We start from the raw sequence: 57671 nt of genomic DNA, 5'->3' as shown, positions 1-57671 counted from the left end.
GCCCAATTAGACAGCATTGCGACAGTGCCACAAAGACTGCGTAAATCTGATGATTTCGAAACGTTCCGAGGAATTGGTTTGGCCATGGAGGGTAGCTACAATGACCCGATGCCCTATGAACTTTTTTATGAAAGTGCATGGGAGGGGAAGGCAATAAATGTGAAGCAATGGTTAAAAGATTATGCAAATGCACGGTATGGATCGGCTTCGGATAAACTTGAGACTGCTTGGATGTTGATGTATGAATCCGTTTATTCAAGCACGGAGCGATTCGAGAATATCATGTGTTCACGACCCTCTTTGGAAACGACACGTGCTACCGCCTGGGGGCCTGAGGCGCCGCAAAAATACGATCAGCAAAAACTCAAATTAGCCATACAGCAATTTTTGACCGCCGCCGAGCAAGAAGATTTTCCCGCAACATTTGACATCGATTTTGCCATGATTTTCCGACAATACCTTTCGGCTGAGGCCTTTGCGCTATTGCAGCAAATCAAGCAAGCCTATCAAAATGGGAACCTAAAGAAGGCTAAGGTCAAGGCGGAAAAATTTCTTGATTTATTTGAGGTAATGGATAAAACCGTAGCATCAATACCTCACCACAGCCTGCAGGAATGGGAACAAAAAGCAAGGCAAAGAGGCAAGGAGGTAGGTTTGGAAGAATTATACCTTTGGAATGCCCGTCAATTGATCACCCTGTGGTCCAATCAGGAGGGAGCGGAATATTTACATGATTATGCCTATAAAGAGTGGAATGGGTTGTTGACCTCTTTTTACAAAAAAAGGTGGCAAATCTATTTCGATGCCTTGTGGAAGTCCGAAGCATCAGCCAATGAAATTGATTTCTATGCTTGGGAAAAACAATGGGTGGAAAGTAGTCCATTGGCCAAGGCTCCAAGCAAAGAAACAGCGATAAGCAAAATCGTAAGTGCATATTTTGAGCGGGAGCTAAGCACCGTTCAATAATGTTGGGGAGGTGTTAAGGCCTTGACTACCATGATTAAAAAGGATTTTAGGATTTATTTCTTCTAACAATCATGATAATCCTTTTCAACAAGTAAATCATGGTCAAAAAAACACGCCTATTTATATATTACCCATTGATTATCAGTCAGAAAAAAAGGGGGTCGATCATCATCGGCTCCCTTTCATTTTATATTTAATTTTTATAATCAGGATGAAACTTCCCCTAAATAACTTGCCATCAAAATAAAGGCGGCGGCAGTCCAACTGACGCCTGGTGCTTGTAAGCCTTCACCGGTCAGGGCATTGTTATTTTCGTTGAAAACGGGGTTGTCTTTGTAACAACGACAATAACGCTCGGCAATTTCCTTGGCCAGCTTGTCTTCTTTGGCGGCCAAAAGTCCTGTGAAGATCTGATAATTTGGTGGCGCCCAAATCGGGCCTCTCCAGTAACCATCCACTTCGTAATAGGGGCTCTTGATAGATTCGGAAGCCAAGCCGTAATCCGTCAGGTATTCACCATTCGGTTGAAGGTCCTTAATTAGTGATTTCCTTAACTTCTTCGGGATTTTATCTCCGAGAATCAAAGGAATATAATTCAGCAATGCCTGTGTTTCTTTTACTTCACCAGTTTTGGCATGATAATTTACGAAATGCCCATCTTTGACGAAATCTGTTAGCAGAATCTCCAACTGTTCCTCTTTCTTTTTCTTCCATTTCGCAGCATCCTGCTTCTTACCCAACTTATTGGCAATGGTTTCCAACACTTCCAGCTGCTGCACCAAATAGGCGGAAAGGTCGGCGGCTTCTAATGGTGTTGCATCAATAAAAGCAGTACTATTGTCCCAACCTGAATCATTTCCATGCTGGTACTGACATCTTCCATTGCCATTATCATCCCTGAATTCAAACCAGAAATTGGTCAATTTAACCAATGGTTCATACAGCTCACGCAGATGAGGCTCGTTGGCCTGCCAGCCAAATTTATCTAATAACAGATTGATCGCCCAGCCATAGACAGGTGGCTTGATACAATAATTATTGACATTCAAATCACTCACACTGTCAGGTATACTCCCATTGGGCAATTGATTGTCAAAAAAGACCTTCATCTGACCATAAGCCAAATCAAGATCCGCTGAAGCGACTGCCAAACCGTGGAAACAGTTATCCCAACCGTAAGTGCGGGTCAGCCAGCTGTTTTTGGAGCAAAGAATCGTTTGGTGGGTATATTTTCCTGTGGCCTGAACCTGAAACGCATAAAGTAAATACCAGGCCGTTTTGGCGGCAGGCTTGAGGTCTTCACGCACCTTGGGCATCTTATCCATCCAAGCCATGATGTCGGCCTTGTTGGCTTTGATCACCTGCTCCAATGAAGCCACGGGCTCCTTCCATTTCGTTTGGTATTTATTTTCCCTGAAGCCAAAACCTACCGATTTACTTTTGGCCGTGAAAGCAAAATATGCCACCTTCACATCATCATTACGCTCAGGGTGTTTTTGCACCATCTTGAAGGTGGTGTCCTCATTGGTTTTGAAAGAATGGAACATCCGGCCCGGGTTGGGGCTGAGTTCCAAACGTTTTCCTTCTTCAAGTGGGTTAATCCATAGATAGGGCTGAAGTGGGATCAGACGGATTTCCAGGGCGTCATTACTGCCCAAAAACAGGGTCAGTTCATCGATATACGAAAGGGTAACGGTACCCTGAGTCGTTTTGAGATGCATTGCCCATGGTTCGTAATCAATTTCATATTTCAGCTCCTTATTATCTTTATAAACGGCTATTTCATAATAATCACCGGCCCAATGTTTGTTCCACGCATAGGGGATCGCTTCATATCGGAGCGATTTAATCATCAGTCGGTTGGAGGCTTTTCCATCCTTAAAGTTTACACACAAAAAGGCCCCGGACTTACTGAACATAAAGCGTGGTAAATCCAGATTAGGGAATAGATTGTTGGCCAGCGGTGGTGTTTTAACGGAGTCAAAAGGTTTTGGTCCAGGATTTTTGGCCATGGCCATGACAGGTGCAACACCTATAGCGGCTGAAAAAGCACCGGTTAGTTTTAAAAAGTCCTTTCTATTCATTTTTCAAAAAATTAAATAATACTTTGAAAGTAAATGCTTAATCAGCTTTTAGGGTGCATTTTTATTCAAAGAAGCTGCATCTAAAGTCATTATGCGGATAATTCATTCCTTACTATTATTATAGGCAGCCGGAGACCATGAACCCAATTTAAATTTTGATAAGCCTGGAGGGTGCTTAAAAACACACTATCCGGCTGCTAATTCGAATTATTGGAAGCGATTTCTGATAATTTCTCCACAATAGCGAGGCTATTCTCTCAAAAAAAAACGGGTTTCGCTTCTACAATAATTAATCCATATTATTCACCGCTAGCTTTAGTAACTCACCTTAAATAATTTAATATCAATTCATTAATATCACGCCAACTGATTTTTTTTATATCCCATATTTATGCAAGCTTGTTTTCTCCTCATTCATCTGCTTCCTTGGAAAAAACTCGAAATAGGAAACTATTCCGTCATTTTTCCCGCCTGGTAGCTATAGGAGAGTTAAAGTATGAATAATCCGGGTTAATTTTTGTTGCGAATTTTGGCTTTAAAAATAGCGCTTAAAATTTTAGTGTCGTCTGCATTTATATGATTATTTAATCTATATTAAAATTAATATTTTCAACTGAAATTTTATTATTGCATAGTTTCTAAATATGGTGTTTAAATGCCTTTACGCCTTCACCGCTTGTTGATTAACATAGGCTTTCGGTCCGATGCCAAATTCTTTTTTGAAGCAACGGGTGAAATATTTAGGATCGTTAAAACCCACCGCATAGGCGACTTGCGAAACTGATATTTTTTCAGTGATCAATAATTTTGCGCCATGTTTCAGTCTACAGCTACGGATGAATTCATTCATCGACATGTCGAGTAATGATTTCATTTTATTGTAAAGCCATGTACGGCTTACGCCTAAGTTAGAACAGAAAAATTCTATATCTAAATTCGGGTTTTCAATTTCCTCTTCAATAATATTTTTTATTTGTTCTAAAAAGTCCTGATCCTGAGGGCTTATTGTGTCGCCTACGTCTTGTATTCCGGTCCAGATGTCCGATCTGAATTGATCGATAAGTGCCAGGCGTTGCCGTAAAATATTTTCAACCTTCCAATGTAATTCTTCAAATTTGAAAGGCTTGGTGATGTAATCAGAAGCTCCGGCCTGCAAACCCTGCAGGCGATCGGCTTCCGCATCTTTGGCTGTAATGAGGATCACCGGTATATGACTGGTACTTATGTTTGCTTTAAGTTCCTGACACATTTTTATGCCATCCATTACCGGCATCATAATATCCGATAATACGATATGGGGTTGTTCGTCAAGGGCGATGTCGAGTGCCTGCCGGCCATTTTCTGCGCTCAATACTTGATAATGAGGCTTTAAACGGTTAATGATAAAAGACCGAAGGTCCTGATTGTCCTCCACCACGAGAATTTTTGTCTTGAGTAATTTGTCTAACTTCTCGGTTTTGGCGATGGATTTCGCCACCTCCGTGGATTCATGGGCTGCTACCCGTGGTTGCCCTTCTTGTAGGACTATGATATTTTCAAGCGGGATATTGATGTCGAAGGTTGTCCCCTGCATTTGAGGGTTTTCGGCCCGGCTGGTACTCTTTACACTGATTTCTCCCTGAGCTAAATCTACCAATTGTTTCACCAAAGAAAGCCCGATACCCGTACCTACAGCCATATTCTCGTGGACATTTAGGCGATAAAAACGATCAAAAATATGCGGCAGTTCCTCTTTGGAGATACCCGGGCCATTGTCCGAAATCAAAATCTTTAGGTTATTTTCCCTGATTGCCATTTCAAAGCGGACTGTTCCTCCTTCAGGAGTGTATTTGATGGCATTATTGAGCAGATTATACGAGACTTTATTGATCAGGTCATAATCATAATCGGCCATGGCATTTCCGATTTGTTCGCTACCGATGAAGGTGATTGACTTCTGAATAGCCAAATGCTCGAAGGAGGACAAGATGCTTTTGTAATGCGGCAGCAGCGCATGTGTTTCCGTTTTTAAGCGGATCGCTCCTCCATCAATTCTGGATAGCTCCATGATTTGTTCCACCAGGTGGAGAAGTAACTGCGCGTTTTTAGATACGATGTTTAACAATTCCCTTTCCTCACCACTTTTGCTTTTGAGCTTTTTGAGCTCACTGATAGGCCCCTGAATGAGGGTTAGGGGAGTTCTGAATTCATGTGAGACATTGGTATAAAAGTCACTTTTGATTTGATCCACTTTTAGGAGCTGCTCTGTTTGCAATCGGATTTTTTCATAGGCGCTGGCATTATCCATTGCAATAGAAATATAGGAGGCCAGGGAGTTTAAAAGTGCCTGGTGCGTTTCATCATAGGCATTTCGACGATAGCTTATGGCGACCAATACTCCCTTCACCTGATTGGAATTCGTTTCATATAAAGGAATATAGATTCCTGACTTAGGCCCATCGGTTGCGGCATATTTTTCATGTGGGCTTTTCAATAATTGCTCCGCAGTTTGGGCCAAATGGTTACTCAGGATGACTTTTCCGGTTTTTACCACATGTGCAGAAAGACGGTCCAGCTTATCAAGGTGGAGTTGATCTCTGGAAATTTCCATGCTGGTAGACCGGATACCCCAAAGGTTCAGGTGATCATCATGGGTTTGGCCAATCATCAGTTCATCGATGATCATCAATTGTTTAACGGATTCAAATATATGATTGAAAACAGAAGATAATTCCACATTAGAGGTGATTTTCTGGCCCATTTGGCCCAAAGTTTCAATATTATGCTGGTGTTTTTTTAATAAGCTTTGTTGTTGTTGTAATTCTTTATTTTGCTCCAAAATCATGGTCTTTTGACTTTCTAGATTCTGATTGACCTTAAGGAGTTCTCTTGTTTTTTCTTCCACCGTCCGGCTCAATTCCGCCTTTCTTTTTTTAAGGTCCTTGATATACCAGAATAGAGCCGCAAGACCTAATAAGCCTATCAAAAAGGAGAAGAATACTTTAAAAAATAAGGTTTGCCACCAGGGAGGCTGGAGGGTAATTTGGATTTTCCTGACTTGTGAAGACCACTTTCCATCCGCATTTGTCGCCTGAATTTCCAATTGATAATCCCCGGGCATGACCATAGCGTAATTAATGGAATTTTCATTAATAGGAGTATAATGCCACTGGCTGTCGTACCCCACTAAACGGTAGCGGTATTTGATCTTTTTGGGGACCCGGAAATCAAGCGTAGAAAATGAAACATCAAAAGAATTGTAAAAATAAGGTAAGGTAATTTGTTGAATTTCATTGATGTTTTGATCGTCTAATGGGAAAGAAGCGGAATTTTTTGAACTGGATCCTTTAGATTGAGTGATCTGTAAATTGGATAAATAAACATTAGGTTGGGAATTATCGATTTGAATTTTCGACGGATCAAATTTGGTGAATCCATTGGGGCCACCGAAATAAAGCATCCCATGCTGATCTTTGAAAAATGCACATTCGTTGTATTCATTAGAGGGCAGCCCGTCCTCCTCTGTAAAGTTGGTAAAATGCGCCAATTCGGGATTTAACCGACTGATTCCATTGTTGGTACTCATCCAGATATTGCCCTTTTCGTCTTCTAAAAGTCCATGAATAATATTTGATGGAAGGCCATCTTTAGTGAAATATTGATGAATTTGACCCAAATCGGCTTTGTAGGCATTTAATCCATAGCGCGTACCAATCCAAATGGTGCCATCCCCCGCCTCCAGGATGGTGCGTACCTCATTATGGCTTAGTTTTGAGGGGCCTTTACCCAGGTGGTCCAGCTGTCCCGATTGAGGGTCAAAGATGAACAATCCTTTACTGGTGGTGCCAATCCAAATTTTACCATTTTTGTCCTCCATCAGGCATAAAATTGCCCCCATTTCTTCATATTCCCCGATAATCTTTTGGTGGAAAGGTTCGAAAGTGTCGCTGCCCGGAGATTGGTAATGCAGACCTCCACTCATGGCTCCAAAATAAGCGGTGCCATCTTTAGCCACCAGTATGGCCCGCAATGACCAACCGGGGAAAAGATGAGGATTGGAAGGGTCATGCTGCGCATAATGTGTAAATTTATGATGGGTCAAATCATATTTAGAAACTTTGCCTTCGAAATAACCGATCCATAAAAATTGACCATCCTTGCTCGGGCTAATGCAACCCACCACATTGGAGGAGATGGTTTTGGGGTCGTTGTTATTTTGTTTCGGGAATTTTCGAAGGAGTTCATCCTGTTGATTAAACTCGAAAAGTGAAGTTTTTGTCCCCACAAAGGTACTGCCCTGATAATTTAAGAGGGAATATACTTCCTCATCAGATTTGCGAGAGGCATTGAAGCTAGCTCCATTAAAGGATAAAAAGGGTTTGGCCTTTGTGTTGTATTTTATCAGGCCACCTTTACCGGTACCGACCCACAACACCCCGGTGCGATCTACCAATAAGTCATAAATGATATTATTGGAATAACCGTTGATTTTGATGTCCTTCTGTAGAAATTCCTGGAATTGTTCGGTTTTATAATCAAATTTAATCAACCCATTATTGGTGGAAGCACCGCCAGCCCAAATATTCCCATTAAGATCCGCCGTGAGGCAGGAAATGGAAGGGCTTTTTTGTTGGATTAAATAGGAATCGATAATTTGACCGGTCTGGCTCAGCCGATAGAGTCCCTGGGTCATGGCCAGCCAAACTTCTCCTGTTTTGTTAATACAAATGTCGTAAACGTTTTGCGCTCTGATGTTTTCAGGCAAATCCTGCCGGTTTAAAAGGTTGATATTGCTCACGAGCTGCCCTGCACTGTTAAACTGACATCTTAAAACACCATTGGAACGGGTGCCAAACCAAAAGGTGTTGAACTCATCTTTCTGGATCACCCGCACATAACGGTCAGATAATAAGCCTGCTTGATATTGATGACATGCAAGGGTCTCGGTGTTTAAAGCGGCTATGCCATTATCAGTGCCCACCCAGAGGAGGTGGGTGGACGGGTCGAAATATAAAGTGGTGATATAGTTTGAATTAAGCCCACCCTCTTGCGCATTACCCTCAAAAAAACGTTCGCATTCAAAAGTTTCCGGATGGATTCTGTTAAGCCCATTAATGGTGGCCACCCAAATATATCCCTCCCCATCCTCGACAATACTATTTTTAAAACCCGTAATGTCCAGGTTGGGGCTCATATCGTTTGAAATACTTTTTGGATCCTGCGGGTCATGAATAATAGTATGAAAATTTTCCTGTATTGGGTTGTAAACACTGATGCCTCCACTTTCAAACCTTACCCAAATACGGTTTTTAGAATCTACATAGGTGGAAGTAAGCCAGGAATCATAAATAGATTGCGGATCTTTGGTATCCGGTCGGAATACTTTCATCTGGTAGCCGTCATAGCGGATAAGCCCATCCTGCGTTCCGAACCACATAAAGCCGGTCTGATCCTGAACGATACAGTTAATGACCGAATGCGAAAGTCCCTCCTTACGACTAATGGTCGTAAATTGATCCGCATTGGCCGATAAACAATGCGAATGGAATAAGGCGAAAAAAATAACGAAGTATCTCTTTATCATAAAAAAATGAGGGAAAGTTGGAAAAGTTAATAATAATGCTAGCGTTAATAATTTACAAAATATTAGAGGGAATAACAATTATTAGTTTCTATAAAACATAAAAAAGGCAAACAAAAATGACTATTCAAGAAATTAGAATAGTCATTAATTTTACGCTTATTGTTATATAGTAATTTCCTCTTAGGGCACCATAGCATGCGATAGAATGCTATAATCAGTGGTTTTACTGTTAAACTCTCGGATGTTTTTTATTAATTTTCCTTTGTACCTTAATCCCTCAAACGAAAAAGCATTGGCATTTTCCTGGTTATGGAATTTAAAATTAGAATAGGCCGGTACAGTCCCTAAAAATTGTTGATTTTTGAATTGTACATTTTTGATGGTGGTCTGTTGATCCAGGTTCACATTGTAGATCATAAATCGGCTGTCAAAAATCTTTATATTTGTATAATAAAGATCTTCGATGATATTGGCGTTTGAGGAAATATTAATGGCTGCTCCTGCATCCAGATGCGCTATATTTATATTTTCGAAAGTACAATTTTTCAGGAACATATTCTCCGCCAAATAGCCAATCTCCAATACATTCCCGTAATCCCCTTTCCAAAAGGTAGCGTTTTTTACGGTAATATTATGATTAACCTGACCACTTTTATTCATTAAGGCTACCGAGTTATTCCGGGTATTTGACATGATATTATTGATGGTTATTTGCTGTGAATTAAAGATATTGATCGCATCATCTCCCATTCGTTGTTCCCTGTTCCCGATGATTTTTACATTATCAATTTCTATTTTTTCGGCACTATCGATTACAATAGCTGCGGCGGGTGAATCAATCAGACTTACCCCGGATATGGTAACTTTCTGGCTATGATTCAAATAGATACCGGCGGGCTGGCTTCCTTCTTTGTAGTTTTTACCCACCAGCATACCTGCACCACAAATCTTCACATTTTCCACCCCCTCGATTATAACCGTACCATGTACGTATGCGCCTTTTTTAAGGAACAGGGTTTGGTTGTCTTTTAGTTTGATCACTCCGGCATCGTGAATACCAGCCTCAAAAGTAAGGACATTTTCTGCCATTGGTAATTGGACCGGAGCTGCTACCGACACCATTAGCGGGTAGACATAATTATTGTTAATGCGAATAAAAAAATTAGCAGCTTGTTCTACTTTAAAATGTACATCTTCTCCATCAATACGGGGATTGGTAATCACATTCGCAGGAATGGTTTCAAAAGAGTGAATGGGGGTTCCAAAATTAAGGGTATAGCTCTTCCCTTTCCCTGACCACTCTCCGAGTAACAAGCCAGCAGGACGGCCATAAAATACAGGCTGTTGGCGGCCGTCACATTTCACCTGGTAGTAATCTGAAAGGATTTCCGGATGATCACTATATAAAGATAAATTCGGCTTTATTTTGCATGCCCAACACAGCAATAGTAGGATTACTGTTATTCCTATTTTGTTATTGAAATGTAACATTCTCTGTGAATTCTGTATAAATCCCACCATCTTTTAAATTCATCACTTTTTTGCCATTGATCTGCAGATTATCGAAATGCACCCCATCATAAATATGGTTTTTGTTTAATCCAGTGATGAGCGAGTTCAACGGAATATCCTGATTCACCTGAATATTCTCAAGCAATATATTTTTCCCTGAACCACGGGTTGTATCCTTGGAGTAGTGGGAGTGAAGCACCTGAAAATGGCAAAGATAGCCGTAGGCTTCTTCGATATGAATATTTTTATATAGCACATTCTTCACCACCGCACGGTCGCCGTTGTGAATACTGAAAACGCCTCCATTTCCTTCCACGCGGATGATGTTGGCATCCTGAATGGTAATATCTTCCATCACGTCAGCGCGGGTCTCAAAGCCGATTTCAATGGCATTGCCCCAGTCCGCATTCCAGAATACGCCACCGTCGATCAAAATATTTTTGGTGAGCTTACAGCCAATGTCGGTAGGAATGGTAAAATCAATATTTTCGGGTGCGGGCTTCTTGTACCAAAAAGTGGAAGATTTGATGGCAATACAATCATCTTTGGTACGTACAAAAGCATCTTTGATAGTAATATCTTCTGACCCCACGATATCGATTCCGTCGTCGGATCGTCTCCAGCCGATGATGCGCACATCGTTGGCCGTGATATTTTTACAGCCAAAATAGGAGGTACTCCAACGCGGATTCCCGATAAGGGTAATGTTTTCAAAGGTTGAATTTTTGGCTCCAAACCATCCAAAACCATAATAGCCCTGCTGTCGGTCGAGGTTTCGGTTGTCTACCACCCCGTGACCGAAAAGGTGAACATTTTCGACCCCTTCCATGATGAAACTTCCTTCGAGAACTGCTCCACCCTGAATCCAAATTTTTTGATTGGACTTCACACGTTTCATCCCAATTTTGTAATGAACACCCGCTTTGTAGATAATATCAGCCTCCTGATTTTTAACAGGCCTTTGAGAAAAAATGAATAGCGGGTCATAAATACGGTCATCAAATTCCAAACTTATCTTTTTATCAACAGGCATGATGAACGAAATGCTGTTACCGCTTCGTTTGGTTTTGATATTCAGATTGGAAGGCCGAATTTTTACTTCTTTGAAGTCAAAATCAGGCACCACAGTTACCAATTCTCCCTGCGTGGTAGCAAAAGAAACTATACCAGAAACAGGCGTCTGATAGACAAAACAGTCCTGATGATCCACCTTGACCTGATAGCCTTTATGCTCAGGGGTATTCTTGGGATAATGATAAAGCTGAAGATCATTGGCCATGGTAACAACAACTGCTACCATGGTCAATAAAACAGCCAACAGCAAGGTTAATTTATTCATGGGCTTGATCAATTTAGGGTTACAGCATTTGGGTTGATCATCAGATTTTCCCCTTTCTCCAATTCAATCACCTGATCAAAAATAGCGGTAGTCATCCCGTCCTTTTCGATCCATTTTTTCACCTTCACGGCGCCTTCTTTGGTGGTGATCAGGTTGTTCTTTTTCTGCCACAAGGTGGTTGGCAAAGTCAGCGAAGCAAGCTGCAATGTTCCGCTGTAAGCTTCAACATTCACCGCCTGATGATCTTTGATCAATGCGCCCGTACCCGTATTGGCACTGAAAAATAAATTGTAGCTTTCCTCGTGATTTTTTGGAGCAAAGGTGTAATGGTCTTTCACCAAATTATATCCTGCCAAAGCATTTAAGACCGACCAGGCAGACATCGGACGGTAATAATGCCCACCGAATTCCTGATGATCCCAGTATAATCCTGCTTTGCGGTAGCGATCATCAATCGACTTGACGATCTGCTTTCCTTCTTCTACCATTCCTTCCCGAATCAGGAAAGAGGCAAAAGCCAGCTCAACACCCGTCCAAGGGGTATTGGCTTGATCAACCCACAGATTGGTTTCTGCCATTGGGAAGAATTTCGGGTGCTCCGGCCATGTACAGTTTCTGAGGTAATCATTTTCGATATAGGAATAAGATAAAATACTGCGCATAGCGGAATGTACTTTTTCCTTCTCAAATAAACGCCCTACACCTGCTTCGTAGGCCACCCATTGCCCGAATAGCTGATCCGTCAAACAACCTTCATCCTTGCCTTTATCACCATGATAGTCATTGGCCAAACGGTAATAATTTCCGTTCCAAAGATATTTGTCCATCAGCTTGATGCCTTTGTCCGCAATCTTTTTGTATTTCTTCGCATTTTTGCTTTCGCCCATGTCCTCCGCTACAATCGCGGCCATCGACATCGCTGAGATCCACTGAGTAGTAATATAAGAGGCGAGACCATACATTGGAAAGTTGTCATAACTACACATGATGCCTTCCATATCGGGCATTTGGTCGCCATCCAAATCTTTCTCCCTCAACACATAATCAATCGCTTTTTTGACCGACGGCCACATCTCCTTGATATAAGCTTTATCGTTGGTGAACAAGTAATCACGCAACACCAACTGAATGAAGTTAGGTGCAAGATCCACCCGCTCATATACTCCGAAAGTACCATTTTGATTTAATCCCAAATCAGCCCCCAAACCATGGTTGATTTCTCCATCAGGAGTCTGTGCATGCGCATGGCATCGCATCATGTTTTTTTGCAACTCAGGGAACAGCGCAATAATGGAAGCTGAACCATATAAAGAAACATCACTCGTTGCGAAAGGCCCCCAGGATTGGTTGTTGGTCAGTCCTTCACGAATGGCGAAGCGTCCTTCTTTATCCAACTGACTTGAGGTTACGAAAGTATTCAACTGAGAATTAATCTGATCCAAAATGTATTGCTCCACATCCGAACGGTACATATCATCCACAAAAGCTTTTGATCGTTCTTTCAGGCTTTTATTATTGGCAACAAAATAATCGACTACCTGATCGTAGTTTTCGAAACTGTTTTCATAATAATGCCCTACGCGTGATGTCTTTTTGATGGGCAACTGATACCCCTTAGGATCTTTAATAAGGCCATCGTTTCCTCTTTCTTTTTTGGATGAAACCCAGCCTATGGCATTAGGGAAGTACCAGTTCATAAAGAAATGAGCACCCATTTGCTCCTTGGCTTTAAGCGTTTTGGAAACGGCAATACTGCTTTTAAATACCTGATTGTTATCTCCTCCGCCCGTCCAGGCGATCTTTTCACCTGCCTTATTGAGTTTATTTCGATTTTTACTGTCATCGATATTACCCAAGTCATTTTGAGTCAATAATCTTTCTAAGAAAGGATGACGGTGCGACCATCCCAGATAGTAACTCACTTCGTCTCCACCAATGGCACCAAGTCCCATTTGACCGAAAGAGTCATGCTCTTCAGAGACATTTCCCACACTTTGCTTGAAGTATTTTACGCCATCTTTCTTGACAATATCCACAGTGAAATACTTGTTCGGGGTATCATAAGCGACCAGGTTTCTTTGGGTGGCAATGATACTGACACTTAGGGGTTTGTCAATCTTGGATTTTAACTCAAAATTGAAGTCTATCGCGGGTAATGAGGAGTTTTTCACATCATGAGGGATGAAAGGAGCATAGCTCTCCAGCTTCACTTCAAAAGGCATGTCCTCATCCGAGAAAGTCAGGTCTGCAAAAGGAAAACGCGCGCTGTATTCAATTTGATCCACCGAGCTCATCCACGGAAAATAATAAATCGGTGCCTCATTCAACAGGCCGCCATATGCAATATCATTATTAAGCTGAAGAAGTTTAATCTGTGGCTGCTGTCCCTCGACCTGATATCTCACCATAAAGAACAGATAGGAATTTTCTTCAGGTGAATTTGGTCGTGTCGGAAAATGAAGAATCGGGGCGCTCCCATTTGGATAATTGTTAAGAATGGACCAGTTGTAGAATTGACCATCCTTTCTGATTTCCACACCGCCAGCTCCGATACCTCCGAGCATCATGCCGCTTCTTACTCTGTTACTGGCCGAGTGACGTTCAACAACGGGCGTTTTTTGGGCTATGGACTGGTGCGAAAATCCCAGCAAGGCGCATAAACTTAAGTATATATATTTTTTAAAAAATGGCTTACTTTTCATACTTGACAAATTTTTGGATCGAGTATTTAAAAAATCGATGGTTGCAAATTAGGTTGCTTACAAAGGCTATTAGATCAATATTTACTGCAATAGGTGGATTTTTATCACGATCACTAATTGATTGGATGATTTATCCTCTTTGGGGATGATTTGTCCACTTAAAGATTTAGAATCTCTGTATTACAGCCATTTAGATTCACTAAACAAATTTATACCCCAGAAAAAGCGGAGAAGCCGCCGTCAATTGGGATGATGGTTCCAGTAACAAAAGAGGAGGCGTCGGACGATAGAAAGTGAATCACTCCATTAAGTTCCTCGGGTTTACCAAAACGTCGCATGGGTGTTTTCTGCATTACCAGTTTGGATCTTTCGGTCAGTGAGCCGTCTTCATTCAGCAATACCGCCCGGTTCTGATGTGTCACAAAGAATCCCGGAGCGATGGCATTTACGCGGATACCATCTCCAAACTTGATCGCCATTTCCATGGACATCCACTGGGTGAAATTGTCCACTGACGCCTTTGCCGAAGAATAGCCGACCACTCGGGTGATCGACTGGATGGTGGCCATGGACGAAAAGTTGATGATACTTCCTTTGCCGCTTTTAGCGATCTGCTCCCCAAAAACCATAGAGGGCAGAACCGTTCCGTGAAAATTCAGGTCATTGACTTTCTTAAAGTCATCCATATTCATGTCGAAAATACTCTGCTCGGGAGCAATATTCGCCCCTTTCATATTCCCACCTGCCGCATTGATCAAGAGATCAATCTTATGATGGGTTTCCAAAATGGTCGCCTTACAGTTTTGTAAGGATTCCTTTTGCAGTACATTACAAACCAGTCCATGTATATCTCCTTTTTCCTTCATAGCCGCTACCGCATTTTGCAATAACTCTTCGTTCAGGTCCAATAAAAAAACACTCACCTTTTGGCTCAATAGGTAGGAAGCAATCGTGCTGCCCAGGACCCCTGCACCACCTGTGATGATGGCCACCTTTCCTTCAAGGTCGAATAGATAATCTTGTTGTGTCATATTACGCTATATCTTCATTTCTTATCTTCTTTTGATAAGCTAAAATTAGGGCAGATCAATAGCTTGGTGGTGGATTAACGATCTTCTTAATTGGACGGGTGGAATTGATGATTCTTACCTTTTATTAAAAGAATTTTCCCTGTTTCCGCCTGTTCCTTTGATTATCATTGAAGGCAAAAGGCTGGCTGAGAATAGCTTTTTTTACTATACATTAAATATCATTAATATGAAACTTATACCGAGTTGGCGGTGGTTCGGAGATGCTGATCCTGTTTCGCTTCAAGACTTAAAGCAATTGGGTGTCAGGTCCATTGTCAGTGCTTTACATCATATTCCTGTCGGGGAAGTATGGTCGGTGGCTGAAATAAAGAATAGACAAGCGGAAATTGCATCGGTTGGGCTTTCATGGGACATTGTCGAGAGTGTGAATATCCATGAGCAGATCAAGCTCAATGGTCCGGATGCGGATCACTATATTGAAAATTATCAGCAGACGATCCGTAACCTGTCGGCTTGTGGCATTCATGTGTTGTGCTATAATTTTATGCCGGTGCTCGACTGGACGCGTACCGATCTGAAATTTAAAATCAATGGGGGTGGGGAAAGCCTGCGTTTTGACATGAGGGCTTTTATTGCCTTTGATGTCTTTATACTCGAAAGAAATGGCGCCCGAGAATCATATACACTTGAGCAATTAACCAACGCCCGACAATACCTTGATGGCTTGTCGAATCAGGAACGGGAAGCACTGCGGGATAGCATCCTTGCGGGTTTACCAGGCACCACCGAAGTATTTACCCCCGAGGCTTTTTTGGCGGAGCTGAAAAAATATGAAGACATCTCGGCAGAAAAACTGAAAACACATTTGGCCAATTTCCTCAAGGCAGTGATTCCTGTGGCGGAACAAGAAGGTGTGAAGATGTGTATTCACCCCGATGATCCTCCGTTTTCATTGTTTGGCTTGCCAAGGATTGTTTCGAATAGTGAGGATTTGTGTTTTATCCTTAACGCTGTGGATAGTCCATATAACGGTATTACTTTTTGTTCGGGCTCACTCGGAGCAAACCCAAATAATGATCTGAACCAAATTGTCCGTGATTACGGTCATCGTTTCCCATTTGTACATCTTCGAAATGTTCAGCACGAAGGCGGAGGTAGTTTCCATGAAGGCGGGCATCTCGACGGAAGCACGGACATGGTGGCTTTGATCAAAAACTTGTTGGCTGTGGGAGGTGAAGCGTCAGTGTACTATCGCCCTGACCATGGGCATCAGCTGTTGGATGATCTACCAAAACAAATGCTTTGCCCGGGTTATTCGACGATCGGCCGATTGAAGGGACTGTCAGAATTAAGGGGAGTTATTGCCGCCCTGATGCATGAATAAAAAGGAGTGGAATAAAGTTGACCATGATTTTTTATTTGTTTTGGTTTTGGCATCCTCGCTACGACCAAATGTCCTCATCATAAGGAATCTCCCCTAATCAAAAAAGACCTGCCCAAAAAGGCAGGTCTTTATTATTTGTAGTTGAAGTTGAAATGCGAGTGGATTATTGGAAGATAATCACCTGTGAGTTCATTTGACCATGGGTGTTAATATTCAATACATACATTCCAGTTGGTAAATGGATCTTCAGAGCGCCATTTTTGATGATGCCTTCCGATACTTTTTGTCCCGCCATATTGCGAATCACGAATTTCGATGGTTCAGTCGTTTTCAATTGAATGTTCATCTCACCAAAAGCAGGATTAGGGAACACTTTAATTTTGTCTTGGCCTACCTCATTGGACAATGGGCGAGTGGTCTCAAAAGTAGCTGTTGCCGCCTCAGAAGCATTTCCTGAAGCATCCAGTGCTTTTACCGAAACGCTATATGAGGTTTCCTGATGAAGTCCATCCAAAGCGAAGGTCAATTCTTCCGTTTCACCTGCCTTTTCATCATTCACATATACCTGGTAGTGGGCCACAGCCACATTGTCTGTCGAAGCTTCCCAATCTAATTGAGCAGAGAATGGAGTAACTTCACTCACCACCAAAGCCGTCGGGCTAGAAGGAGGGGTAAGGTCAAACGTGCTAACGGAAATCTGATCACTGTAAGCTGACCAATTCCCTGAGGCATCACCCGCCGCAACACTCACGAAATATTCAGTCAAAGGCATACGGCCATCCACCATGGCCATGTAGGTAGCTACTTCAATTGGTTCCTCCTCATTGATTTTGACACGATAAACGGTTACTGCAACATTATCAATTGAGGCGGCCCAGTCCAGTTTGAAACCAGTTTCTGTAATCTCCGAAACGACAATTGCTGTCGGTACCGATGGAGCCTCATCATCCAAAGTGGTCGCTTGGATCGTGGAAACTTCGGAAGTATTTCCTGCTCTATCCACTGCCCACACACTGAAATCATAAGTCGTCATGCCCTGAAGATTATCCAATACCAAAAGCAATTCGGTAGTCGTTGCTTCAACCATCATTTCATCGCCCTGCATCAACTTATATTCATAATGTGCCACCTGGTCATTATCCGTTGCAGCCGTCCATGAAACCGAAAACTGCGTACCGCTCACATCAGCAACAGCCAAATCAGTTACTGGTGAAGGATTGGTTTCATCGATGGTCATCACCTCCAAAGCTTCAGAAAAGTCGGTTTTGTTACCTGCTTCATCTTTGGCCAAAATGCGAACCGAATAAGTCGTGTATGGATTGAGTTCTGTGAAAGTGTAATCCGTAACTTTAGCTCCAAAATCCATAGGTTCCTCGTCGTCCAATTGAATTTCATATCCTGCAACACCAGATCCTGCATCAGTTGCTTCGTCCCAGCTTACCTTTAAACCAGTTTCCCCGATCTCACTGCTTGTTAGGTTAGGCGTAAATTCAGGGGCGGTAACGTCCAAGGTCATGCCCTGCCCTTCACTTTCGGTTGAGGTATTCCCAGCCGCATCCATGGCATAAACTTTCACGGTGAATTGGGTGTACTCCTCAAGGTTCTCAAAAGTATAAGTCAGTGTATTTTCATCTAACTCAATAGCCTCCTCTTCTCCAATCATTACACCATAACCTGTAACCGCTACATTATCTGTTGCTGCCTCCCAAGTTACTGTTAAGGTACTTTCTGTTGATGCTGTCACCATTAAATTAGTAGGTGAAGTTGGCGCCTCTCCATCCAACGCGATGACAGTCGCTGAATTTTCAGACGGGTTATCTTTCAAATCGGTAGTGAAAACATGGGCCTCGTAATTTTGACCTTCACTGACATCGGTAAATTCATAGGAAGTGATTTCCGTTGCGGCATGTACCTCCTCACCATTAACCACCACATGGTAGGTGATATCCTCAGGTTGATCAATCTGATCCATGATCTCGGCCAAATCCCAAGACAGCTCAAATCCATTCTCTGTTTCAGCACTTGTCAAATTCTGCGGTGCTTTGGTAGGAATAAAATCCTCACTGAAGCCCCAGTTTTTATTCCTGAAAGCGAACAAACTGATTTGCAATCCATCCTCTCGGGCGAAAATGGTCAATCGGTGAGCCTCATTGGCTTCGGTAGTGGTAATCGAAGCGGATCTCATTTTCCAGGTCCATTCGGTTTTACTCTGTCCAAGATTCCAGTTATGGGTCGGTGTGCTTTCCCCATCCCAATCCCAAATCGGGAAACAACTGTCATCCGAGCCATTTCCCTCCGAGCAATTAAATAGCATATGATAATAATAAGTTCCGGGCTCTTCAAACACCAAATCATAGGTAACGGAGGGCGATAGCGCTTTTGATAAATCAGCAATTTCGTTGTTGGAGGGAATCTCTAGGAAGGAAATCCCGTTTTCCGTTTTCTCTACCCATTCCCGGTCATTCATCGGCGGAGGCCACCCTTCATTTCCTTTCATTTGACCAGGCCTCATTTCCGTATATTGGAGTGCGGAAATGTTCGTCTCCGCTCCGATATTTATTTGTGCCTGTGCAGTGGTGCAGGCACCAATAACCATAGTCAGTAAGCTTGCCACTACTAAAAAACGACTTAATATTTTTTTCTTCATGTTTAAAAAATGTTTTGAAATCACTCCAATATCCTCGCGAAAAGAAATTGTTGAGTGGATATTTTACCTTGTGTAGGGGAGTGTCCATTATTTTGGGCTTATAGGTTATGCCATATTAAGCTGAAGAGACCAATGCAAACAGGTTGATTGAGTTGATTAAATGAAAAATTATAATTTACCGTATACATGTATTTTTTTTACTTTTTTACGAGGTAAATAAGTTTGTATATGGTTAGTAGGGGGTTATAATGTTTGTGGGGTATCTTGAGGAAGTGAAAATTTATTGATCTCCATATTTTTTAGAAAATTAATATTCAAATAATTAGGGTCTGCTGAAATAGTTCGAATTATCTAAAAACGACTGAAGATCAACTTATTAAATCACATTAAATCTCTTTTAGTGCAAGGGGAAATTTTGTAAATTGTCCTTTAAATAGCCCCAGGGCTCCTTTCCTACTTTTTTAGCTTGCACTATGATTAAGCATTCCCCTGATCAACTTGAGATTTCTGATTTTATGGACCCGTATTTGGGTGGCCTTAATCCCAATAATAGATGGATTATTATGGCCAAAGAAATTCCTTGGAGTCAATTAAAAAGGATCTATGAACGGAACATGTCCTTCGACAAAGGAGCTAGACCTAAACCAGCGCGTTTAGTGATTGGAGCCTTGATTATCAAACACAAATATAAGTTGTCTGATAGAGAAACAATTGAACAAATCAAAGAAAGTCCATATCTACAATACTTTGTTGGATTGCATAAATTTCAACATGATCAGGTATTCGATTCTTCATTATTTCCGACAATTAGAAAGCGTTTGACCATAAAAGACTTTAATGATTTAAGTCACTTACTCCAGAGTCATGACGTTAGTATTGATGAGCAAAGCGAACTTCGTGATGAAAAAAATGTAGAAAGTGATACAAAATATAAGAAGCCTGAAATTGAAAACTCGATTTCAGTTGATGCTACTGTAGCGGTGCAAGAAATTCCTTATCCGACCGACCTGGCTTTGATCAATAAGGCTCGCATTGAATCAGAAAAAATCATCGATATATTATGGGAATTTGTTAAAACAGATGCTAAGAAACCTAGAAGCTATCGACAAAAAGCCCAAAAAGAATTTCTAGCGTTGACAAGAAAAAAGAAGAAAGGCGCCGATTTTTGGAGGGCTGCAAATCGAAAACAACTACAGTATCTTCATCGAAATATAGGGCATATTCATCGTCTATTAGACCAAATTAAGGTAGGTATTCCTTTGAATAAGCGTTTTTTGAAGCTATTGTATGTTATTCAAGAAGTGTATCGCCAACAAATGGAAATGATTGAAGAGAAGAAAAATACGGTTGGTTTCCGTATTGTAAACTTATATCAACCACATATTCGCCCCATCATAAGAGGGAAGTCTGGAGCGAATGTTGAATTTGGAGCTAAAATATCAATATCTATTGACCAAGGCTATTCTTATATTGACCATCATGATTTTGAAGCATACTATGAAGGGGAAGAGGAGATTATCAAAAAGCATATTGAAGCACATAAACTACGGCACCCTCACACTAAGCTAAATGGAATTGTTGGAGACAAAATTTATGGAAATCGAAATGCTAGAGAAGTTTATGATCAAAATGATATAACTTTCGTCGGCTCACCTCTTGGAGCTCCTCCTAAAGATCCTGAAAAAATTAAAGAGCGGGAAGAGAATAAGGTTATCCATCAAAAATTGAGGAGTCATGTAGAAGGAAAATTTGGACAAACTAAAAGGGGGTATGGATTGAATAATATTAAGGCACGAAGATCAGACACCACAAATTCATGGATTGGTGCCATCTTCTTTATTGCTAACCTTGAAAGATTCATGAAAGGAATCTTTTTTGACCTGTTTTTTAATATTTATAAATATGATTTATGGGCATTAGTTACATCAATCATCGAAGCTGGAATTGGTAAACCAAATTTCAAGAAAAATAAAGAGACCTTTTTAAGCAGACCCTAATTAAAAAATCCTTTTTTCAGGTATTTTAAGGGGATTTGAATATTTATCCACTTTTTTCATATAAATATCCGTGAAGTATTTTGGTTTAATTTTCCTCTAATTCTCCTGAAGTGAAGCTTAGCTTGTGTGAGTAATCCGGGCCCGGATCTTAATTTTTTCTAATTAGCGCAGGTTTAAAAGCCAAATTTTGTGGCGGTAGTTTGAGTCTTGCAGAAGTGATTTTCCAAGTCCGCTGCCAATAATTCGGATTTGCTGTCATAGGAAGCGGTTAATAAAACGTGCGCTTAACAAAGTTTAACAACTATGATTGATTTTTATTTATGGCTTTTCCGATGGGTAAAGCGTTTGGAGCGACCATATCTTGGCTTACTGATGTTTGCCATTTTATCCCCTACAATAGGCCAGGCCTCTGAACTCATTAGTGTTTCTCCTGCTAGTGATCGGGTGCTTTTGGTATATATTGAAGATGGGTTTATTGATACCTATGGCGCCTATCAAGGGGTGTCCAATCATAAGACCTATTATGATCCTTCTGACCTTCAACAATTAATGACCCTTGCCAATTACCGCATCAGTAGTCCTGATGATAGTAATTTTTCTTCCACCCAACAGCCGGTTAATATTGGCCGGAAATCCAAAGGAATTCATTATAATGATGAATGGTCCTCTGTGCCCTACATCTTTGGGCATTGGGTTTATATCGAGTTACCCTATGCAATGCAAGAAGGCAAGACCTATAATATTGAAATTGATAAGATCGTGGATGGTCAGTCCACCGTTGAATTCACATTTGATGCTAAGAAAGTACGCTCTGAAACCGTGCATGTCAATATGGTGGGTTTCGCTCCTGAATCACCAAAGTATGGTTACTTGTCGCAATGGATGGGAGACTTTAACACCTCCACCCATAGCAACGGTGGTCTTAATCTGGACCAGTATGCGGGTCGAAATTTTTATATAGTGAATTATCAGACCGGATCGGTGGCATATACCGGAACCGTGAGTTTGCGCATGAGAAAGAATGTGGTAGAATCGGGTAGCGCGGATTTTGCACCAAGCTACAATTATAGTAATGCCGATGTGTATGAATGTGATTTTAGTAATTTCAGTAGCACGGGTGAGTATGTATTGGCGGTGGAAGGTCTGGGCTGTTCTTATCCTTTCGAAATAGGGGGTAATGCCACAAAAGCACCATTTTATTATGCGATGAAAGGACTCTTCTGGTCACGACAAGGGGTAGCCAAAGAAATGACCGATGGCAGTGTGATGCCAAGGGATCATCATTATGATGACATCACCTGGCTATGGGACAAAGACCATTTGCCTGGGGACAATCACTCCAATGATGGTTTCAACACCGGAACAGCCGTACAGGTCAATGGAATTTATGGGTATTATCATGATGCTGGTGACTGGGATGGCTATATCCACCATGCCAAAGTGCCTATTGCCCTTTTGATGCTTTATGATGCCGCACCGGATAAATTTTATGATGGGGAAATCGGCAATAAATACCGCCTGTCGGACAGCTCGCCATGGATCGACGAAGGAAATAATGGTTTGCCAGATTTGCTGGATGAAGCTGTTTGGTTGATTGATTATTATAAGCGTGCGAAAAATGTCCTTAAGAATCAGTACGGTGGTACTGGTGGTGTACCTGGCTATGTGGGGCGTGATGGTGTGCCTGGGAACAACTTCACCGCTTGGCAAGATACGCGTGACTGGTATTTGTCGGGAGAATCTGCCTGGCAAACTTATCATTATGCGGGACTTGCCGCCTATTATGCGACCTGTTTGAATAAATTTCACCAACTGACCAATAGCGGCAATCATCCCGACTACAACAGTTGGAGACAAGAGGCGATTGATGCTTATACTTGGGCAGAGGCGCACCCACAGGATACTGACCTAAGCAATAACAGCAATCAGGAATATAGAGTCAAAGGTTTTGCGGCAGCAGCCCTTTATCGCCTGACAGGAACGGCTAAATATCAAACCGACCTGAAAACCTATTTCGACTGGGAGCCTTGGTCGAATGGTGGAGAGTGGTCCAACCAGAATATCATTGATGTTTGTCAGATCATCGTTTCGATGATTCCCGATGGACACCCGAATCTCGACGCAAGCATGAAGGCAAACTGCCGTTCGGAGGTGATCCAAAAAGCCGACACTTACAAGGTGAAGCATAATCAGGACAACGCTTTCCGCACAGGAATCGAATATTCTCAGTTCATGCAGTTGGGTGGACTAAACACGCCTCGCCTGACCATGGTTCCTTTTGCTTATCTGCATACGGGTGACAAGAAATACCTCGACGTGGTTCATAATTCCATGAACTATGTTTTGGGTGGTAACCAATTGAACCAAACCTATATCTCTGGCTTGGGTGAATTTTCTGATCAGTGGATTTTCAACCCCAATGGATGGATCGGAAACGACCAAAACAGCATGGTTTATCCAAGTCGACCGAATATCGGTTACACGAGTTATTTCTCGGCCACAAGCTATTGGTTTACTCAGTCAATTGCCTCGGAATATTGGTCGCGTAAAGCCACCTATCCTAACTTAATCAACAATCCGGGCAGCTGGCCGGGAGGGGAGCAGACCTTCCGTAATATGTTCAGTATTCAGGGAGGGGAGTTCACGGTGCACCAGCAAAATAACTATATGATCTATGCGACTGGTTTCCAGAAAGCCATGGATGCTTCGGCAGCAGGCACCTACCGCATTGCTTCGGCTCCAACCGTTTCGCTGAACTTCAGCAATGATGATCAGGTGAATATGTCGGAGGTAGAGCTGTCGGTAAATGCTTCCTCGAATACGCGCAGTGTCCGTTATTTTTACGATTGGCACTTTATTGGCGAAAGTTTCGATAAAGCCAACAATTTCAAACTCACCTGGGACCCGCCAGTGGCCAACGGTACCGAAGTATTATTGACTGCCGTGGCGATTGATGAGGAAGGACAGTGGTCGAAACCATCCTCGGCAGGAGAAAAAAGGCTCACCGTCGTTGCCGGCCCGGGAGATGATGTCAGCCCTCCTTCGATTCCCGCCAATCTGAGTGCATCAGCCATTAGCCCTTTTGATTTCATGCTTTCCTGGTCGGCTTCCTCGGATGCCTCAGGGATAAAGAATTATGAGGTATATAAGGATGGGAAATTGTTGAAAAAAACTGTTGAGGAGGAATTCTTTATTGAAAAATTAGACCCTGAGACCAATTATGAAATGCAGGTTTTGGCAAGGGATAAGGAAGGAAATGTTTCGGCGAAAAGTCCTGTCTTTACCGTCCGAACCTTGGATGTACCACTGGGCGACGGCAAAATCCACCAACAGAGCAATGATGCCGACGGGTTGATGGAAGCGGAAGCGGAAGACTACTCTTTCCGGGCAGCCGGAAGCAGTGGTTTCGAGAAAAAATTCTGGTATGAGTACAATGATCCACTGGCAAGTGATGGTGTGTTCATGATGGTGCAGGACAATGGCAACAGCAATTCTGCAGGAACGCTCAATGGCCCACGCTTGGATTATATCATTGACTTCAGAAAAACAGGAACGCACTATGTCTGGTTGCGCGTCAAGCCTGATAATGGGGCGGATAACTCCGTTGTACTGGCTTTTGAGGATGAAAATCGTGGCGACTGGAGTCTTGGTGATAATCCGGACTGGGTTTGGGTGAAGGCTGATTCAACGATTCAGGTACCGACCACCGGCCAGCAAACCTTCAGTGTCTTTATGCGGGAAGATGGAACGAAAGTAGATAAAGTGTTATTGACTTCCAATCCAGACTACGATCCGTCGGGATCAACACCAACGCCTCCTACAGAAAACACGGCCATTTTTGTGGTGAATAGCTCTTCGGATGATGCAGAGGAGAAAGCAGGCGTGATGAATCTGACCAGTAACGACCTTGACCTTCGGGCTGGTGAGGTTTCGGCTGTTCGCTTTAAAGTCAGCATTCCCGAAGGATCTGTCATTACCAAAGCCGAACTTATCCTTGAATCCAAAGGCAACTATTCGGGCAGTAATGAGGTGGCGATCAGTGTGCAACAGTCCGCCGATCCTGCGACCTTTACGACAGGTGGTCAGGACATCAGCAACCGAACACTTTCTACCGAAACGGTCAGCTGGTCGCTTGGCGACTGGGCACAGGATCAGCAATATACCTCACCTGATTTGGTATCGTTGATTAATCTTGCGGTAGATGCAGGCTGGGCCTCGGATCAGCATATTGTATTCCACCTGGAAGCCAGCACGGCATCCACCAAGTCAGCCAAGACCTATGATTTCAACAACTCCACCAATGGTGCGCCACAGCTGAGGATTACTTATCAGGAGGCTTCAGTCCCCCCAACAGTAAGCATCACCAGCCCATCTGAAGGCAGTAATTTTGCCGAAGGAGAAAACATCACTATCCAGACCCAGGTGGGAGGGGATATTCAGTTGGTATCTTTCTTCCGCGTTACAGACGGTGTTTGGAACTTCCTGGGCAATGATCAGACGGCACCGTTCAGTTGGTCCGCCAATGATTTCCCTGCGGGGGATCATCAGATCACTGTTTCATCGACTGACTTTGCCGGCAACAGCTCACCCTATGTATCGATCAATATTTCCGTTGGTGATACAGGAGGAGCTGTTTATACCCAACAATCTGATGGACTGGCGGTATTCGAGGCGGAAGGATTCCACCGCAGTGATTTTGGTGTGGGGCAGTTTGCTTCTATGCAATGGGAGTCGCAGGCGGATGCTCAGGCTTCAGGAGGCAACTTCATGATTGTTCCTGATAATGCCAATAGCATCAGCACGGGAGCACTCGAAGGACCAGTGTTGCATTACGATGTTGATTTTGTTAAAACAGGAGCCCACTATTTCTGGGTAAGACAAAAGTCACCTAATGGATCTGACAACTCGATTACCCCAGCCTTTGCAGGAACCGCTATCAATGAATGGAACATGCCTGATGCGCTTACAGAATGGACTTGGAGCCGACTCGGAACGACCTTCAATGTGGCACAAACAGGCGTTCAGACCTTCAGCATCTATATGCGCGAAGATGGAACACCGATTGATAAGATCATCCTGACAGACAATGTCAACTATGCACCAACAGGCACGGGCCCTGACAATGCGAGGGTCATTTGGGAAGCAGAAGGAACGGAAGCGAGCATTTTCCCTAACCCCGCCCGAGGTACGGTTCATATTGATCCGAAGGATGACAGCTATCAGAAATTAGTGGTTACCGACCTTACGGGCCGTGTGGTGCTTACACGAACAGCTATTAAGGCCAAAACATCTATTGACTTACCTGCAGGTGTTTACATCATCAACCTGATTGGGGAGACTAAAGCAATCAGTGAACAGGTCATTGTATATTAAAAATTATAGCAAATAAGTATAACAAATTTCTCTAATGTTAGAGGTCAGGTGAAATCATCTGACCTCTTTTTTTGCCTCAACCTCTCCTAAAACAATCAGGCTCTTTTCCATCGATTGACCATTAAATTTCAGCTCCTTAAATTTCCCACTGCGATTCGCCCGACAATTCACCGCCATCAATTGACCTAAAGGAAGTTGATACTTTTGTTGAAGAATTTGTTTCCCATCCACAACAACTTTTACAACGCCATTCTTACTCTGAATATTTACCTGATGCCACTTCATTTTATCCTTAATCATGAACGCCTGATTGTCATGATGGTAGCCATCCCGCTGATGCTCACTGATTACCACCTTCGCCCAACGATCACAACCTTCGGGCACAAAGGTCAGCCATATCTTACGCCCAAATTCACCCGTCAGTTGCAGGTCTATCCACTTGCAGAAATCCTCATCCTGATGCGTATCCATTTGCAGAAAACCTTCAAAACTGAAATCATCCAAATCAACAGGCATCGGTTTGGAATACATCATGGAGGTGAAATATAAACTACTTGAATCCATCCCGACCTTTACCACCTGCGAGGGACTGATCATTAATTCGCCATTATAATCTACCTGCAACACCCGCTTGGCATCGGATTTTGTTCCCGAATGATAGGTTTCTCCCATCCAATCGGGATACTGAATGTGCGCCTGAAGCGTATCAACCACCTGATAATTTTCTATACCCTCCCGTTTTTTATAAATAAGAATATTGTAAAAGCCTGGAAATTCATAAATGTGCGATATCCTTTGATAATCGGCAGACAAAGGTTCAAGGCTATGGTATTGCTCAAATTTTACAAAGTACTGATCTTGACCTTTGATTTGATAATCGAAAGAAACGGTGAAAGGAAAAGTACCGCTTAGTTTGCGTAGACCAATTTCGAGCGTAGGCTTTTCTGAGGTTGGCAATAAAAGAAAAAAAGCAACAACAATGAACAAGGACAATGAGCCAAAAACAGACCATTTGTTGAACACAGGCAATTTGAAATGAAGCCTGACAGGACGATGTGCTTTTTGAAATTCCTCCCAACTATCATAGCCAACAAAACAACTAAGGGTGTTGAGGGTACTATTGGAGGTTTTATAATTTTCACTGACACTGACTTTACCAAAAAACCGCTTGAGTGTCGTTACGCTGAGCATCGTTTGGGTGCGCTCAAAAATCAATTGGCTCAAACGTTCGAAATCACTATTGGTAAGCGATTCAATATGCTTTACCTCAATCTTTTGCAGTAACTTTTCTTTTAATTTATGCTCTTTCAATTCCCTTTTCATTTGACTACTTTATCCGGCTTCATCCCTTGTTCAAGCAGGTGTACAAGGATGAATAACTGAAATAATCTCTACAAATCCTACCTTTTATCCATGATCCGAGATGATCTCTTCTAAGAGTAAAAACCTAAATTTTTTGTAATGAAAAGAAATCATATTTTCCTTTTATTCGCGTTCATTTGTACACTTTTTATGAACGCCTGTACCTCCAATCATAAGACCAATCAATTGTCTGAAATGGAAAAGTTTGCCCATCGGGTAATGGGCAAGCAAGCCGATCAACTGATATTAAAAGTAGTTCCTGATGATCTATCAGAAGGGGAATATTTTTTGATAAAATCCTCAACTGATCACAAGGTAATTATTGAGGCGAACAGTAAGTCTGCCCTTTCTTACGGCTTGGGTCAGTACCTCAGAAAATATTGTCATGTGGAATTATCCCGCCCGCATAATAACATTCAATTGCCCGAGGAGTTGCCTTTGCCCGAGCAGGAGTTCAAGAAAAAATGCAACCTCAAATACCGCCATTATCTGAACTACTGTACCTTCAATTACTCTATGGCCTTTTGGGGTTGGGAAGAATGGCAAAAGGAACTCGACCTCATGGCCCTTCAGGGAATCAATATGGCCTACACACTGACAGGAGTGGAGAAAGTTTGGCAAGAAGTTTTGCTGAAAAACGGTTATTCCCAAAAGGAAATCCTCGACTTTATTCCTGGCCCGTCTTATCAGGCGTGGTGGCTGATGGGAAATCTGGAAGGATTCGGTGGGCAGGTGTCGCAGGCATGGATTGATAAACGTGCGGAACTTCAGCAAAAAATCGTGGGTAGAATGCACCAGCTGGGCATCACGCCCGTTTTCCATGGTTTTTACGGAATGGTGCCACGCACTTTATCCAAAAAATTCCCTGAGGCCAATATCATCGTTGGGGGAAACTGGTGTGGATTTTATCGCCCTGACTTCCTTGACCCGAATGATCCATTATTCACCAAAATGGCTGAGGAATATTATGAATCCATGAGCAATCTTTATGGTGAATTGGAATTAGTAGGCGGAGATCCTTTCCACGAAGGAGGAAACACCAAGGGCATTGATATCGAAACCGCGGGAAAAGCCATTCAGACTGCCATGAAAAACGCAAGTCCTGAAGCTATCTGGGTGATTCAGGGATGGATGGATAACCCCAAAGAAGCTATGCTTACACAATTGGACAAAGAGCACACTTTGATTTTGGATCTTTTCTCGGATAATATCCCTTCATGGAAATACCGCGAGGCTTTTGGTGGATTTAACTTTATTTGGAATGCGATCGGCAATTTCGGTAACCGTGAGGATTTATATGGTCGATTGCCCGTTATTGCCTCCGCACCGATCCAAGCACAGCAGTCCAAGGTAGGGCAATACATGCAGGGCATTGGCACCGTTCCTGAAGGACATATTCCCAATCAGGTCGTTACCTCGATGATCTATGATGTCGCATGGGAACAAAGCCCACTCAAGGTGGATCAGTGGCTTAAATTTTATACCAAAGCCCGTTATGGCACTGAAAATGAATCCGTAAATCAGGCCTGGAAACTGTTGTACGAATCCGTTTACAGTTGCCCCGTGGCACCAAAAGGAGAATGGGGACGCGATGAAAGTCAACCCATCATTTGTGCTACTCCGTCTTTTGAAATCAAATCGAGTGCACCTTGGGGAAATGTTAAGCCTTATTATGATGAGAAAAAATTGGCTCAAGCCTGTGAATTATTGTTTACTGCATCGAATCAAATACCGACGAACGAGGCTTTCGGATATGATCTTACAGTCGTTCTGAGGGATGTATTATCGAATAAAGCGCTGGCTTTGTATCGGGAAATTCAGCAAGCATATCAGCAAAAAAATAAGGCACTTTTCAGAACCAAAAGTGATGCCTTCCTTGAATTGATGGATGATGTGGATCGATTGGTCGGAACCCAACAGGCTTTTATTTTAGGGCAATGGATTGAGGATGCGCGCAAATTGGGTAGCACAGTGGAGGAAAAAGACCTTTTCGAATTCAATGCCCGTGCCTTGGTGAGTTATTGGGGAAATGAAAGCGATCGTAACAATGTGCTCAAAGATTATGCTTACAAGCAATGGAGTGGATTGATTACTGATTACTATAAAAAACGCTGGCTTATATTCTTTGAACATACTTTGGCCAATTTCGATAAAAAAAATATCGAGCCTTTGGATTTTGTTGACTTCAGTGAACAATGGGCAAAAAAGAAGGCTCATTTTCCTGCCAAAGCCCAAGGAAACAGTATTGAGGTTGCCAAGGCGTTGATTCAGAAATATAAGATTGGTCAGCCATTATAAAACTATGGACATAAAAAAAATAGCGGTCAGGAGAATTGAACACATTGAAAACAGTTAGAGCGTGTTTAAAAGGCAAAATTCGTAGCGAAAATTTGAAGTATTGCAGAGGTGATACCCGATTATTTTGAGGGAAAAGCATCGCTATTGTTGAGAATTGCTCTTAGTCTCCTGGCCACTATTTTTTTTATATGTACCCTGCTTCATTCCTTAATATGCTACTTACAATTACCAGAATTTCGACCACCAGACGGTTTTGGTATATATAAATACTCCTCAAAAATTATATACATAGTACCTACTGCATCTGATCAATCGTCAACTTTTTAAAAAGTGATACTTCTGCGGAATCATAGGGGCTACCGTCTATTCGTAACAAGTCATGAAACCAAACCTCCGGCTCCGGATACTCTTCCCCGGGCTTTACCACATTTCCCTCCGCTCGTTCCTGATCAGCATTCCGGCCTTTTCTACTGCTCCAATGCCAGATTGTTCCCGTTTTGCCAGAAACAAATCCCCAATTCACAGCACCGATTTTATGTTTTTTGAAATAAGGTAACATGGCCTGAGGCGTACTTCCTCCCATTCTGTTAAGCCATTCAGTGACTATGACAGGCCTGTTGTCCGCTAAATAAGGAGCTAAACGTTGCTCTGTCATATTTACCCCTCCATAAGAGTGAACGGAATGTAAATCCGAATTAGCTTTATTGATCGCAATATTCTGTTGACCCACTGCCCCGGCAGTGTTGGAGGTGATCGGTTGTGATGGATTAACTTCCCGCGCCCATACCCAGGAATCGAATACTAATTGCTGGGAAGTATCACCAAAAGGTTGCTGCTTTTGCCCGTGATTTTTGGCTCCCATCATCGCTTGCCCACGCCCCGGCTCATTGTACAATTCCCACATCAATACGCGGTCATCATCAGCAAACCTTTTCATGGTTTGTTGCACATAAGCTTTCAGCCTTTTGACTTCCGTGGGGCTCGCTTCTCCTTTTGCATATCGGATCGCTAAATCTCTGGCTGGAGCATTGACCCAACCGGAATTGTGGTAGCCACGAACCGGTAATGGCTGTTCGCCCAGTTGAGGGTTGGGGAAATGACAATCGTCGAAGAAGACAAACCAAGGGCGAATATTATATTTTTGACAGATATCCAGGAATTCATCCATCCTTTTATACAATCCCTTTTCATCATCGGCCCATACTAAATCGTGCAGGTAAACCCGCAATGTATTCATTCCCATACCAGCAGCCCAGGACAATTCCAGATCTATGCGCTCAGGATCCCAGGTACTGGCCTGCCACATTTCAATCTGATTGATCGCGCTGGCCGGATAATAATTGCAGCCCACTAACCATGGTTGCTGGGCATACCAATTATTTCTGCGTTCTTCTGACCAACGGCCTTCTACAAGCAGCACTTCTGTTTGTTGTGCTAAAAGTATTGATGGCCAGCCGATCATAAATAAGAGTAAAATAATTATTTTCATGGCATAAAGATTTTATGGGAAATCAGTATTGAATTCAATGATGACAGTTTCTCACATGAGAGGTGCATCCCATTTTTTATAAATATGGAAAGGTATTTTTAACCCGAATAAGGCATGCTTCAATCCGTCTTATGGCAAAACGAGGATTTGTACATGGACCTTTCGGGTTAAAACACTCAAAAAAAGTTCTAATAACTGATGTTAGTATTTGATGATTTTTTGGGTTCCTACACGTTTATTTTTATCATAAAAAATGACTTGATGGATGCCCGTAGGAATACCTTTGATATCGACCTTTGAGGATTGGACCAAGCGTTTACTTTGATTTCCCATCATGTCGATAATGACAATTTCATCCACCGGGGTATCTCCATAAATTCTGCAATGTCCCGCGACAGGGTTAGGTGCAAGGAAAACGTTACTCTTGGTAGAGGTATCAGTTGAAAGAGGAAGGTATTCTATAGTCAATGTATTGCTTAATGCTGAATATCGTCCAAAGTGATTAAGCGCTCTTAGCTGAAAATTAACAGGATATTCGTTGGGGTTGATATCGATTTCTATCGCATTCTCCATTATAAGGCTATCGATCACGGGTTCCTGTTGGGTAAGCAGTTGATATCCTTTCAAATTGCCATCCTCTACCGGGTCCCAAAGTAATAGATAACGATGTTCACTAATTCGTTTGTAGCGCAAGTTAGTTGGGGAGAAGTGGTTGTTGAAATCGGAAACATGAAAATATACCTTCAACTCTGGCGCTTCTATGGGATCAATATCACAAGAAATGGCGGATCGCTTATTGGAGTGATCCGTAGGGTGAATGATAAAAACCATTGGTGTATAAGGCGGGCGTTCGTAATCATCGATAAGCTCCTGAACCATACAGCTAGACATTTTTGCCTAAAAACGTAAAAAGCGAATCAACAATAGTAACTTTGGGTTCCCACACCAACAAAGATCTATGTTCAATTCGCTTCACAGCAAACTTACGCAAGAATTTCCAAAATGGGGCAAAGCTTGCTGGAAAAATGTACTCGCTTTAAGTTTAGGTATCATCCAAAAAGGAACCGTGTGTCTTAATAAAGTGAAAGATTCGATAGGTAGCATTTTAGAAAATCAGAGTACATCCGCTTTTGGTCTCTACAAACGCTTAACCCGCATATTTACGGAATATTCTGACACCCATTTATGGAGTGATCTATTGCAATTATCCGCCATGCATATGCACAAAGGTGGGGGTTTTTTGATGGTGGATGGCACCAGTTGGAAGCAAGGGGATCGCACTTTTCATTTCATGACCTTGGCAATTTTGTATAATGGAGTAGCTGTGCCGATCTATTTCATGAATCTGGAAAAGAAGGGCATCAGTAATCAGGAAGAAAGAATTCAGTTGCTTGAAGAGGCGTCAAAGTTATTCAATCTTGAAGGCAAAATTCTCTTGGCTGATCGTGAATACGCAGGACAGAAATTCATCAAATACCTTGAGGATAACGGCTTTAAATATGTGCTTCGGGTAAAAGAATGCAACTTTAAGAATCAGTGGAATGAAAAATCTATGACGAAAGCGCAAATGATTTCAAAAGTCATAAATAGTAAGGTGAAGGGCAAAACGATGTCCGCTAAAATGAAGTTTGAAGCTGGAGACAATTGCCGGATGGTCATCAAGAAAAGTGAAGATGCGGAAAAGGAACCTGTGATTTTCCTTCTGACAAACCTGTCTAAAAATGCATATAAAGTGGCTGAGGACTATCGGAAGCGATGGCAAATTGAGACATGTTTCAGACATTTGAAGACCAATGGTTTTGACCTTGAAAAAATGAATGTTCAGGGAGCAGATAGATGCCGGTTAATGATGGCTATTGTCGTTTTTGCATATTCGGTATCCATAGCTCATGGGTTAAAAAAGTACAAAAATGTTCGTCTGAAAACTTATGCCAATGGTAAAAGGTACAGATCCATTTCCGTTTTTCGAAAAGGAGTCGAATGCATCGCAGAAGCTGGTTACAGAATAGAAAATTGGGGCGAGTATATCCTGAATCACTTCTTAAGTCATGATCGGAAAATTTGCCCCAAATCAATAAATGTCTAGCTGTCTATGGCTTCTTGTTAAAAATAAGGAGATTCCACAGAGGCCTCTTCCATTATTTTTTGAGCTTTAGCGACGATATCTTGGTGCTGTTGTGCAACATTATTGGCCTCTCCAATATCCTGAGAGAGGTCATACAATTCAACATCTTCTTCCGGATGATTCCATACGGCCTTCCAGTCACCTATTCTCACGGCTTTACGGGAAGGATTCCACCAATGAAACTCCCAATATAGATAATCATGAACAGGTTGTTTTTTTCCTAATAGCGTTGGTAAAAAGGAGATACCATCGTTTGGTTGGTAATCCTGCACACCCGCGATTTCACATAGGGTAGGTAGGAAATCCCAAAAGGCAGAAGCATGATTGCTTTGAATGCCTTCCTTTATTTTTCCTGGCCATTTAACGATGAGTGGTATTCTCAATCCACCTTCGTACATATCGCGCTTTCCTCCTTTCAATGGGCCATTACTGTCAATATGCGTGGTGGCCAGCGGTCCGTTATCACTCGTGAAAATAATGATGGTATTGTCTGCGATACCCAGCTGTTCCAATTTTTGTGTAAGCGTGCCCACTTGCCCATCAAGATATTCTACCAAAGCGGCATAGGTTTTTTCGTCCTGTGGCCAGTTTTCCTTTTGGTACTGATCAGCTTTAGGAACTTCGAATCTTTGCCCTAAGGGTGCCTCCCCGTTGTCATGAGGGATCGTCGTAGGGTGATAGATGAAAAATGGTCGGTCTTTATTGGTTTCAATGTATTGGAGCATTTCATTGAAAATCAAGTCTCCGGAGTATTCATTTTTTTCCAGAGAAACACTTCCCAAGCCTTTATGCCATTCTTCTTTGGAGAGATATCCCACCTTATTATTCAGGTATTCTTTTTGATCATTGCGGTACAAAAATTCCGGATAAGAGTTGTGTGCCAGCACCTGATCGTAGTAGCCGTAAAACTGATCAAATCCATGACGCAAGGGACTGCCCGTGGTCTCAGGATTTCCCAATCCCCATTTCCCGAAAGCAGCAGTCGCGTAGCCAGCCTTTTTCAGGTAGTAGGCGATGGTCGTATCTGTGGATTGCAGCGGCAATTGACCAGCTCCATTAGGGTTGTCTACATTGCCACGGACGGTGGTGTGGCCGGTATGCATACCAGTCATCAATACCGATCGTGAGGGTGCGCAAACAGTGGATCCTGCATAGTGATCCATAAATTGGATCCCCTCGGCGGCCAGTTGGTCAATATGTGGCGTACGGAATTTTTCTTGTCCATAACAGCCCAAGTCGCCATAGCCCATATCATCAGCCAGTATCAGGATGATGTTGGGACGTTCTTCAGAAGTGTTGACTTTGGGATTGCAAGCCGCAATTCCCAAAATCAACCAGATTAATTTTTTCATATGCCTTAGTTTTGTGCCAAAGCGGCATTTAGTTCTTCCATGATGGCCAAATGGGCTTCCTGATTTTGCTGAATCATTTCGGTTCTCTGCGCTACGCATAAATGACTCTTCAGCGGATCTTCCGGCGTATTCAGGCAGTAGTCCACTAATTGATCAATGGTAGAGGATGCTACATGCATGCGGGTATCAGAAGAAGCGTAATAAATCAATACGGTATCATCCTCTCGCTTAATCCATCCATTGGTAAACAGTACATTGCTGACATCTCCAACGCGCTCTATACCCTGTGGTGCCATAAAATGACCTGACGGTTTAGCAATGACACGATCCGGTTCCTCAAGAGCGGTCATGAACATGTAAAGGGTATAACGCAAACCTGCAGCTGTGTTTCTCACACCATGCGCTAAATGCAACCAGCCTTTTGGTGTTTTGATAGGCGCAGGTCCTTGCCCGTTTTTGACTTCATTGATCGTATGGTATTTTTTAGGGTCAACGATCGTTTCCGTTTTCACTTCAGGCTGCTCCATGCTTTCAGTCAGCCCGAAGCCTATACCTCCTCCTTTTCCGGTATCAATAAACCCATCCTGTGGGCGGGTGTACAAACCATATTTGCCATCAATGAATTCAGGGTGCAAGACCACATTACGTTGTTGTCCAGAGTAGGTAATCAAATCTGGCAGACGGTCCCAATTTTTTATATCAGTGGTACGAACGATCCCACAGGCTGCTACGGCCGAGGACTCATCACCATCTTTGGCATTCGGGTCTTTGCGCTCGGTGCAAAAAAGGCCATAAATGTAACCATCCTCGTGCTGAGTTAGTCGCATGTCATACACATTAACGTCTTCATTTTCATGCTGTGGGATAGCAATGGGAGTAGGCCATAATTCAAAACCATCAATTCCGGTTTGACTTTCTGCAATGGCGAAAAATGATTTTCGGTCATAGCCCTCCATGCGTAAAACCAAATGTACTTTTTCATTCAGGTATAAAGCACCGGCATTAAAAACCGCATTTACACCCAAGCGCTTGGCCAAATAAGGATTACGCTCCTTGTTCAGGTCATAAACCCAATGTGGTGGGATATGATCCGCCGTTAGGATAGGGTGTTCGTAGCGCAATACATACCCCTCACTGTCAGATTGTGGGGTATTTTTCTGGTTCAAATGCGAAAGGTAATTTTTATAAATCGATGTTAATCGTTCTTCGTAATTCATGATATTTTATCCTAAAGTAATGATGATATTATTTGTGTCCTGAAGCAGTTCCATCGGGATCATCTGCCCTTGGAGGGTGGTCCCATTCAATTCAATGGATTTGACCCCTTTTTGTACTTGCTCCGGGTTTTTGTAGGCGATGTGTAGTGTTTTGTCTCTGAAAATTCTTTGAACAGAGAACTCCTTCCAGTGAGCCGGGATACATGGATCGATTTTGATCCCTTCCAATACCGGCTGCACACCCAAAATATGCTGGGTTGCCGCATAGTAAAGCCAGGTAGCCGCACCGCTCAACCATGGCAGTCTTGATGCGCCATATTTAGGGCTATACTTGCTATGGGTTGATTGACAAACCACGTAAGGCTCACATTCCCGAACTTCCGCACTCTCATTGTAAGTGGCAGGATTAGTCGCCTTAAAATAGGCATAGGCCTGATCCCCATTGCCAGCCAAGGCTTCAGCCATAATCGCCCAACCCTGGGTATGGTTAAAAATACCGGCATTTTCTTTCATGCCTGGATTCATCAGGGTAGCGCGCACCACGGTGTAGTCTGTTTTCACGAAAGGGGGCGCACAGACCATCACGCCAAAATCCGTAGCGAGTTGTTCGCGAACTTGCTTCAATACTTTTTCCTGCTGTTGAGCATCCGCATAGCCACTAATGATGGACCATACTTGTGGGTTCAAAAATATCTTTCCTTCCTCATTTTCCTGGCTTCCAAACTTAAGACCATCATGGCGATAAGCCCTTAAGAACCACTCACCATCCCAGGCATTCTCAGCGATATTTTGATCCACTTTTTCCAGTTCGGTTTTTGCCCATGCGGCTTCTTCAGGAGCAGCCAACAATTCAGCAATTTCTTGATAAGTGATCAGTGCATGGCGTAACTGGAAAGCCACAAAGGTGGTTTCTCCGGCCTGCCCCAATTCCAAACAGTCATTCCAGTCTGCGAGTAGTCCGCAAGGCAAACCATGCTGACCCAAACGCTCCAGGTTAAACATGATAGCCCGACGCAGGTGCCCGAAAACGGTGTCCTCTCCCTGATCTGCATACGGAATTACCTCTTTGTAGAAATCGACCTCTCCACTTTCCTGCACATACAGCGGTACGGCATTGAAGAGCCACAAGCAGTCATCGGAGCGGTATTCTTCCGCTGACGGAGCTTGCATTTTTCCCGGATAGTGGGCAAAAGGCTTTACTACCGGCAGAGCTCCACCGGTGCTTACCTGTCCAGAAAGCATTAAACGTAGGCGTTCACGCGTCGCCTCCGGAATCAGGTGAGCTGTTCCCATGACGTCCTGCACAGAGTCGCGATAGCCAAGGCCATCCCTTTCTCCATTATAAATCAAAGAGGCTGCCCGTGACCATGAATTGGTAATCAGGCAGTTATAAGGGGCCCAGGTGTTAAGGAAATTGTTGAAATCTTCATCGGGTGTATCTACACTGAAATTATTCAGTTGGCTATGCCAGGTCTGCTTGACTTCTTCCAAAGCTTGTTCTGCCTTTTCGACGGTATCAAAGTCAGCCACGGCGGCTTTACCCTCTTTATCGGCAGCACCAACGCCCATGAGTACCAAAAAGGATTTTTCTTCTCCCGGCGCCAGACTTAGTGGAACCTGAAATACACCACATCCATTATCACCCACACCGGATGAGTTGCGGCATTGACCCTCTTCCACAACTATCGGATTGGCGTAGGTTCGGTAAGGGCCCAAAAATGCCTCCCGATCCGTATCATGTCCTTTGACCAACGCCCCGGAAATGGCCAGAAAGGTATGACGTCCCTGGTCTTTCTCTTCGAAATTGTCAGGCAGTTCGGGAAGGTTTATATTGGTACCGTGGTCAATGATATTTCCTTTGGCCTGAACGTTAACAATATATTGAGTGTATTGTAGATTGATTAAATCGTCCTGAGCGTTCCAGTTACTGGCGTATTCTACATAAGTAAACAAAGACAGTTGGCGATGCTTAGTGTCCTCATTTTTCACCTTCACAATCCAACATTCGTAATTTTTGCCATTAGGAACGAAATAGGTCGCCTCACTGCTGATTTTCTTGTATTCTGAAGCAATGGTGGTATAACCTGTACCATGTCGACAGATATTTTTAAATGCTGATAAAGGCTTGCCTACTGGTTGCCAACTATTGCTCCAAAAATCTTTCTGGTCATGGTCATGTAAGTATAGATATCGCCCCGGCTGATCCATAGGTACGGAATTGAAGGGCATGCGCAAAAATCGTCCCTGTGCGGCAGATTTATAAAAAGTATAGCCACCGGCATTGTTGGTAATCACAGATCCAAATGCCGTTGAGCCTAAATAATTGGTCCATGACCGTGGGGTCGCTGGGTTGTCGATCACATATTCTCGGCGTTTATTGTCAAAATAACCAAACCTCATGATGAAACTTTTAGAGTGTAAAAATGAATTGACCACCCAAATATGGTCGAATTATCAGGCCTAAGCGGTGACAAAAAGTGGAGAAAAGTGGAAACTATCACCAGGGCGTTTATTTTGAACCAATTCGGACGATTTTTCCCCATTCATCGTTAGTTCCTCCCCCTGCAGGTGGGCAAAATGCTATTGGAAATGGGCTTTGGAGTTTGGGGGATGCCAAAAAGGAGAATGCTGAAAAGGCCAGGTCAGTGGTAAGGAGTAATATTTTCAGCGTGGATTCAGGCTGTTTTTATGCTTTTTTAGGTAATCCTTAAGCATAAATGGAAGACTTTATTTCCAAATTGTGAGCAAGGTTTTAGCTCCATAATTATGGCTTTTTAAACGGGTGTGTGAAAGCGCCAAAATGCCAAAGCGGGTGGGCAGGCTATGGGAGGTTTTTATTAAGATTATTTTATAAGGAATATGAGAGTATTATCATTTTTTTTACTTGCTTTATTGGTCAATTCGGCCTGTCAGCGGCAGGCTTTTGATGAAAAGCAAACCATTCATTGCCGAGTGGATTTTTCAGATCAGTTGTTTCCCTGGGATGGATTCGGGGTTAATTATGTGCAATCCGCACAATGGAGAGGTTATGATTCTGCCTCCAGGGAAGACTATGGAGGGTTCAGCCAGTTAAATGAGCAGCAAAGGGAGGAGATTCTGGAATTGATTTTTGGGGAGGATGGATTGAAGCCTTCCTTACTGAAATTATTTTTAGATCCTTATCATGAGGGCTTTGAGTTGTCGGATAATGATGACGATGACCCTTACCATATTACAGAGGAGGCTTTTGATCACGAATCGACTACTCATTGGATGCGCTATTTTGCGCAGGAGGGACTCAGAATGACCCGCGAGCAAGGACGAGATTTGGATATGATCACTACACTCTATGGACCACCGGCCTGGATGACGAAGCAAAAATTCGTTCGCGGTCGTGACCTGGATCCAAAGTATAAAAAGGAATTAGGTGAATATATGATTGCCTGGGTGAAATTTTTGGTGGAAAAGGAGCAGCTGCCGGTAAAATACTTGTCTCTGTACAATGAGGGGGAAATGGATAACCGTTGGGATGAAGCAGGCCTCACTTCCGGCCATGAAGGTCATGACCATAACTTGTATTGGCCCAAAGAGCAAATCTGCGATTTTATGACCTTTATGCCGGAAATGTTGGAAAAACATGGCTTAGGTCACATTGGTCTTACGCCGGGGGAGGCCATGTCCTGGGAAACTTTCGGTCGTATGGGTATTCCGCAAGCACTCAGTAATGATCCCGAGGCACTGGAGAATATGGCTTTATTAACCAGTCATAGTTTTATGGGAAGGGAGGCTTCAGGGGTGGCCATGCTTAGAGATATTTATAAAAACCGACATGGGAAATATCTTAAAACCTGGACTACTTCCTTTAGCTTTATCAATATGTATATTGATTTCTTGTATAATATGCACCATGAAATCTATCAGGTAAAAACCAATGGGATCATCATGTGGGCTCCTGTGCAGGTGAAAGATATGTGGATCGGTGGAGAACCAAATGCCGGTTGTGCCATTTGGGTAGATGGTGATAAATACGAAGTTCGCTCAGGTTATCATTTTCTAAAATCTTTTAGTCGCATGGGAATGGCCGGAATGCAGGTGGCCAAAACTTATTCGAGTGATAAGGATATATTAGTTACCGCCTTCAGCCAGGGAGATTCGGATGCGCCAAATGCTTTTAATGTCCTCAATGTGTATGAAGAGGAAGATAAAAGAGTATTTATTCAGGTAGATGATGCCGAAGGAAAAACGTTCCAGGTATATAGAACCTCCATGGAAGAGGATTATCAGGAAATGGAGGAGGTTCAAGTCAAAAATGGCGGATTCTATTATACCGCTCCTCAAAAATCGAGTACTACTTTCTTTGAAAAACAAGTGGTTTCCTAGCGCGTGTTAGCGTAGACCAAATTTCAGGGCAAAATTCGTTGATTGATGAAGTGGTGTTTGTTGCTGTTTGAAGGAAAGCACCGCTATCGAAGAGAAATTATATAGGAATTACTATTATTTCAAATTAGTGGTGGGATGGCAAGATAGCCAAGCCTGCATGAGCATGCTAGCAAAATATTTTTCATAAGTCATAGTGATATAATTGTTAGTTAGTTTAAAGTTTAGAAAGGGGCGCTATAAGCGTCCCTTTTTTTTATCTGAGCGTCACTACTATGGATAGTAGTAATCATTAAGTATTCGATTTTTGGTATCAAGCTTTACTGATATATTTATATAAAAATAAAATAGAGCCAATACGGGGGTGAAATTTATTTTGCTCTTTTTAAACTAACCTAATATTTTCTAAATAGGCCTTGAAAGACCAATAAATACCATTTTCTCCCTTTTTAGTTGGTTTTTCGGCATAAGTGGCGTGGGTTATATTTTCCTTTGATCATGAAATTAGGTGAATGAGAGATGAGAAACTTCAAGAATATTTTTTTAGGATTAGTACTATGGCTTGGGCTATCTCTGCCATTAATGGCAGAGAAGCTGGTGTGGATTTCCGAGGAAGGCAGTGGCCGAAATGAATATGTGTATTTTAGAAAGGATATATATATTGAAGATAGTACTTTTTCTCAAGCATATTTGAATTTATATGCTGACTCCAGATATGCATTATATATTAATGGACAATACATCAACTTTGGGCCGGTCAGATCATATCATGAGCACCCTTATTATGATCATTACCAAATTGGGCAATATTTAAAAGCAGGAGATAATCAAATAGCCGTAAAGGTTTTATCCAATGGGGTATCTACCTATCAATTATATGATTACCATGGTGCTTTTAGTGCCTGGGGGGAGGTGCGTTCAGAAAAGGAAAATATTAACCTTCATATCGATCAGGATTGGTACTGTCGTAAGTCCACTGCTTACGATCCAAAATCTCCCAGATTCTCCTTTGCCACGGGGCCCATTGAGGTCTATGATGCGAATAAAGATTTTGAATGGGGGACGGGTCAACCCTTTCCTGAAGGCTGGCAAAAGCCTCAAGAAATTATAGCCTCGGAGAAATGGGGACCAATGCAGGCGCGTAGTATTCCTTTTTTAACACAAGAGAAAGTTTCAGTTCTTCCGAGTTCAGTAAAAGCTTTTTCGATAAATAATAAGGAAAATATCGCCCACTTTCGGCTGTCCTTACCGGATAGAAATGGTCAAGAATATAATGCTCAGGTGGACGGATTGGCTTATACCTATATTTTTTCTCCCCAGGATCAGGAGGTTGAGTTTGGTTTATGGTGGGGAGAATATTTTTTGAACGGGGAAAAAGTGAGTAAAGAGCCCGGATATGAAAAAGATCATTATCGAAATAAATATATTTTTCCATTAAGCCAGGGCTGGAATTTAATCGCCTGCAAATATGGGATCATTTGGGGTGGCTGGGACTTCTACATGGCTTTCCCTAATGACAAGGGTTTAATTATCTCTGCAAATAAGAAGAAAGAAGCATACTGTTCTTTTTATAGTTATGCTCCCTTAGAGCAGAACCTTCAGCAGCAGCTAAAGCAAATTTCCCTTGTGGCTGATGAGCAGTTTATGACAAAAGTGGACGGATGGCAACTTCAAATTTCCTCTATTCACAATGCCAACCCCGCCAAAGATATGGTGTGGTACGAGGCTGATTTTGAGCAAGCCATTCCCATGGAGGCTGAACATTGGGATATTCCGCAAAGTACATCCGGTGTAACGGTGATCGGGGCTTTGGAGGAGATGCAGTTAGGGAAAATTTTTATTGAAGGGGATTTCCCAAAGGGGACTGTTATCGATATTGGTTTTAGCGAAGAACAACAACCCGATGGTATGCCCTGGCTATATAAGCGATTTGAAGTGAATGCAGGACACCGGTTTATTGCCGATGGCAAGACGAAAAGGTTTGAGACATTCAAACCCTATGGATTAAAATACCTTAAATTGAATATCCGGAATCATTCCTCCAATGTGAAAATTAAGGATTTGGGGGTCATCAGGCAGGTTTATCCTTTCGAAACGAAGGGGCAGTTTTCGTGCAGTGACCCAAGGCTCAATGCCATCTGGGAAGCAGGATGGAGAACACTTCAACTCTGCGCAGAAGATTCCTATACGGATACGCCTTTCCGGGAACGAGGGCTTTATGCTGGCGATATGCTGCCGGAAACGGCGATAACCATGGCCGTAAATGGGGACATGCGGCTGGCACAACATTCCTTAAAGATATTCCAGGACATGTATGCGCCACAAATTTTGGAGGGGAAAAGCGATCGGTTTGCAGATTTTCCATTAATCACCTTATTGAATGCCGATTTGGTGATGCGATACAGCCGGGATTGGACAGACTTGAAATTGTATTTTAAGAATTATAGTAAATTGGTTGATCATTATTTGTCTGATCGCCTGGAAAATGGTTTAGTAAATTCTCCATCTGTCTTTATCGAATGGACAGATATTAACAAAAAGCAAGCTGCTATGGCCGCTATGCAAGGTTTACTTTGTAAGTCGATGGAGATTCTGAGTGATTGGGCTCTACGCCTGGATGATAAAGCGGCTTCCGGGAGGTATCTTAAAGAGCGTAAACACTTAATAAAAAATACAAGAAAGCACCTGTGGGATTCAAAAAGGTCATTATTTTATGATGGTTGGTCTCAGGATGCCCCCATCAATGCGCATCATATTAGTAGTTCTATTTGGTTATCGCTTTATGATGTCGCGACAAAATCTCAACAAAAAAAGATCATAGAGCAGGTGAAAAGAGAGCTCGATGATATTGGCGATGTACATCGAAAAAGAAAGATTACCCCTTATTCCTCTTTTTATCTTTTCTCGCTTCTTTATCAGGAAGATCAGGTGGAGGAGGCAGAGGCTTTCCTGAAAAAGTACTGGGAGCCTATGGTGGAGGGGAATAGTCATCCTACGGTATGGGAAAATTTTGATTTGGGCGATCATCAGGGAACGGCTTCACATGCCTGGAGTGGTCATCCTACCTATTTTTTAAGTACAGAAGTCCTGGGCGTTAATCTTGGTTGTCATAAGGAATTTGATCCGGAATGTATTGAAATTATGCCGCAATCCGCTACTTTGGACTGGGCCCGTGGGATTGTTACTCATCCGTTAGGAGAGGTATATATTGACTGGAAGATTCAGGGGCAAAAGTTGATTTTACGCTATTCTGTTCCAAAAGGCATTAAAACCATCATCCAACCGAAGGGAAGATTAGCCAAGTATAAGTTAGTTTTAATTGAAGCATCCAATGAATCCATTGTATTATGATACGACTATCTTTTTTATTTATACTGCATGTGCTCTTTATCGGAAATGTTGCGGCTCAACAAACGATTGATTTGTGGGAAAAGGAAGTGCCCTTTAATCTGGTGGAAGGGGAGAATACTTATTTTAAGAGTTTGGATAAATCCACCCAGGACTCTATGCTTTTAGTAAAAAAAGTAATTAAGCCCAAATTACATGTTTTTCTAGCAAATGGCGATGCAGAAAAAAAGAAGGCCGTATTGATTTGTCCCGGGGGAGGTTACACGGTTTTAGCGCTGGAAAAGGAAGGATTTGCGGTGGCCCGGTGGTTGAATCAACAGGGGATGCATGCTTTTGTCCTGGAATCCCGGCTCCCTGATTCAACTTTACAGCAGCACAAGGCTCAGGTTCCCATCATAGACGCTCTAAAGGCGATGGATCTTATCCATTCCCAAAAAGCGGAATGGTCTATTTCTACTTTGGGGGTGATGGGTTTTTCCGCCGGAGGACATTTGGCGGCCTGGTTGTCGAATGCGGAGGAGGAAGCCGAAGCGTTAAATATGCCCTTTAGGCAAGCAGATTTCACGGTTTTACTGTATCCTGTTATTTCGATGCAGGGGGAATTCGGACATTCCTGGAGCCGACAACAATTAATTGGGGAGCACCCATCGGTTACTTTGGCTAAGAAAATGTCTTTAGAGGAAAGGGTAAATGAAAAAACGCCACCTACTTTTACGGTGGTAGCACTTGACGATGGAGCAGTTTCTCCGGTTAACGGTTTAAAATATCATCAAAATATTCAGCAAATTGGAGGCGTATCCAACTATTATGAGTATGCTGAGGGTGGTCACGGGTTTGGCTTAGGGCAACATTTAAAGTCTGATGTTAGTAATTGGCCCAAAGAGTTTTTAAGTTGGATGAGTTTAAATTTTTTATAAAAGATGAGATCTGTAGTTATAGCATTGGCTTTTCTTGGGGTGACAAATTTTTTAAAAGCCGAAGGAACTGACATAAAGAAGGTGGTCGTAATCGTGGCAGATGATCATGCGATGCATGCTACCGGCATTTATGGTAATGATTTAGTAAAAACGCCTCATATCGACCGATTAGCGAATGAAGGCGTACGTTTTGATAATGCATTTTGTAATTCCCCTATTTGCAGTGCGTCTCGCCAATCCTTATTAACTGGTAAATATCCTATCGCTACGGGGGTGAATTTACTTTTTACGCCTTTTGATGATGATAATAATGTAACGGTTGCCGAGTATCTGAAAGGCTATGGATTTAAAACCGCATTATTTGGTAAAACTCATTTTAATAATTGGGTTTGGGGAGAAATGTATGAAAACTATCCTCAACATGGTTTTGATGTATTGAGGGAAGGAGTGGCTTATAAAGAATATTATAAGAAGCTCGATGAAAAACAAAAACAAATACCAGAGGGAGTATTAACCTATGAACAGTTTAAAAATCAGGGTGTAGCCAATAATTTTAATGCCCGGGTTTTACCTCATGCGGTGAAGGATCGCTATAGTGAAGGTACCTATGTGGCCGAACAGGCTATTCAGTTTATTGAGGATCATAAAGAGGAGGATTTATTTGTTTGGGTAGCTTTTCATCAGCCTCATCATCCTTATTATTTTCCTATTGAGTATCAGGGGATGTATGAGCCGGCTGATATGGTGCTGCCGGAGACCAGCGCCGAGGATGATCGATGGGTGCCGGAGAAATTTAAGAATCTCACATTGGAGCAGCGTAAGGGCATTATGGCGGCTTATTATACCTCGGTGAGTTATATGGATAAAAATATTGGTTTGGTGGTAGATGCGATCAAAGAAAAAGGGCTGGAAGACGAAACCCTAATTATTTATCTCAGCGATAACGGATATTTACTCAACCACCATAAAAGGTTTGAAAAACACACTATGTGGGAGGAAGCCACCCGACAGCCGACCATTTTGAAACATCCCACTATGGAAGCGAAAGTTTGTGATGCATTAATTGAGTATGTGGATATTGCGCCGACCATAGTGGACTGTCTTAATTTGCCACCTATGTCTGAAGCTCAGGGAAAAAGTATATTATCTACTATTGGTCAAAATGTTACGGCTGAAAGTGAAAAAGTATTTGCTACCTATTTGGAAGATAATATGGCAATGGTGAGAACCAAAAAGTGGAAATATGTTTTTACTACTGGCAGTAGAGATTTGGGTATTGGATACCAGACCGGGCTTGGACCTTCCGGGATCTTTCACCGCTTGTATGATTTAGAAAATGATCCAAAGGAATTACAGAACCTGGCTTATAATGAGGCCTATTCAACAACTTTGGCCCGCATGAAGGAGGAGTTATTAGAATATTTTTCTAAAAATCATCCGGAAGCGAGTAAGTGTCCCAAGGGGCTGAGTATGGAGGGCAAGCTCGTGTGGTTTTGCGAACCCCGGGATATTGGCGCAAATCAGGGCTTAAAACCTCAATTTGATCGGGTATTTCATATGAATCCTTAATCTGTTTTAGAATCCGAACCATCTGAAGGAAGGTCATCACTGCCTTATTTATATATTTATTTGTATCAATTAACCCGAATTATTCAACGCTTAATCTATAGCCATAAGGAGGCGATTTTCAGTTCATTAAAATTTATTTTCATTGATTTATAATAGCCCAAATTGGGGCAAGCTTGCTTTCATCGCATTCCTCCGCTTTTTCGCAAAAATCGATTTTGGAAACTATACCTTCATTTTTCCCACCTGTAGCAAATTGAGGGTTTAGGCGTGTATAATCCGGCTTAGAGCGTCCTTAAAAACTAAAATTCGAAGTCTTGTAGTAGCGATATTGGATTATTTTAAGCGATTAGCATCGCTATCGTTGAGAAATTATCCAAAATCGCTTCCAATAATTTGAATTTGCAGCCGGATGGTGTGCTTTTTAACATGCGCTTAATACAGATCCCATTGATGCATCAGGAGAGATGTTTTGCCCTATAACCACGTTTACAGATCTATGAAGACTATATTTTTTCCACAATTTTAAGCATCCAACATGTTTTTGAGGCCGGTTTAATCTTTCAGAGGAAGCCGGCTTTTGATTTTTGTAGTCTTGCAGTTTTCTTTTCCGAATCTTTGGCTTTTAAGCAGAATTATTTACCGCCAAATTAATTGATTCGCCTTAACTGGCTTACTTTCAGAAACAATTAGGTTGTGATTGGTTGATAGCCGAAATTTGATAAAGCATGCTTTCTCCTCATTGATCTGATTCTATGGAAAAAAATGGATATAAGAAACTAACTCGTTATTATTATCCCCTTGCAGTTAAATGGGGATTTAAGATTGAATATTCCGGCTTAGAGCGTCCTTAAAAACCAATATTCGAAGTCTTGTAAAAGTGATATTGGATTATTTTAAGCGATTAGCATCGCTATTGTTAAGGAATTAGCCAAAATTGCTTCCAATAATTTGAATTTGCAGCCGGATGGGGTGCTTTTAAACCCGTTCTTAAGTATTTCAATTCATTGCCTCTTTATTGAGAACCGAATAAATGACGCTGATCTCTATGAAGGCTTCGCTGTGCAAAATAGTATTTATTATTCTTTTGGTGTTGGAAGTCATCTATCAAAATTCGAAGAGCTATTTTAGGATCAATTTTAGGTGTGGATTTGAATTTTTCGGAGGATGGATTATTTTTTAAGCACGGTGTAATTGTTTGAAGCGAAAATTTCCCCTCTTTACCTTTGGCTCTAAGAGTAAAATGCCCCAAATGATAGCGAAGATTACCTGAAGCCCTATCCAAAGGCTCCATGCATAGGGTTGGGAGGACAGTGGTAAAATATTTTTGCCCAAACCCAAAAAATAAAAGGGGAGGTACCAAAGGCCGCCAGCGATAAGTGTCATTAAAAGGCGCTCAAGAAAGCTAGGATAATTGATGGAGGCAGGGCTTTGACCTGCTTGATTTTTTAAGCTAACAATAAGGCAATAGATTGCATTCGGGATAAAACCTCCTAATAAAATGAATGCCAAAGTTAAGGTGCTTTGAAAAAGTGGATTTACCCCATATTCCACCATTTTATGATCAATGGGAATGCCCGCTACATAACCTATATTCATTCCCACACTCATCAGGCCAGCACCAACAGCTAAAAGAAAGGCTTTTCCTATTTTGGGGATACGGCTCTGATAATTTAAATAGCCTATCGAACCTATTGCGGCCATGCTTATCAGGATTATTAATAATGCAAAAAATGGATCCACATGCGGATTAATGTTAATCTCGCCTAATAGTGGGGAAAAAAATAAGCCCCATATACCCCAAATTCCTACCACTAAACTTTGTCCCAAACCAATGCCGAGTCTTTTAATACTTAAACCTAAAAACAAGCCTCCGACACCCCATATTGCCCCCCAAAAAATAGTGGACAATACGTTCGAATATGGAATGACATTCAGTACTACCCGGAGATGGTTTGCAGGAGCGGACATTAGAATAAACGTCCAGGGTAATAGTATGCAAGTTACAATGCTAAGGGCTAGCCAATAAACTTCCCATTGCCCGGCTTTAATATATTTTAATGGGACGTAAAAACTGGAAGCAGAAAGACTGCCAAAGGTGATCATGGCTATTACGGTGATGAGGTCCATTTCGCTTATCTATTTTTTTCCGGAGAATGATGATATGAGTGCTTGTTTAATAGCCAGAATTCGTAACAGCGTTTTGATTATGGCAGGTGCGATACCCAATAATTTTGCGAGAATAGCTCTACAAATGTTTAAAAATATTCAGAATCGCGACTTATATTTTCAATTTTCTTCGGATGATGGTTTTAAATACATGCTAAGCCAATTGAGTTTTTTTTTATAAAAGTTAAGAGTAAAATAAGTCGAATTATTACTTTTTCGTTTTACTCTTTTTTAGTTGCTTTTTCCTCTTTTTTGGTAGAGATGAATTTTAAAGAGAATGAGGGGCTTATCGTATTTTGAATAGTTTGCGACGGATAGGATCGTGAATAGCAGCAGGTGGGAATGCAAAGTTTACTAATGCAGTATCTGGTTTTATCAAGCTGCCCATAAGGGTGATTGACTGCTTAGCAAGAGGCGGGGTGTGGTTTTTTAAGCCGGCTTATTTACCGCTAAGTTTAGTGACCCGACTCTAATGATTTATTTCCAATTTAATAAGATTGTACATGTTGATTTATTAATAGCCCTAATTTTAGGCGAGCTTGCTTTCCACTCGTTTACTGGCTTCCTTGGAAAAAGGCTTGATATAGAGAACTATTTCTTCATTTTTCGCGCCTTGTAGCTGAACCAGATTTTCAGCATGAGTAATCCGGCTTAGTAGCCCAAATTCTGGTGAATTCCATTTTTCCTCATTTACCGGCCTCCATTGGAAAAAGCCAAGATAGCATAATTTCATCTTTTTTCAAGTTCTACGGTCAAGGAGGAGAGGCGCATGAATTATCCGGTTCAAGGCAATAACTATAGGAAAGATTGGAGGAGGACAGTGTCGACAAAAAAGACCACCTTTATCCGCTATTAATAAGGGATAAAGGTGGTCTTGACAAGCCTTAGCCCGCATAATGTACCACGAGCGATTATAAATCGATTGTATCAGCAATAAATTTAGAGGCTCTTCTACAATGGCTTAAATTCAACTCGATTAGATGGTGTTTGATAATGAACCAAAAGGATTCACCGATAAATTTATCCATTAAGCACAAGTGCTTTAATTTCAGTTCATAATAATTTGTTTTCTTTGATTTATAATAGCCTAATTTGGGGCAGGCTTGCTTTCACTTTATACACCAGCTCCATCGGAAAAAACTAGAAAAAGCGCACTCTTCCTTCATTTTTTCCCTTCTAATTCAAGAAGGATTGAAGCAGGTCTTATGCAACTTATGCTCCTTTTTCGACTAATTCGAAGCTTTCCCTGATTCTAATATCTTCTGAGGAAGCTCCTATGAATAGGTCAAAATGGCCTGGCTCTGCGACAAAGTTCATTTCATGATTCCAGATTTTAAGTTGCTCTGCCGAAATTTTAAAATCAATTAATTTACTTTGGCCTGATGCTACGCTCACCCGCTCGAAAGCGACAAGTTTTTTGATGGGTTGTGCTACCGAAGCCAGTCGGTCATGCACATAAAGCTGAACCACTTCCTCCCCGTCGCGGGCACTGGTATTGGTGATTTTTAATTGGCAATGGAAATCTTCTCCCTGGCTAATTTGCTTATTTTTGATGACTAAATTACTGAATTCAAAGGTGGAGTAAGAAAGTCCGTGACCAAAGGGGAATAGCGGTTCATTATAGTCACCTAAAAAGCGGATGGCTGCTTTTCCTTTTGGTGTTCGGTTATAATTCAAAGGAACTTGTCCGGTGGTTTTGGGGAAAGTAAGTGGAAGTTTTCCCGCAGGATTATAATCTCCAAATAGGGTTTGAGCCACTGCATTTCCACCTTCGCAACCCGGATACCAAGCCATCAGGACCGCATCTACCTCGTCTATCCACTCTTCCATGGCGATCACGGTAGGGGATTGCAAAACGACCACCAGCGGTTTTTCTAATTTTGCTAATGCACGGATCATTTGCACTTGTTCCATTGGGAGCTCCAGCTTTGCCCGGTCTGCATTCTCATTTTCAAAACTTCCCATCACCGCAACGATCGCTTCTGCCTGTTGGGCTTCTTTTAAGGCTACAGGAAGATTTTGAGTCAGGTCTAAATCCCATCCCAATTGCGCATAGGCGTTAAATTCCTGCTCCATATATTCCAATTTGAAATCCACGATTTCTCCCTTTTTGAACCATCTTTTGTGTTCAAATAATCGGCGACTGCCACCTTCCCATCCGTCAATCACCAGTTCATTATTGAGGTATAATCTGATGCCATCATCAGCAGTTACGCCAAGGGTGAATTCGCCGGTCTTTGGGGCTTTGATTTGGCCAGTCCAGCGTACTGAGAACTGATCATGGGGCAATCCTTCAGGTGCTCCGGCACCCCAGTCATAGGCGATTTGAGATTCTTCCCGAATAAATTTGGGTTCCCCATGAAGAGATTCATTATCAAAATACGCTCCTTTTATCTTTCCATTGAAATGCTTGGGACTGATGGCCGGAAGTGCGAAGTATTGCATTTCCACGCCGTTATGATGGCGAATATTAGCATTGGGCAGGCATTGACGAATGCCATCTAATACGGTGACTTCCTCTCTTCCGTAGCCACCGTAATGCCCAATGAGCAACCAATCCGACATGGGGCCCAGCACGGCTATCTCCTTAATGTCCTTTGACCATGGCAGGCTTTGTTGGTTGTTTTTTAGTAAAACCATGGATTTTTTGGCAGCCTCCAACGAAAGTGCCCGGTGTTCGGGTGAATTGTTTTGTTTTTCCGCCAATTCGGCATCAGCATATGGATCATCAAAAAGTCCATATTCAAATTTACGCTTTAACAAGCGGGCTACGGATTGATCTAAACGTTCCTGTGATACCAGCCCTTGTTCCAGGGCTTTACGCAATGGCTCCCCAAAGAAGGCCGGGGGAGAGGATTTATCAATGCCGGCATTCATCATGTCAGCGGCGAATTGTACGGAATCTTCATAGAGCCCCAATTCATCAAATATAAACTGAGCACTCCCGCCATCGGTACTGATAGTCCCCTCAAATCCCCATTCTTTTCGTAAAATATCCTCCATCAGCCAGCGATTTGTCGCGCAGGGAATACCATCCAGGGTATTATAGGCCATCATTACCGACGAAACCCCTTCGTCCACACATGCCTGAAAAGCCGGGAAGTATTGCTCACGAAGCAATCTTTCTGAAAAACTTACCGGTCCGGTAAACTGACCATCCAGCCCCATATTGGCTACAAAATGCTTCATCATTGTCATCATCCCCTCGGACTTCATTCCACGAACAAAGGCGCCTCCCATTTGTCCGGAGAGGAAGGGATCTTCTCCGTAGGTCTCATTGGTGCGCCCCCAGCGAGGGTCGCGGGTGAGATTGACCACAGGCCCTAACACGATCCTGCAACCGCGGGGTTTTATCTCCCGGGCCAGGGTGTTGGCGACTTTTTCGCTTAACTCGGTATCAAAACTGGCAGCAATTCCGAGGGGCACCGGAAAGCTGGTAGAGCCATTGCCCATATAAGCAAAAATGCCTTCAGCCGATCGCAAGGCAGGTATGCCTAAGCGGGTATTTTCAATTTGTGATTTTTGGTAGCGATTATATTCTTCGGCACTTTGGGCAGGTCCATAATGTTTGGACATAAAGCCAAAGCCTCCGACGCCGTAGCCGCCATCTTCGACCATATTAACGCCCGATTGAAATTGGCTGAGCTTTTCCTCCAGCGTCATTTGCGACAGGAGATGCTCTACACGTTTTTCAATAGTTAATTGCGGCTCCAAATAGGTCTTGTCCGGCTCCGAATGGTTAGATACCTTATTACAGGCAGAAAGGAGCAATAGCCCTCCTGCCATCCTGATTATGTTTTTCAATATCATGCTTTTACAATTTTTAAACACCAATCTTGTTGAGCAATCGGTTTTCCATCCGGAAAAGCGGATAATGGAAGCTGGCCGGAGCCATCACTTTCATAGGTTTTGGAAGTCTTTATCCACTCACCGGTAATAGGGTTAAACCATTGTAATTGATACTTTTCATTATTTTTCAGGCCCTGTACGGTAGGGATTTCTGCCAGATTTTCAAAGTAAGAGAAGGCCAACTCCTGTGTAGGATGAAGCAGCATAAATGCCCAGCCATCCAGTCCATTCTCCTGCGCATTGTTCGCCTTATGAGGGAGCAGCAATTCCTTTTTAGGGACACAATATTGGTATTGGTCGCCTTCGGAAGTGATGAATTTTTTTAAGAATTGCATTTGTGCCCCGGAACTGTAATTCAGCCCCTCCCAAATAAAGGGACGTGCACCCTCCTCGTAAGGCTCTCCGCTGGTGCTGCCGCAGTAGGCGCCCGTTCCATACATATGTCCCACCAGCGCACCGGAAAATACACTGCCGTACATTTGCGTTCTGCCAAAGTAATGATCCCGCTCTGAGTTGGGTTCTGGTAATTCTCCAGCAACACGGTTATGGTAATCATGATTCCAACCCGGGTAATAAGGTTCCAGATTGGCCACAGGATAGGGGTGATCCAAATGATAGATTTCTTCAATCATGGGGTAGAAACCATGATTTCGGGGTACATTTCCCACCGAATGCATGGTTAGCCACGGGGCCTGATCGCCATGTCCGAATCGCTTGTAAGTGGATCCATCAATGAGAATGGTGTGTGGTTGCCCGTAGGGTAGAGGACCGTATTTATCGAAATGATAAGTCAAAGCCTGATTGAATTCCTGCTCGCTAAGGGAATATTTTTCAATGATAAAATCTAAGTGGATACCGCTAAATATAATATTATAGGCGCCATAGCGCGCGATGATATATTGCACATAGCGGGAGAAGGAGGCATTAAAATCATGGTTTTTCTTCCAAATTGGCCCATGATCCCGACGAACCGTTTCCAGAAAAGTCACAAAACCTTCCTCGCTGAGGTAATCAATTTTTGCATCTAAACTTTGAAAATAAGCCGGAACAATGCGGTCAAAGTCAGCGATCACATCAGAGTTTTTTCTTAATTCGAAGGGCATATTCCCATGTTCATCATGCATATCCTTTCCGGTGTTTTGCCCGTTTTTCTCCCATGCCTGACGGATCGCCGTTCCCTCCTGGTCGGAGCTTGCTGCCGGATATTGATCAGCACGCCAATTGGGAAAGGCAGCAATGATGCCCACCGTATTAAATTCCTGATTTTTTCGGAATTGTACAGCCTGCTCGAAGCTAATACCTTCTTTTGGCTGATATTGGGCTGCTGGCGTATGTCCCTTCAGTGGGAATCGCCAGGTGGCCGCTGACCACCAGGTATCGGCCAACATAAAGAAATCAGTCCCATCGGCATATTGATAGGAGCGGCCACTCGGGGCGGTGGTCAAGAAGCCCCTTCTGTTGGGGTTTTGTAAGCGCTCCTCTTCCGACCATTCTTCAGCCATTGCCGATCCTTTTTTACCCACCAGACCAGCATCCGGAGTTTGAGCATGACTTTCCCAACGCCATTGGCCTGCCGTGGTGGCTACCCAGCGAAATTTATAAGTTTTATCCCCGTCCCAAAAGCCATAAATCTTTTTTTGAATGCCAGGTCCCTCCAGGGTAATCCAGGCTTCAACATCTACATATGGATTTTCATATTCATTTTCCAAGGTCAGGCATACCTCCTGCACCTCGTAGGTTTTGATGGTTTTTTCACCGCAACCCCAGAAAAGCAGGATGAGGGTTAAAAAAAAGATATAATTTTTCATGAAAATATAGGTCTGAATTTTTTTTTGATCTTAAAAAAAAGTGGTGCAGAAGAACTACACCACTTTAGAGCATGTTTAAAAATCTCCTGACTCCATCGGAAATTCGAATGATGGAAGCGATATGGAATGATATTTTATAAAGGGTTTTTATAATTTCTCAAAAAACCAAGAATCACTTTTGAAATAATCATTTTTTCCGTAATGAATTTAGAGCTTAAACACGCTTTAATCATTATAGGAAGGAATCATTGAAGTTAATGTCCTCCTGTGGTAGTGGATAGTAACGTTCCTTGCTTTTGTTCCATCCTCGCTGCGTCATAATGGTGTTTTTCTCAGCATCGCCCCATCGTACCAAATCAAAATAGCGAAGGCCTTCAAAGCAAAATTCTTTTCGGCGTTCATGTTTCAGGGCTTCAAATAAGGAAATCCCTTTTCTGGCACGATAATCTTCGATACTTTCTCCGGCTGCTATCAACTCTTGTACCGTTGCGTAGCCAAAAGCTCTGGCCCGTACCTGATTGATTTCTTCAATGGCTTTGGTAGGGTTGGAGGAAAGGATAGTTTCGGCATGCATCAGCAATACATCCGCATAGCGAATAATAGGGAAGTTTTCCGTATGCTGACCGCTTCCATTTTCCGCATTAGCATAAGCCCCGGACTTAATGCCTTTAAGCACACAATAGGGAAAGGCGTCTGAAGCGCGGTAATTTACTCCTTCTTCATATGGGATAGGGTCACCGTCAGAAAGAATGAAGTTTTGCTTACGTAAATCATTCGCCTCAAATGTATTGACAAGGTCATGAGTTGGAATAATATTTTGCCATGCTCCGGTTTGAGTAGGGCCGATGAAGTTGTTACGCAAAGACGATGGAGCCGAAGCTTTGTTATCATCAAACCAAGGAGTAGATCCGCCTATAGCATCTGACACTTGTACCTCAAAAACACTCTCGCTGCTGTTATCTCCGGCAACAGAAAATACCTGATCTATCGGAATAAGCGCATAGCTGTTGCTTTCAATAATCGCGGCCAAAAGCGGTTCCGCCTTTTCCGGCATGCCCTGGTAAAGGTAATGGCGGGCAAGCAGTGCCTGGGTGGTTTCAATATTGGCACGACCGGTTTGGAAATTACCATCGGTAGCATGAGGTAACATTTCTTTTTCTAGAATCAGCTTGAGGTCCGCCTCAATTACCGGAGCCATATTGCTGGTAGAGGTAAAAGGAATGGCGATATCATTATAATTTTCCTCGGTAATCACGACTCCCTGATCCCACAAATTCATCAGATGTCTGAAATATAGTGCTCTTAAAAAGCGTGCTTCCCCTTCAATTTGTGCATCATCCGGCACTTCAGAATCCGGTAATTTATCTAAAACGATGTTGCAACGCATGATGCCTTCGTAAATGGAATTGTAAATACCATAACCGGCGATCACCTCTGTCTCCGTAGTCTTTCTACCACGTTTGAATAGGTTTTCATCATCATTGGCTACATTATAATTCATATAACCTAAAAATGAGCCCTCCAGGGTAAAGACATCATCGGAGCCTAAATCTAACACCACGCCAAATATTTGGCGATACATGCCCATATTGGCTAATGGGGAATAGGCGGCAATCAGCGCCTTGTCCATTTGTTCTTTGGATTTATAGTAGTTATCAGGGGTAACACTATCTACCAAATCTACGGTGAGCCAATCTTCACAGGATGTTAAGGAAAATAACAGGATCAGGCCCAGGAAATATTTTTTGAAAAATTTACTACAGTTTAGCATAATTAAAAAAATTAGAATGACAATTGTAAACCTGCGGTGAAACTACGTACCGGTGGATATCCGGTATTATCATATCCTAATTGGAAAGACTGAGAGTAGGAGCTAACGAAGCTAGGATCCAGTCCGCTGTAATTGGTAAAGGTAAATAGGTCAATGCCACTTACATATACCCGCAGGTTGTTTGTACCCCATCGGTCTTGTAATGCCTGAGGGAAGGTATAGCCTATTTGAATATTTTTTACTCTTAAATAAGCCGCATCTTCAATCCAGCGATCCGAAATCACATCATTGGTAATACCAGGGTGACTGGATTCATTTTTAGCGGTGATACGAGGCAATGTGCCATTAGGATTATCCTCACGCCATGCACGGTCATTGACATAGTCTAAGCGGTTGCCATAGGAGGAAGTTCCCTCCAAATTCTGCTTGGTCATATTGTAAAGCTGGTGACCACCGGCACCCTGCAGGAAGATGGAGAAGTCAAATCCTTTGTAGGAGGCATTGTAATTTAATCCCAGATAATAGGTAGGATGTGGCGAACCTAACACCTCACGATCCTCTCCGTTCACCTCAAAGTCACCATTGACATCTCTAAACATCTGTGTTCCGGTGATTGGGTTGAGCCCATCGCGCACATAGCCATAAAAAACACCTATAGGTTGCCCTACTACCAGGTGGCTGGCTTCATTGGTCACGCCACCCAAATAAGATTCCGGTAGCTCCGTGACTTCATTGCGAATCAAAGTAGTGTTGAAGGTAACCGACTGCTTTAGGCCATTATCACTCTGGTGATTAAAGGTGATGCTCATTTCCACCCCTTTATTGGTCATCGAGCCCAGATTTACCCAGTTGTCACCACGGATACCGGAATATCCCGGGTTCACGGACTGCATTAACATATCATGGGAATTACGGATAAAGTATTCTCCCGTCAGTAATATTCTGTCGTCCCAAAAACCCATGTCCAAACCAATATTGGTTTGCTGAACGCGTTCCCAGGTGAGGTTCGGATTTGAAAGCTCAATTGGCGCTACCCCCTGGTATCCGCCGGAAGGAAAGGGATACAGAATTTGGTTATTAAGCACCGGCATGGAATTTCCTCCAAGGCCACCCAATTCTCCATAACCCGCACGTAATTTCAAATTGGAAATGGTTTCCGTTAAGCCTTTCATAAAAGGCTCATCAGAGATGCGCCATCCTGCGGAGAAAGAAGGAAAGGAACCCCATTTGTTGTTGACAAAGCGAGAGGAACCGTCACGGCGGAAACTCGCCGTAAATAAATAGCGGTCTTTGAAGCTGTAATTTACACGGCCCAAAACGGAGGCCAGGCGATAGGTTCTGTTGAATCCGTAGGCGGTACCTACATTTCCTGTCTGGGGAACCATGGTACCTTCTTCAATATTGGTCGCGCTAATTTGAGTACCCAATAAGTTTTCTACATTCAGG

28 protein-coding genes (2 of these 28 running past the window's edge) are annotated in these 57671 nt (G+C 42.6%); 10 read left to right on the top strand and 18 right to left on the bottom strand.

Features of this window, described 5'->3' with window-relative positions; all coding sequences use genetic code 11:
- On the top strand, positions 1-966 hold the 3' end of the coding sequence (locus tag AAA970_RS24080) for an alpha-N-acetylglucosaminidase (protein WP_338239447.1). Its footprint begins 1200 nt before the window's first position; only the last 966 of its 2166 coding nucleotides appear in the window; its start codon lies off the left edge, out of view; it ends in the stop codon at positions 964-966.
- Between the two features lie 206 nt (positions 967-1172).
- Here AAA970_RS24080 and AAA970_RS24075 read toward each other — a convergent pair whose 3' ends face one another.
- From AAA970_RS24075 to AAA970_RS24050, 6 genes are all read right to left on the bottom strand, one after another.
- A complete protein-coding gene (locus tag AAA970_RS24075; protein ID WP_338239446.1) occupies positions 1173-3050 on the bottom strand; it encodes an amylo-alpha-1,6-glucosidase in 1878 nt (625 codons plus the stop codon).
- 661 nt (positions 3051-3711) lie between these two features.
- Positions 3712-8613, bottom strand: a complete 4902-nt coding sequence (locus AAA970_RS24070) for a hybrid sensor histidine kinase/response regulator (RefSeq protein ID WP_338239445.1) — start codon at positions 8611-8613, stop codon at positions 3712-3714.
- Positions 8614-8793: 180 nt separating this feature from the next.
- Positions 8794-10104 carry a glycosyl hydrolase family 28 protein gene (locus AAA970_RS24065; RefSeq protein WP_338239444.1) on the bottom strand — a complete coding sequence of 437 codons (1311 nt, stop codon included), beginning with the start codon at positions 10102-10104 and terminating at the stop codon, positions 8794-8796.
- The gene (locus AAA970_RS24060) at positions 10088-11464 is read right to left on the bottom strand and encodes a glycosyl hydrolase family 28 protein (protein ID WP_338239443.1); all 1377 of its coding nucleotides are present in this window, start codon (positions 11462-11464) and stop codon (positions 10088-10090) included. Before AAA970_RS24060 ends, AAA970_RS24065 begins: the two co-directional genes overlap by 17 nt.
- Positions 11465-11472: 8 nt before the next feature.
- Positions 11473-14166, bottom strand: a complete 2694-nt coding sequence (locus tag AAA970_RS24055; protein WP_338239442.1) for a GH116 family glycosyl hydrolase — start codon at positions 14164-14166, stop codon at positions 11473-11475.
- Between the two features lie 209 nt (positions 14167-14375).
- Entirely contained in the window at positions 14376-15197 is an 822-nt protein-coding gene (locus AAA970_RS24050; RefSeq protein WP_338239441.1) for an SDR family oxidoreductase, read from the bottom strand.
- 226 nt (positions 15198-15423) lie between these two features.
- On the opposite strand from AAA970_RS24050, the gene uxuA reads away from it, so the two are divergent.
- Positions 15424-16581, top strand: coding sequence for a mannonate dehydratase (uxuA, locus tag AAA970_RS24045; protein ID WP_338239440.1), 1158 nt, complete (start codon positions 15424-15426; stop codon positions 16579-16581).
- A gap of 163 nt (positions 16582-16744) precedes the next feature.
- Here uxuA and AAA970_RS24040 read toward each other — a convergent pair whose 3' ends face one another.
- Entirely contained in the window at positions 16745-19228 is a 2484-nt protein-coding gene (locus AAA970_RS24040) for a fibronectin type III domain-containing protein (RefSeq protein WP_338239439.1), read from the bottom strand.
- Positions 19229-19701: 473 nt separating this feature from the next.
- Between AAA970_RS24040 and AAA970_RS24035 the strand changes: the two genes are divergently transcribed.
- Together AAA970_RS24035 and AAA970_RS24030 are read left to right on the top strand one after the other, a co-directional pair.
- A complete protein-coding gene (locus AAA970_RS24035) occupies positions 19702-21225 on the top strand; it encodes an IS5 family transposase (protein ID WP_338236803.1) in 1524 nt (507 codons plus the stop codon).
- Between the two features lie 303 nt (positions 21226-21528).
- Complete coding sequence (locus AAA970_RS24030) at positions 21529-26598, top strand: Ig-like domain-containing protein (protein ID WP_338239438.1); 5070 nt, start codon at positions 21529-21531, stop codon at positions 26596-26598.
- A gap of 54 nt (positions 26599-26652) precedes the next feature.
- On the opposite strand, the gene AAA970_RS24025 is transcribed toward AAA970_RS24030, so the two are convergent.
- Positions 26653-27921: a hypothetical protein gene (locus AAA970_RS24025; RefSeq protein WP_338239437.1), complete on the bottom strand. Its 1269-nt coding sequence runs from the start codon at positions 27919-27921 to the stop codon at positions 26653-26655.
- Positions 27922-28059: 138 nt separating this feature from the next.
- Between AAA970_RS24025 and AAA970_RS24020 the strand changes: the two genes are divergently transcribed.
- Positions 28060-30258: an alpha-N-acetylglucosaminidase gene (locus tag AAA970_RS24020; RefSeq protein WP_338239436.1), complete on the top strand. Its 2199-nt coding sequence runs from the start codon at positions 28060-28062 to the stop codon at positions 30256-30258.
- A gap of 295 nt (positions 30259-30553) precedes the next feature.
- On the opposite strand, the gene AAA970_RS24015 is transcribed toward AAA970_RS24020, so the two are convergent.
- On the bottom strand, positions 30554-31747 hold the full coding sequence (locus AAA970_RS24015; protein WP_338239435.1) for a cellulase family glycosylhydrolase: 1194 nt from the start codon (positions 31745-31747) through the stop codon (positions 30554-30556).
- A gap of 201 nt (positions 31748-31948) precedes the next feature.
- Entirely contained in the window at positions 31949-32626 is a 678-nt protein-coding gene (locus AAA970_RS24010) for a T9SS type A sorting domain-containing protein (protein WP_338239434.1), read from the bottom strand.
- Between the two features lie 79 nt (positions 32627-32705).
- Here AAA970_RS24010 and AAA970_RS24005 point away from each other — a divergent pair, with 79 nt between their 5' ends.
- On the top strand, positions 32706-33833 hold the full coding sequence (locus AAA970_RS24005; protein ID WP_338239433.1) for a transposase: 1128 nt from the start codon (positions 32706-32708) through the stop codon (positions 33831-33833).
- A 17-nt stretch (positions 33834-33850) separates the two neighbouring features.
- Here AAA970_RS24005 and AAA970_RS24000 read toward each other — a convergent pair whose 3' ends face one another.
- Genes AAA970_RS24000 through AAA970_RS23990 form a run of 3 tightly spaced genes read right to left on the bottom strand, consistent with a single transcriptional unit; the run spans position 33851 to position 38841 of the window.
- The gene (locus AAA970_RS24000) at positions 33851-35224 is read right to left on the bottom strand and encodes an arylsulfatase (RefSeq protein ID WP_338239432.1); all 1374 of its coding nucleotides are present in this window, start codon (positions 35222-35224) and stop codon (positions 33851-33853) included.
- 5 nt (positions 35225-35229) lie between these two features.
- Positions 35230-36441: a glycoside hydrolase family 130 protein gene (locus tag AAA970_RS23995; RefSeq protein WP_338239431.1), complete on the bottom strand. Its 1212-nt coding sequence runs from the start codon at positions 36439-36441 to the stop codon at positions 35230-35232.
- Between the two features lie 6 nt (positions 36442-36447).
- The gene (locus AAA970_RS23990; RefSeq protein ID WP_338239430.1) at positions 36448-38841 is read right to left on the bottom strand and encodes a glycoside hydrolase family 94 protein; all 2394 of its coding nucleotides are present in this window, start codon (positions 38839-38841) and stop codon (positions 36448-36450) included.
- A 459-nt stretch (positions 38842-39300) separates the two neighbouring features.
- Between AAA970_RS23990 and AAA970_RS23985 the strand changes: the two genes are divergently transcribed.
- The 4 genes from AAA970_RS23985 to AAA970_RS23970 all read left to right on the top strand — a co-directional run bounded on the left by AAA970_RS23985 (position 39301) and on the right by AAA970_RS23970 (position 46631).
- Complete coding sequence (locus tag AAA970_RS23985) at positions 39301-40800, top strand: glycoside hydrolase (protein WP_338239429.1); 1500 nt, start codon at positions 39301-39303, stop codon at positions 40798-40800.
- Between the two features lie 516 nt (positions 40801-41316).
- Positions 41317-44148 (top strand): alpha-L-rhamnosidase-related protein, encoded by a 2832-nt coding sequence (locus AAA970_RS23980; RefSeq protein ID WP_338239428.1) that lies wholly within the window; start codon positions 41317-41319, stop codon positions 44146-44148.
- Positions 44145-45062, top strand: coding sequence for an alpha/beta hydrolase (locus tag AAA970_RS23975; protein ID WP_338239427.1), 918 nt, complete (start codon positions 44145-44147; stop codon positions 45060-45062). The genes AAA970_RS23980 and AAA970_RS23975 overlap by 4 nt, the downstream gene beginning before the upstream one ends.
- A gap of 3 nt (positions 45063-45065) precedes the next feature.
- Entirely contained in the window at positions 45066-46631 is a 1566-nt protein-coding gene (locus tag AAA970_RS23970; protein ID WP_338239426.1) for a sulfatase family protein, read from the top strand.
- Between the two features lie 1176 nt (positions 46632-47807).
- Here the strand turns inward: AAA970_RS23970 and AAA970_RS23965 are convergent.
- From AAA970_RS23965 to AAA970_RS23945, 5 genes are all read right to left on the bottom strand, one after another.
- Positions 47808-48758 (bottom strand): L-rhamnose/proton symporter RhaT, encoded by a 951-nt coding sequence (locus AAA970_RS23965; protein ID WP_338239425.1) that lies wholly within the window; start codon positions 48756-48758, stop codon positions 47808-47810.
- Positions 48759-50009: 1251 nt separating this feature from the next.
- Positions 50010-52601, bottom strand: coding sequence for a glycoside hydrolase family 3 N-terminal domain-containing protein (locus AAA970_RS23960; RefSeq protein WP_338239424.1), 2592 nt, complete (start codon positions 52599-52601; stop codon positions 50010-50012).
- Between the two features lie 2 nt (positions 52602-52603).
- Positions 52604-54454 carry an apiosidase-like domain-containing protein gene (locus AAA970_RS23955; RefSeq protein ID WP_338239423.1) on the bottom strand — a complete coding sequence of 617 codons (1851 nt, stop codon included), beginning with the start codon at positions 54452-54454 and terminating at the stop codon, positions 52604-52606.
- Positions 54455-54686: 232 nt separating this feature from the next.
- Positions 54687-56225, bottom strand: a complete 1539-nt coding sequence (locus AAA970_RS23950; protein ID WP_338239422.1) for a RagB/SusD family nutrient uptake outer membrane protein — start codon at positions 56223-56225, stop codon at positions 54687-54689.
- Between the two features lie 11 nt (positions 56226-56236).
- Positions 56237-57671, bottom strand: partial view of a SusC/RagA family TonB-linked outer membrane protein gene (locus AAA970_RS23945; protein WP_338239421.1) — the final stretch only. It continues 1580 nt past the right edge of the window; the window shows 1435 of its 3015 coding nt (coding positions 1581-3015); its start codon lies beyond the right edge, outside the window; the stop codon is at positions 56237-56239.

Source organism: Persicobacter diffluens, from assembly GCF_036244895.1.
Lineage (GTDB): Bacteria > Bacteroidota > Bacteroidia > Cytophagales > Cyclobacteriaceae > Persicobacter > Persicobacter diffluens.
The sequence above is the reverse complement of the archived record's forward strand: the minus strand, read 5'-3'. Positions and strand labels throughout refer to the sequence as shown.

Excerpts from the sequence above, each read along its gene's own strand:
- AAA970_RS23975 (WP_338239427.1), top strand. The coding sequence starts at position 44,145 with ATGATACGACTATCTTTTTTATTTATACTGCATGTGCTCTTTATCGGA.
- AAA970_RS23980 (WP_338239428.1), top strand. The coding sequence starts at position 41,317 with ATGAGAAACTTCAAGAATATTTTTTTAGGATTAGTACTATGGCTTGGG.
- AAA970_RS23950 (WP_338239422.1), bottom strand. The coding sequence starts at position 56,225 with ATGCTAAACTGTAGTAAATTTTTCAAAAAATATTTCCTGGGCCTGATC.
- AAA970_RS24035 (WP_338236803.1), top strand. The coding sequence starts at position 19,702 with ATGATTAAGCATTCCCCTGATCAACTTGAGATTTCTGATTTTATGGAC.
- AAA970_RS23955 (WP_338239423.1), bottom strand. The coding sequence starts at position 54,454 with ATGAAAAATTATATCTTTTTTTTAACCCTCATCCTGCTTTTCTGGGGT.
- AAA970_RS24025 (WP_338239437.1), bottom strand. The coding sequence starts at position 27,921 with ATGAAAAGGGAATTGAAAGAGCATAAATTAAAAGAAAAGTTACTGCAA.
- AAA970_RS24055 (WP_338239442.1), bottom strand. The coding sequence starts at position 14,166 with ATGAAAAGTAAGCCATTTTTTAAAAAATATATATACTTAAGTTTATGC.
- AAA970_RS23985 (WP_338239429.1), top strand. The coding sequence starts at position 39,301 with ATGAGAGTATTATCATTTTTTTTACTTGCTTTATTGGTCAATTCGGCC.
- AAA970_RS24010 (WP_338239434.1), bottom strand. The coding sequence starts at position 32,626 with ATGGTTCAGGAGCTTATCGATGATTACGAACGCCCGCCTTATACACCA.
- AAA970_RS24000 (WP_338239432.1), bottom strand. The coding sequence starts at position 35,224 with ATGAAAAAATTAATCTGGTTGATTTTGGGAATTGCGGCTTGCAATCCC.
- AAA970_RS24040 (WP_338239439.1), bottom strand. The coding sequence starts at position 19,228 with ATGAAGAAAAAAATATTAAGTCGTTTTTTAGTAGTGGCAAGCTTACTG.
- uxuA (WP_338239440.1), top strand. The coding sequence starts at position 15,424 with ATGAAACTTATACCGAGTTGGCGGTGGTTCGGAGATGCTGATCCTGTT.
- AAA970_RS23995 (WP_338239431.1), bottom strand. The coding sequence starts at position 36,441 with ATGAATTACGAAGAACGATTAACATCGATTTATAAAAATTACCTTTCG.
- AAA970_RS23965 (WP_338239425.1), bottom strand. The coding sequence starts at position 48,758 with ATGGACCTCATCACCGTAATAGCCATGATCACCTTTGGCAGTCTTTCT.
- AAA970_RS24015 (WP_338239435.1), bottom strand. The coding sequence starts at position 31,747 with ATGAAAATAATTATTTTACTCTTATTTATGATCGGCTGGCCATCAATA.
- AAA970_RS23990 (WP_338239430.1), bottom strand. The coding sequence starts at position 38,841 with ATGAGGTTTGGTTATTTTGACAATAAACGCCGAGAATATGTGATCGAC.
- AAA970_RS24050 (WP_338239441.1), bottom strand. The coding sequence starts at position 15,197 with ATGACACAACAAGATTATCTATTCGACCTTGAAGGAAAGGTGGCCATC.
- AAA970_RS24060 (WP_338239443.1), bottom strand. The coding sequence starts at position 11,464 with ATGAATAAATTAACCTTGCTGTTGGCTGTTTTATTGACCATGGTAGCA.
- AAA970_RS24075 (WP_338239446.1), bottom strand. The coding sequence starts at position 3,050 with ATGAATAGAAAGGACTTTTTAAAACTAACCGGTGCTTTTTCAGCCGCT.
- AAA970_RS24030 (WP_338239438.1), top strand. The coding sequence starts at position 21,529 with ATGATTGATTTTTATTTATGGCTTTTCCGATGGGTAAAGCGTTTGGAG.
- AAA970_RS24020 (WP_338239436.1), top strand. The coding sequence starts at position 28,060 with ATGAAAAGAAATCATATTTTCCTTTTATTCGCGTTCATTTGTACACTT.
- AAA970_RS23970 (WP_338239426.1), top strand. The coding sequence starts at position 45,066 with ATGAGATCTGTAGTTATAGCATTGGCTTTTCTTGGGGTGACAAATTTT.
- AAA970_RS24070 (WP_338239445.1), bottom strand. The coding sequence starts at position 8,613 with ATGATAAAGAGATACTTCGTTATTTTTTTCGCCTTATTCCATTCGCAT.
- AAA970_RS24065 (WP_338239444.1), bottom strand. The coding sequence starts at position 10,104 with ATGTTACATTTCAATAACAAAATAGGAATAACAGTAATCCTACTATTG.
- AAA970_RS24005 (WP_338239433.1), top strand. The coding sequence starts at position 32,706 with ATGTTCAATTCGCTTCACAGCAAACTTACGCAAGAATTTCCAAAATGG.